The sequence below is a fragment of the Actinomadura sp. 3N407 genome (genome assembly GCF_052245875.1).
Taxonomy (GTDB): domain Bacteria; phylum Actinomycetota; class Actinomycetes; order Streptosporangiales; family Streptosporangiaceae; genus Spirillospora.
On sequence record NZ_JBQQBP010000002.1, the window covers coordinates 225,586 to 280,873 of the forward strand.

Genomic DNA, 55,288 nt, shown 5'->3' on the forward strand with positions numbered 1-55,288 from the left:
CTTCGTCGCGCCGCTCCGCACCCTGTTCGACGACGTGCTCGCGGCCCGGCTGCGGGTCGTCGACGGACGCTGCACCGGGCATTTCGAACAGCCCCCGCTCATCGGTGAGGCGCGAGCCGCGTGGCTGCGCTCGTGGGCCGGCGAGGAGGGCGTCGACCTGGCCGGGAGCTGGGCGTACGGGGACCACTACTCCGACCGGCCCGTCCTGGAGCAGGTCGGCCACCCGGTCGCCGTCAACCCCGACGCCCGCCTGTACCGGCACGCCAAGCGGCAGCGCTGGACGATCACGGACTGGGACGGCGACGCCGGGGCCGTGTCCACGCTGCTGGACGCGGCACTGGAGGAGGCCCGATGATCCTGGCGCTGGAGTACCACCGCTCACCCGCCCGCTACCTCGCCGCGGCGCGGCTGCCCGGACGGCTGCGCCCCGCGGCCGTCCCCTCCCTCGCGCCGCTGCGGCTGTCGCACCGTCAGCCGCCCGGCAAGCCCGGCCCCGGCTGGGTGCGGCTGCGGACCGTCCTGTCGGGGATCTGCGGGTCCGACCTGGCGATGGCGGCGGGGAAGGTGTCCCCGTATCTGGGGCCGCTGACGTCGATGCCGTTCGTGCCGGGCCACGAGGTCGTCGCCGAACTCCTCGACGACGCCGGCGACATGCCCGCCGGGACGCGCGTGGTCATCGACCCGGTGCTGCCGTGCCGGGCGCGCGGGACCGGCCCGTGCGAACCCTGCGCGAGCGGCCACGCGAACAGATGCGACCACGTCAACGCCGGGAGGATCTCGTCGGGGCTGCAGACCGGGTTCTGCGCCGACACGGGGGGCGGCTGGTCGGAACGCCTCGTCGCGCACCACAGCCAGCTCCACCGGGTGCCGGAGTCGCTGCCGTCCGAACGGGCCGTGCTCTCGGAGCCGCTCGCGTGCGCGGTGCGGTCCGTGCGCCGCATCGACGTTCCGCGCGGCACGTCGATCGTCGTGGTCGGCGCCGGGACCGTCGGGCTGCTGACCGTCCTCGCGCTCCGCGGGCTGACCGCCGCCGGGCCGATCACCGTCATCGCCCGGCACGCCGGGCAGCGGCGGCGGGCACGCGCGCTCGGCGCGACGGAGACCATCGACCCGTCGGCGGCGCTGCGCGGGCTGCGGCGCATCACCGGCGGCTCCCTCGTCCGTCCCGAACTCGGCCCCGGGTACCTGCTCGGCGGCGCCGACATCGTCGTCGAATGCACCGGCGGCGAGGGCCTCGACACCGCGCTGCGGCTCGTCCGGGCGGGCGGGACGGTGCTGCTCTCCGGCATGCCGTCCAAGCCCGCCGACCTGACGCCCGCATGGTTCCGGGAACTCAACATCGTCGGCTCCTACGCCAGCCGCGGCGCGGACGACTTCCAGGCCGCGATCGACCTGGCCTCCCACGACGCCCTCGACGGCTTCGTCGACAGCGTCTACCCCCTCACCCGCTGGCGGGACGCGCTGTCGCACGCGCTGTCGGCCGGCCGCTCGGGCAGCGTCAAGATCGCGTTCGCCCCGCAGAACGGCGGCCCGCAGGACAGCACCGGCCCGCGCGCCGCGGCCGCCGCGCTGAACGGCGACAGCACCGACCATCTCGATCGCGAAGGAGCCGTTGAATGAGCAGACCGGGACTCGTGCTGGAGGTGGACGAGCGGACGCCCCCGATCCTGGTGCACGAGGGAGAGGGGTTCCGGCTGGAGCGGTTCCCGCTCGGCACCCGCGTGATCTACCCGCCGGACTCCCTGCCGGGCGTCCGCGACGTGACCGGCCGGATCCGCGACGCGCTGCTGCACCCGCTCGGCAGCGAGCCGCTGCCCGAGCTGCTGCACTCCGGCATGCGGCTGACGATCGTGTTCGACGACCTGTCGCTGCCGCTGCCGCCGATGCGGGCGCCCGACGTCCGGCAGCGGGTGATCGAGCAGGTGCTGGAGATGGCCGCGTCCGCCGGCGTGGACGACGTCGAGCTGATCGCCGGGAACGCCCTGCACCGGCGGATGACGCCCGCCGAGATCAAGCACATCGTCGGCGAGCGCGTGTTCGACTCCTTCTGGCCGGACAAGCTTCGCAACCACGACGCCGAAGACGCCGACGACCTCAAGTCGCTCGGGCAGACCCGGCACGGCGAGGACGTCGAGATCAACCGGCGGGCCGCCGAGAGCGACCTCCTCGTGTACGTGAACATCAACCTGGTGGCCATGAACGGCGGCGCGAAGTCCGTCGCGGTCGGGCTCGCCTCGTACAAGAGCCTACGCCACCACCACAACGTCCACACGCTGCGGCACTCCCGCTCGTTCAACGACCCGCCGAACTCGGCGATGCACCACTCCTACGACCGGATGCACGAGCTGCTGTCGGAGTCGGTGCGGGTCTTCCACATCGAGTGCACCCTCAACAACGACCAGTTCCCGTCGCCGTTCGAGTTCCTGAACAAGCGCGAGTGGGAGTGGACGCTGAAGGACCAGGCGAAGTTCCTCGCCGCCAAACGCGCCAACGACGTGGCCCCCGCCGGCGCGCGGCACCGGGTGTGGCAGGGGATGCGGGCGCCGTACGGGGTCACCGGCGTGACCGCGGGCGCCACCGACGTCGTCCACGAGCGGACGCTCGCCGCCGTGCACCGCCAGCAGCTCACCGAGGTGCACGGCCAGTCGGACGTCCTGATGCTGGGCCTGCCGTACCTGTGCCCCTACAACGTCAACTCGGTGATGAACCCGATCCTCGTGTACAGCCTGGGGCTCGGCTACTACTTCAACATGTACCGGGGGAAGCCCCTCGTCCGCGAGGGCGGCGCCCTCATCATGTACCACCCGATGAAGTCGGAGTTCCATCCGCTGCACCACCCCAGCTACATCGACTTCTACGAGGAGGTGCTGACGCAGACGACGGACCCGGCGACGATCGAGACGAAGTACGAGGAGCAGTACGCCACCGACCCCTGGTACGTCCACCTGTACCGGAACTCGTACGCCTACCACGGCGTCCACCCGTTCTACATGTGGTACTGGGGTGCGCACGCGCGCGCCCACCTGGGCGACGTCATCTGCGTGGGCGCCGACCGGCGGGTCGCGGCCCGGCTCGGGTTCCGCGCGGCCAGCACCCTCGCCGACGCCCTGGAGATGGCGGGCGAGACGGTCGGCCGCAGCCCCAGCCTCACCTACCTGCACACCCCGCCGATGACGCTGGCGGATGTCCGATGAGCGGGGCCGTCCGATGAGCGGGGGCAGGATGAAACTGGTGCAGGAGATCCGGCTGCTGCGGCGCGGACGCGACTGGCGCGGCCGCGCCCCCGCGCCCCGGTCCGCGCAGCCGTGGTCGGAGGGGCCGCGCACGCGGCCGTTCCCCACCGAATGGGCGCGCACGCCCCTCGCCGCCGCGGCCCGGACGGTCGCGTTCGACGGCGTGCTCAGAACCGTCACCTGGAGCCAGACCCGACCCGAGGTCCACGGCCTGGACCTGCTCGAAGGCATGCAGGGCCCGGCCGTGTTCGTCGCCAACCACGCCAGCCACCTCGACACACCGCTGATCCTCGGCTCGCTGCCCGTCCGGCTGCGCCGCCAGGTCGCGGTCGCGGCGGCGGCCGACTACTTCTTCGACGCCCGCTGGCGCGCCGTCGCCACCGCGCTCACCTTCAACGCGTTCCCGATCGAGCGGCGCGGCGTCGAACGGTCCCTCGAACTGGCGTCCGAACTCATCGAGGACGGGTGGAGCCTGCTCATCTACCCGGAGGGGACCCGGTCGCCGGACGGCTGGGCGCGCCGGTTCCGGATGGGCGCCGCGCTGCTGTGCCGCGAGCACGGCATCCCGGCCGTCCCGCTGGTGCTGCGCGGCACGTACCAGGCGATGCCGCGCGGCGGGTTCTGGCCGAAGCGCGGCCGTCCGGTCGTGTCCGTGCGGTACGGCCGGCCGCTCGCGCCCGAGCCGGACGAGTCGACGGGCGCGTTCAACGGCCGCCTTGAGGACGAGGTCGGGCGCCTCTGGGTCGAGCACGACGAAGGCTGGTGGGCCTCCATGCACTCCCCGGACCGCCGCCGCGCCCCGCGCGGCCCGGAGGCGTCGGAGTGGCGCCGCAAGTGGGAGTCCACGCGGCCGAGGCCGCCCTCCATGCGCCACCACCGGATCTGGCGCCGCTGAGCACGCGTCCACTGAGCACGGGTCCACTGAGCACGGGCACCGCCGGCCAACGTCGTCCGGCGGTGCCCGTACCCGTGTGTCAGGCGACCTCGCCCAGGACGACCTGGGTCACGTTCGGGAAGTCACCGAAGATCTTCGTGCCCGCGCCGAAGCCGTTCCCCGTGACGGTCATCGCCGGCATCGCGCCGAATGCGTCGGCGAGGGTGACCAGCAGCGCCGTCCCGGTCGGGGTGCTCATCTCAGCGTCGACGTCGTGCCCGTGGACGGGTGCGCGGGCGCGGGCCAGCAGTTCGACGACCGCGGGGCCCGGGTTGGGAATCAGGCCGTGGCGGCACCGGATGAAGCCGCGTCCGACGGGGACCGGCGCGGCCCGCACCTCGTCCACCCCGAGCGTCTCGAGCGCGGCGCACGTCCCGACGATGTCGACGATCGCGTCGTGCCCGCCGACCTCGTGGAAGTGCACGTCCTCCGGGGGGAGCCCGTGCACCCGCCCCTCGGCCTCGGCGAGGGTCCGGAACACCTCCAGCGCACGGTCCCGCACGCGGCCCGGCAGCGGCGCGGACCCGACCACGTCGGCGATGACCGTGTGCGTCCGCGAAACGGCGTCGTCCTCGACGGACACGACCGCGCGGGTCGCCGCGATCCCGCGCCGCGACACCTGCTCGGTGTCCAGGGACCAGCCGGGAACGTCCAGGCCCTTGAGCATGGCGCGCACCTCGTCGAGGTCGGCGCCCGCGTCGAGCAGCGAACCGAGTGCCATGTCGCCGGCGACCCCGGCGAAGCAGTTGAAGTAGGCGACCGTCTTCAAGTGAGCAACCTCCGCGCTAGTACCGCGGCCCCTAGGCCGTCGTCGATTCCGGTGACGGCCAGGCCCGGTGCGCCCGAGGTCAGCAGCGCCGCCAAGGCCGCCAGACCGCCTTCCGAACTGCCGTAGCCGACACTGGTCGGCACCGCCACCACCGGGCGGGACGACAACCGCGCCGTGACCGAGGGCAGCGCGCCGTCCATGCCCGCCACGACGATGAGGAGCCGCGCCCGGTCGAGTTCCTCCCGCACCGCGAGCAGGCGGTGCAGCCCCGCCACGCCGACGTCGGCGGTCAGCGTGGCGGCCAGGCCGAACGTGGCCGCCGCCGCCATCGCCTCCTCCGCCACCGGCAGGTCGGCCGTCCCCGCCGAGACGACCGCGACCGGCAGCGGCGTCCGGGAACAGGGGCGGGGACGCGGACGGGTCAGCACCACGAGCCCGGACCGCCGGTGGTGGACGGCGTCCGGAGCGGCCTCGCGCGCCGCCTCGTACTGATCCGGCGAGGCGCGCCGCAGAAAGGCGGCCTCGGGATCGCGGGCGAGCAACTCCTTGACGCGCTCGCGCACCCGGTCCGGGTCGAGGTCTCCGGCGTCGGCGGCGGCGACGATCGGGCGGCTCACGCGTCCCCCCGCGTGTTGATGAGGTGTGCGGCGTATCCGGCGCCGTACCCGTTGTCGATGTTGACCACGACCACGCCCGGCGAGCAGGCGTTCAGTGCCGACAGCAGCGCGGCGCGCGCCGGCAGGTCGCCGCTCGCCGACGTCGGAAGCGCGATGACCATGCGGTCCACCAGACCGGACACCAGCGTCGGCAGGGCCCCGCCCGTCCCGTCGGCGACGATGAACACTTCGGGTCCGTCCTGCTCGCGGAGCCAGCCGGGCAGGGCGGCGGGGTCGTGCACCGGCGCGTCGTAGCGCCGCACGACCCGGCTGCCCATCGCCTCCGCGACCAGCGCCGCCTCCTCGGCGGCGGGCTCGTCCTCGGGCCGCCCGCACACGACCTCGACCCGTCCGGTGCCGCGCCGCGCGGCCGGCGACAGGACGGCCAGCCGGGCGCGCTCGTGCACCACCGTCCCGGCGAACGCCGTGCGCAGCGCCAGCAGGGTCTCGGCGGACGCGCGGGTCGCGAGCACGTTGGTCGCGCCCGCGCGGGTCAGGCTTTCGGCGATCGCGACGACCTCCGCCGTCGTCTTGCCCTCGCAGAACACCGCCTCCGGATGGCCGCGGCGGCGGCCCCGCCCGATGTCGACTCGGGCGAAGCCCAATTCATCGACGTCGGCGGTCATGTGCCGCTTCCCACCCGGACGACGGGGAGGCCGAGCACGGCGTTGTGGCTGCCCTGCCGGTACGGCTCCAGATCCAGGGTCACGTAGCGGAAACCGGCGTCCTTGAGCAGGGCGACGATCTCGGACGCCCGGTCGGCGGCGCGCGCGATGTCCGTGGCCTCCACCTCGATCCGCGCCAGATCACCTCCCTGGTCGCGCACCCGGAACCGTCCGCCGAATCCGGCGCGCCGCAGCCCGTCCTCGGCGTCCTCGATCCGCCGCAGCGCCTCCCGCGTGACCGGCACACCGTAGGCGAGACGTGACGACAGGCACGCCGAGGCGGGTTTGTCCGACGTGGGCAGCCCCAACCCATGAGCGGCCTGCCGCACGTCCGCCTTGCTGAGCCCCGCGTCCACCATGGGGAACCGCGCCCCCATCCGGCGGGCGGCGCTTTGACCGGGCCGGTGGTCACCGAGGTCGTCGGTGTTCACGCCGAGCAGGACGGGCCAGTCCCCCGCCTCCGCCGCCACCGCGTTCAGCACCGAGACCAGGGCCTCCTTGCAGAACCGGCAGCGGTCGGCGCGGTTGGCCGCGTACCGCTCGTCGTCCAGCTCGCCGGTCGTCACCACCCGGTGCCGCATCCCCAGCCGTGCCGCCTGGGCGCGGGCGTCCGCCAGCTCCGACCGGGCCAGCGACGGCGAGTCGGCGGTCACCGCGACGGCCCGCTCCCCCAGTTCCCGGTGTGCGAGGTAGGCCAGCAGCGAACTGTCCACACCGCCCGAGTAGGCGACCACGGCACCCGGCAGCGAGGCCAGCGCCCTGCGCAGGGCCGTGACCTTCGGTGTGTCCGGGGGCCGCGAAACGGGCCTGTCGGCCATGGATTCTCCTTCGGCGTAGTCCTCCGCCTGGTGACGCTAAACGCGGAGGAGGCACACCGAATCCGTCATCCGACGGGCGACTTGCCCCGCACACGGCCGGGAGCCGCTCGGGGGTTGGGCCCCCCAGCAGGGGAAATCCTTGCGGACGAGAGGGGGTGACCCCATCACCATGTCCGACGGCGCCGCCGGTGACGCCCGGCCGAAGGCCCGCGGACTGCGCAGCCTGGCCGAGCGCACGCCGCCGTACCGGGAACGGTGGGCCGACCTGCTCCGCGCGGTCGCGATCCTCCTGGTGGTGACCGGTCATTGGCTGGCCACGGTGGTGATCTACGACCGCGGGGGCCTGGACGGCGTTCACGTCCTGGAGGTCCTGCCGTGGGCGCACCGGCTGTCGTGGTTCTTCCAGGTCATGCCGGTGTTCTTCCTGGTCGGGGGGTTCGCGAACGCCGCCTCGCTGAGATCGTCCCGGGAGCGCGGTGTGGGCCGGCGGGACTGGCTGCTGAGCCGGACCGACCGGCTGCTGCGTCCTACCACGGCGTTTCTCGTCGTGATGGCGGCGTCGGCCATGGTGGCCCGCGCCCTCGGCGCCGACCCCGAGTCGATCGGACGCGCGGTCTGGCTGGCGCGGATCCCGCTGTGGTTCCTCACCGTCTACGTCGGCGTCGTCGTCCTCGCGCCCGCGATGCACGCCCTGCACCGGCGATGGGGGCTGGCGGTCCCCGTCCTCCTGGCCGTCCTGGTCGGAGCCGGAGACGTCGCCCGGCTGGGGTTCGACCTGCCCCACGGCGGCACGGCCAATTTCGTGCTGATGTGGCTGGCCGTCCACCAGATCGGGTTCGCCTGGCAGGACGGGCGGCTCCCGACACGATGGACGGTGGCGCTGCCGCTGTTCACCGGGGGACTGGGGTGCCTGGTGCTGCTCACGCTGGCCGGGCCGTACCCGGTCAGCATGGTCGCCGTCCCCGGCGCCGAGGTGCAGAACACCTCTCCGCCGACCGTGGCGCTGCTGTCCCTCGCGGCCGCCCAGACCGGGCTGGTGCTGCTGCTGCGCGACCGCGCCGACCGGTGGCTGCGGCGAACCCGCGTCTGGACGGCCGTGGTCGGAGTCAACGCGGTGATCCTGACCGCGTTCCTGTGGCACATGACGGCGGTGGTGATCGCCGCCGGCGCCCTCTACCCGACGGGGATCTTCCCGCAGCCGCCGATCGGGAGCGCCGAGTGGGTCCTGTTGCGGCTTCCCTGGCTGGCCTTCCTGGCGGTGACCCTCGCCTTCCTGATGACGCTGTTCGGCTGGGTCGAGTGGCGCGGCAGGCTGCGGCCCGCCCACCGCACGGACTCCCGCGGTGGGACGGGCGCGCACGCGGGAACGTACACCGCGTTGACCATCGCGGGGCTGGCGGGCGCGCAGGGCGGGCTCGTCGGCGTCACACTGGCCGGCCCGGAGTTCCACGCCCCGGCAGGTCTCCCGGCGCCGGCACTGCTGGCCTACCTCGGCGGTGTCCTCGTCCTGCACCTGATACAGCGCCAGGTTCAGGACGGCGGCGCCGGTTCGGCGGCCCCCTCGCCCACGTGACGGCGGCCGCACGGCAAGGCGCCCGGTGCCGGCCACGACGAAGGCCCGCCCCCGGGTGGGGACGGGCCGGTCCAGCGATCTGGGGGGCCGAGTATCAGTAGCGGCGGCCTCCGCCGCGGAACTTGGTGAGCAGGCGGCGGGCCTTGGCTTGCGTGCGCGGGTCGCGGGCGAGCCGCTCGGCCCTGGCCCGCGCCTTCTGCCCCTGCGGGCTCCGGAGCAATCTCTTGATCCGGTCGACGATGGAAGCCATCTTCTTCCTCCTCGGCCTAGCGTTGTCCCTTCAACGCCTGCCCGCTCAGGAAAGTTCGGAACACCATATGGGGCTTTCCCCTCCGCCCCGCGAACGTGCCCGCGTGTCACGCTTTCCGGCCGCTGCGGACGGCCAGGAAGGTCAGGATGGTGAGGAGTGCTCCGAACCACAGCACGGCGGTGGTGGACACGCCGTCGACCACGAGGCCGCCGAACAGCGCCCCGGCGGCGATGGCGAGGTTGAACATGACGGTGTTGAGGGCGGTGGCGGCTTCGGCGTGGTCGGGTGCGGCCTTGAAGATCCACATCTGGACGCCGACGGGGACGCCGCCGAAGGCGAGGCCCCACAGGATCAGGAACGCGATGCCGGTGGCCTGGGTCGCGCCGGCGAGCGGGAAGAGCGCCAGCACGAGGGTGAGCAGGACGCTGACGGCGACGATGGTGGCGCGGACGTTGCGTCCGGCGGCGGCTCCGGCGACGAAGGTGCCGGCGATCCCGGCGACGCCGAACACGAGCAGCAGCGGTCCGATGAGGTTCTCGTCGATGCCGGAGATCTCCTGGAGGACGGGGCTGATGAAGGTGTAGGCCGCCATGTGGCCGCTGACCAGCAGGAAGGTGGCCATGGTGGCGGCGCGGACGACGGGGTCGCCGAACAGGCCGAGCAGGGCGCCGAGCCGGATGGGGTGGGTGGCGGGGATGGCGGGCAGCAGCACGAACAGCGCGGCCAGGGCCAGGAGGCCGAGACCGGCCAGGGTGAGGAACGCGATGCGCCAGTCGGTGAGGCCGCCGATCAGGGTGCCGGCCGGGACTCCGAGGACGTTCGCGGCGGTGGCGCCGCCGAAGGCGATCGAGGTGGCGCGGGCGACATGACCGTCCGGGACGAGCCGGACGGCGATGCCGGCCGCGAGCGCCCAGAACCCGCCGATGCTGATCCCGACCAGGAACCGGGAGGCCAGCAGGATCGGGAAGTCGGGGGCGAGGAACGACAGCGCGTTGGCCACCACCATCAGCGTGATGAGGCCGAGCAGGACGGTGCGGCGGTCCAGGCGTCCGATCGCCACCGGAACCAGCAGTGCGCTGGCGGCGGCGACCAGGCCGGGCACGGTGACCATCAGGGCCGCGGTGCCCTCGGAGACTCCGAGGTCACCGCCGACGGAGGTGAGCAGGCCGACGGGCAGTTGCTCGGCCGTCACGACGAGGAACGTCCCGACCGCGACCGCGACGACGGCCAGCCAGCGCTTGAGGGAAACGTGCTCGGGGACGGATTCGGCGGATGCGGGTGCATCGATGCGGTTCATGGTTCTCGGCTCCGGTCGGTCTCAGGCGGCCAGGTCGGCAGATGACGCCCGGTCCCGGTGGGACCGCACGGCGGGGGTGGGCTGCGAGGGAGCCTGCGCGGGGGTCTTCGCGGGGGTCTTCGCGGGGGTCTTCGCGGGGGCCTTCGCGGGGGCCTGGCCGAGCAGGGTGCCGCCGAAGGCGATGGCCATGCCCAGGAGCTGGAGCGGGGTGAGGGCCTGGCTGAGGGCTGCCCAGCCGATGACGGCCGCGGACAGCGGGCTCAGCAGGGCGAGGAACGAGACCGAGGTGGCGGGGAGGCGGGAGATGCCGCGGAACCAGACCCAGTACGCGACGGCGGTGCCGATGACGCCGAGGTAGAGGTAGCCGGTGATGGCACGTCCGTCGAGCGCGGGCGGTGCACCCTCCACGAGGAGCGCCACGGGGGCGAGGAGCAGGCCGCCGGCGGTGAGCTGCCAGCCGGTGAAGGTCAGCGCCCCGACCCCGTCGGGCCGGCCCCAGCGCTTGGTGAGGACGGTCCCGGCGGCCATGGACGTGGCCCCGGCCAGCCCGGCGATGATCCCGACGGTGTCGAGGGCCGCGTCGGAGCGCAGGACCACCAGGCCGACCCCCAGGACCCCGGTGATTCCGGCCAGGATCTTCCGCCCGGTGGGCCGTTCGGAGAGGAGGGTGGCGGCGAAGCCGAGCGCGAACAGCGGCCCGACCGCGCCGAGGAGGGCCGCGACGCCGCCGGGGAGCCGGTAGGCGGCGAGGAAGAGCAGCGGGAAGAACGCGCCGATGTTCAGGGCGCCGAGCACCGCGCTCCGCCAGATCCACGCGCCGCGGGGCAGGACCCGGGTGATGGCCAGCAGCGCCAGGCCGGCGGGCAGCGCCCGCAGCAGGGCGGTCAGCAGGGGGCGGTCGGGCGGGAGGAACTCGGTGGTGACGAAGTAGGTCGATCCCCAGACGACGGGGGTGAGAGCGGTGAGCGCGACCGTTCCGGAGGCGCGGGGTGCGATGCTGGACATCTGGTTGCCTTCCCATTGATTATCTCAATAGTGAGATAATGTCCCCCATGAGCTTCAACGTCAAGTAGTTCAACGTTAAGATTTATCTCGTGGAGAGGAGCGGCGATGAGCGACGCGGTGGACCAGGTGCTCGACCAGTGGAGGCGGGAGCGCCCCGACGTGCAGGTATGGCCGATGGGAATCGTCGGGCGGATCTCCCGGGTGTCACTGCTGCTCGACCGCGAGCTGAAGGAGTTCTTCAGCGCGCACGGGCTGGAGCGGTGGGAGTTCGACGTGCTGGCCACGCTGCGCCGGTCCGGCCCGCCCTACGAGCTGACGGCGGGCGCCCTGAACAAGGCCGCCATGGTGACCTCCGGTGCGATCACCAACCGGATCGACCGGCTGGCGGCCCGGGGCCTCGTCGAACGGATACGGGACGAGGGCGACCGCCGGTCGGTGCGGGTCCGGCTGACAGAGCGGGGGTGGACGATGATCGAGGAGCTCGTCCCGCTGCACGTGGCGAATGAGGCGCGCATCCTGGAGCCGCTCCGCACGGACGAGCGGGATCGGCTGACGGGTGCGCTGCGCGAGCTACTGGAATCGCTCGGCGACACGTCCCTGGCCTAGGACGTGCCGCCGGAGCGGGTCAGGGGCCGGCCGCGTGATCAGAAGGCCTCGTCGAGGCTGACGCTGCCCTCGACGCCGATCTGATAGGCCGAAACGCGGCGTTCGAAGAAGTTGGACAGCTCCTGGACGTCCTGAAGCTCCATGAACCCGAACGGGTTCGGGGTGCCGTAGCGGACGGGAAGGCCCAGGCGCGCCAGGCGCTGGTCGGCGACGTTCTCGAGGTAGGCGCGCATGTCGTCCGCGCTCATGCCCGGGAGGCCGTCGCCGCACAGGTCGTGGGCGAACGCCAGTTCCGCCTGGACGGCCTCTTCCAGCATGCGGGTGACCTGGCCGGTCAGCTCGGCGTCGAACAGTTCGGGTTCCTCCGCGCGGACCGTGTCGACCACGGAGAACGCGAACTCCATGTGCATGCTTTCGTCCCGAAAGACCCAGTTTGTCCCCGACGCGAGACCGTTCAGGAGGCCCCTCGACCGCAACCAGTACACGTACGCGAAGGCGCCGTAGAAGAACAGGCCCTCGATGCACGCGGCGAAGCAGATGAGGTTCAGCAGGAACGTCCGGCGGTCGGCGGCGGTGCGGAGTTCGTCCAGGGAGCCGAGCGAGTCGATCCAGCGGAAACAGAACTCCGCCTTGGAGCGGATCGACGGGATGTGCTCGATCGCCGCGAACGCCTTGGCGCGCTCGTCCTGATCGGGCAGGTAGGTGTCCAGGAGGGTCAGATAGAACTGGACGTGGACGGCCTCCTCGAACAGCTGCCGCGACAGGTAGAGCCTGGCCTCCGGGGCGTTCACGTGCTTGTAGAGGTTGAGCACCAGGTTGTTCGCCACGATCGAGTCGCCGGTGGCGAAGAACGCCACCAGGCGGTTGACGAGGTGCACCTCGGCGGGCGTGAGACGGGCGAGGTCCACGAGGTCGGACGCGAGGTCGACCTCCTCGACCGTCCACGTGTTGCGGATCGCGGCGCGGTAGCGCTCGTAGAAGTCGGGGTAGCGCATGGGCCGCAGGGTCAGGTCCATGCCGGGATCGAGCAGCATCACTGGCATGCCTCACAGGTCTCGGGGTTCTCCAGGGAGCAGGCGGCGGCCGTCTCCTGGGCGACGGTCTTCTGGGCGACCGTGCTCTGGGCGACCGTCGTCTGCGCGATCCGGGTGGCCGGGCGGGAGCGCAGGTAGTAGGTGGTCTTGAGGCCGCGCCGCCACGCGTAGGCGTACATCGAGGAGAGCTTGCCGATCGTCGGCGTCTCCATGAACAGGTTCAGCGAGTGGGACTGGTCGATGTACGGGGTGCGGGCGGCGGCGAGGTCGATCAGCGCCTTCTGCGGCAGTTCCCAGGCCGTCCGGTAGAGGGTCCGCATCTCGTCGGGGAGGTCGGCGATGCCCTGGACGGAGCCGTTCGCCTTCTTGATCGCCTCGCGGACCGGCGGCGTCCAGAGCCCGAGCGACTTCAGGTCGTCCACCAGGTATCCGTTGATCTGCAGGAACTCCCCGGACAGCGTCTCGCGCTTGAACAGGTTGGACACCTGCGGCTCGATGCACTCGTAGCAGCCCGCGATCGACGCGATCGTGGCGGTCGGCGCGATCGCGATCAGCAGCGAGTTGCGGAGCCCGACCTCGGCGACGCGCGCCCGCAGCCGCTCCCATTCGGCGGGACGGGCCGGCGCCGCGTCCGGGAAGTGGTCCAGGTGGAGCTGACCGCGGGCCGTGCGCGTCCGGTCGTAGGCGGGCAGCGGTCCGTGCGCGGCGGCCAGGTCGGCGGACGCGTAGTAGGCGGCCAGCGCGATCTCTTCGGAGATGCGCGTGGACAGCTCGCGGGCCTCCGGCGAGTCGAACGGCAGGCGGAGCGTGAAGAACACGTCGGCCAAGCCCATCACGCCGAGGCCGACCGGCCGCCATTTGTTGTTCGCGGCCTCCGCCTCGGGCGTCGGGTAGAAGCCGCGGTCGATGGTGCGGTCCAGGAACCGCACGGCGGTGCGGACGGTGGCGCGGAGCCGCTCCCAGTCCATCCCGGACGGGCCGACGTGCGCGGCCAGGTTCACCGACCCGAGGTTGCACACGGCCGCCTCACCGTCGCTCGTCACCTCAAGGATCTCCGTGCACAGGTTGGAGAGGTGGACGGTCTGGCCCGGTTCGGCGGTCTGGTTGCAGGCGCGGTTGGCGGCGTCCTTGAACGTCATCCAGCCGTTGCCCGTCTCGGCGAGCGTCCGCATCATGCGCCCGTACAGCTTGCGGGCCGGGACCTGCCGGACGTACCGCCCTTCCTTCTCGGCCGCCCGGTACGCCTCGTCGAACGCGTCGCCCCACAGGTCGGCCAGCTCGGGGACCTCCTTCGGGTCGAACAGCGACCATGTCGCGTCGTCCTCGACGCGGCGCATGAACTCGTCCGGGATCCAGTTGGCCAGGTTGAGGTTGTGGGCGCGGCGCGCGTCCTCGCCGGTGTTGTCGCGCAGCTCCAGGAACTCCTCGACGTCGGCGTGCCACGGCTCCAGGTACACGCACGCCGCACCCTTGCGGCGCCCGCCCTGGTTGACGGCCGCGACGGACGAGTCGAGCGTGCGCAGCCACGGGACGATCCCGTTGGAGTGCCCGTTGGTGCCGCGGATCAGCGAGCCCCGCGACCGGACCTTCGTCCAGGAGATCCCGATGCCGCCCGCGTACTTGCTGAGCCGCGCGACCTGCCCGTACCGCTCGTAGATCGACTCCAGCTCGTCGCGCGGCGAGTCGAGCAGGAAGCAGGACGACAGCTGGGGGCGGCGGGCGGCGGAGTTGAACAGCGTCGGCGAGCCGGGCAGGTACGACAGCGTGCTGAGCAGGCCGTACAGCTCGGCGGCGTCGTCCACCGTGTCGGCGAGGCCGCACGCGACCCGCAGGAGGAAGTGCTGGGGGCGTTCGAGGACGAGCCGTGTCCGCGGATGCCTCAGCAGGTACCGGTCGTAGAGGGTGCGGAGCCCGAAGTACTCGAAGCGGTCGTCGGCCGACTCGTCGACGAGGGCGTTGAGCGCCGGGGCGTTGGCGGCGGCGAACGCGGCGGGGGCGTCGGCCAGGAGACCCTCCCGGTGCGCGGCGGCGACCGATTCGGCGAACGTCCGGACACCGGCGGCCGCCGCCTCGTCCCGGATCCGGGTGCCGAGCAGCCGCGCGGCGACCCTGGAGTAGCCGGGTTCGGCGGGCACCAGCGCGCCGGCCTCGCCGATCGCGAGGTCCCGCAGCGCCGCCGCGTCCATCCCGCCGGCGGCCCGGACGGCGGCCAGCACCCGTCCCGCCTCGGCGCCCGGTACCCCGTCGCAGGCCGCCTCGACCTCGGCGGCGATCTCGGCTTCGGCGGCGATCTCGGCGGGCGGCGCCGGCACCGGCGGCGCGGCCAGGTCCTGTGTCACGTGCTTCTCCCCTCGCAAGCCGCCTCGCGGAGGCATGCGAACGGGGCGCGAGCCGCCGCCCACCAGGGCGCGCCGCGCTCCGTCCCCGGCCCACCCGCGAGGCCTGGACGTGTTGGTCCGGGACGCTTCCCGGACGCCGTGCGGGCAGGTCTTCGGACTCGCGGGCGCCGCCTCTCTCTCCGAGGCGTCCTACTGGCCGTCGCTTCCCAGGCCGCGTGGCCCAGTGCTTCATGACGGCAGTCGTTCCCGCTCACCGCTGCGGGGCAGTCCCGGAATCGCACCGGGTTCCCTCTCGCGTCGCCCCCGCCGCGAAACGGCGGGGGCGAACCAGCACGGGATTGAACCCTACATGTAGTCGAGGATCTTTGTGCAACCCCAAGATATTGGGCGTGTCGTAGTGGATTACGGGGTCGGCTGCGAGCACGGCACCCCGGGTGGGACCATGGTCGTGCCATGTCCCCGCATGCCCAGCAACCGGTGTTCCGGACCGCACGCGCGGTGGTGTTCGCCACCGTGTGCGTCGCGCTTGCGATCACCGGGCACGTCCTGGCGTCGGGGACGACGATCCCGGCCTGGGCGGCGCTGACGGGCTTCTGCGCCGTGCTGGGCGTGACGCTCATGCTGGCGGGCCACGAACGCTCGCTGGCGACGATCCTCGGCGGCCTCCTCGGCGGTCAGTTCGCGCTGCACGCCCTGTTCACGGCCGCCGCCGAGCCGGTCTACGACCACTCGGCGGTCATGCACGCGGCGATGCCGGCCGGTCCGGACGTCATGCTGTCGGCCGCGCACGGCACGGGCGGCACGACGATGACGCTCGCGCACACCGTGGCCGCACTGGCCGCCGCGTGGTGGCTGAGACGCGGCGAGCGGGCCGCGTGGTCGCTGGCCCGGCGGATCGCCGCCGCGGCGGACCGTCCGATCCGGCTCCTGGTCGCCCTCCTGACCGTTGAACCGGCGGCGCCTCCGCGGCGTACCCCCGCGGTACCGGCGGCGGCCGCCGTCATGGCCATCGGCCGTGTGCTGCGGCACCAGGTCGTCCGGCGGGGTCCCCCGCCGCGTTCGAGGGCGCTCGCCCGCATCTGAGGCGAGCGCCGTACGTCACCGGACGCCGATCCCGGCGTTTCCGGATCTTCCTCGTACGACTCGAACGGAGTTCCGTCATGTCCGTCGTTCCGCATGCCCGCAGGGTCGGGGCCATCGCGTCCCTCGCCGCCATATCCGTCGCGGGCCTGGCCACGGCCGCGTCCGCGCACGTCACCGCCAACCCGAAGACCGCCGAGCAGGGCTCGTACGCCAAGGTGGCGTTCCGGGTGCCGAACGAGCGCGACAACGCGTCCACCACGAAGGTCGTCGTGCACCTGCCGACCGAGCACCCTCTGTCGTCGGTGTCGGTCCGTCCGGTCCCCGGCTGGAAGGTGAAGGTGGAGAAGTCGAAGCTTCCGGAGCCGATCAAGACGCACGGCGGCGAGCTGACCGAGGCCGTCACCAAGATCACCTGGTCGGGCGGGGAGATCGAGCCCGGCCGGTTCGAGGAGTTCGACGTCTCGATGGGGCGGCTGCCGACCGACACCGACCAGATGATCTTCAAGGCCGACCAGACGTACTCCAACGGCGAGGTCGTCAAGTGGGAGGAGGAGCCGCCGGCCGAGGGCGCGGAAGAGCCCGAGCACCCGGCCCCGGTCCTCAGGCTCACCCCGGAGGGCGGCACGGAAACGGCCGGGCTGACCGCCCAGACGAAGCCCGCCGAGAAGACGTCGGCGTCCTCCGACGACGGGACGGCCCGGCTGCTCGGCGGCATCGGCATCGCCGTCGGCGTGGTCGGCATCGGCGTCGGCGGACTCGGCCTGACCCGCGCCCGGAGCCGGGCATGACCCACCTCGAAAGGAATGCTGAGATGCACACCTTCAGGCGCCCTGTCATGAACGCCGCGAGGCGGGCCGCGGCGGGCGCCGCCGCCGTGGGGTTGGTTCTGGCGGTGTCCGCGGCCCCGGCGTCAGCGCACACCGCTTTGACGGCGGCCGACCCGGAGGAGGACTCGACGGTCAAGGCGCCGTCCCGGATCGTCCTGACGTACTCGGAACCGGTACGGCTGCCGCGGGTGATCGTGACGGACGCGTCCGAGAAGCAGGTCCAGTCCGGGGAGCCCCGCGCGGTCGACAACGAGGTCACGCAGCCGCTCGGCGGCACGCTGCCCAACGGCGAGTACACGGTGGCCTGGCGTGTCGTGTCCGCGGACGGCCATCCGGTCCAGGACAGCTACACGTTCACCGTGAAGGGCTCGCCCACCGGAGCGCTGGGCGACGCGTCCGGTGAATCTCCCGGTGCCGCCGCCCAGCCCCCGGCCGCGTCCCCCGAGTCCTCTCCGGCGAACGCCACGTCCGCCGAGGACTCGGGCGACTCGTCGGGCTGGCTGTGGATCGGCCTGATCGGGCTGGTCATCGCGGCGGCGGCCGGCGCGGTCACCTGGTTCCGCCGCTCGCCGTCCCAGGACTGATCATTCCGCTACCGGCCGGGTGATGACAGGCCGCTGTTCGAGCACATGGACGCCGACCACCCGAAGTGGGTCGCGCTCTGGCTGGAGGCTCCGATGCCGCACTGGGACTGGGGCGTGGCCCCGCCTTACATTCCGTCCAAGCCCTGACCGGACGCCCTCGCGTGCCGCCCTTCCGATGCGGAGGGCGGCACGTCGGCGTCTGGAGAAGCGGTTGACATAAAACGCTATTTGACTAACACTTCCTTGTGACTACCAATAGGGAGTGTCTGTCATGGCCATGTACCTGTCCCGGCTGGGCCGGTTCTGCTTCCGGCGGCGCCGGCTCGTCGCCCTGATGTGGGCCGGGCTGCTCGTGCTCACCGCGTCGGGGGCGGCCATGCTGTCCGAACCGGCCCCCGACACGTTCTCGGTGCCGGGCACCGAATCCCAGCGGGCGAACGACCTGCTCAAGGAGCGGTTCCCGCAGGCCGCGTCCGGTGGGGCCACGGCCCGGGTCGTCTTCGCCGCTCCCGCCGGAACGTCCCTCGACGAGCCCGCCCTGAAGCAGGCCGCGGCCCGGATCAAGAACCTGCCGCAGGTCGACGGCGTAGCCGACCCGCTCATCTCCGCGGATGGCCGGATCGCGCTGGCCGAGGCCGACTACCGCGTCCCCGAGCAGGAGTTGACCGACGCGGACCGGGACGCGTTGCGCGAGGCCGCCGCCATCCCCGGCGTGCGGGTGGAAATGAGCGGCGACGCCGTGGCGCCCCCCGAGGAGGGCGCGGGCGAACTGCTCGGCGTCGCCGCCGCCGCCATCGTCCTGCTCGTCACGCTGGGGTCGCTCATCGCCGCCGGGCTGCCGCTCCTCACCGCCGCCACCGGAATCGTCATCGCCCTGTCGCTGATCAGCGCGACGACCGCGTTCATCGAGCTGAGCTCCGACACCATGGCGCTCGCCCTCATGCTCGGCCTCGCCGTCGCGATCGACTACGCGCTACTGATCATCTCCCGCTACCGGGAGGAGGTGCTGGACGGACGCGAACCCGCCGACGCGGCCGGGCACGCGGCGGGCACCGCCGGGTCCGCCGTCGTGTTCGCGGGGCTGACGGTCATCATCGCGCTGGCCGGGCTCGCGGTCGTGAACATCCCCGTCCTGACCCGGCTCGGCCTGGCCGCCGCGTTCACCGTGGGCGTCGCGGTGCTCGTCGCCCTGACGCTGCTGCCCGCGCTCCTCGGATTCGCGGGCCGCCGCGCGCTGTCGCGCCGCCGTCCCGCCACCTCGGCCGGACACCGCTGGGGGCAGCTCGTCACGTCCCGTCCCGTTCCCGTGCTCGCTCTGGCCGTCGGCGGCCTGCTCGTCGCCGCGACACCCGCGCTCGACCTGCGGCTCGGCCTGCCCGACGACGGCACCGCCCTGCCCGAGACCACCCAGCGCCAGGCGTACGACCTGCTCGCCGAGGGGTTCGGCCCCGGAATCAACGGCCCGCTGAGCCTGGTCGTGCAGGCCCCCCGCGACACCAAGGCCGCCGCAAACCGCGTGGCCCAGGACGTCAGGTCCCTGGACGGCGTCGCGGCGGTCGAACCCCCCATGCTCGACCCGGCCGGTGACACCGCCCTCATCGGCGTCGTGCCCGCCAGCGGCCCGACCAGCGAAGCCACCGAGGACCTCATCACCACCATCCGGGACCGGTTCGCCGCCCGCGACGGGGTCGCGGTCGCGGTCACCGGGCAGACCGCGATCGACATCGACACCTCCGAGAAGCTCGCCGGCGCGCTCGCCCCATACCTGACAATGGTCGTCGGCCTGGCGTTCCTGCTGCTGACGCTGGTGTTCCGGTCGGTCCTGGTTCCGTTGACCGCGACGCTCGGCTACCTGCTCAGCGTCGCCGCCACGTTCGGCGCTGTCGTCGCCGTGTTCCAGTGGGGCTGGTTGAACGGCGTTCCCGGCCTCCACTCATCCGGCGTCATCGTCCACCTGCTGCCGATCATGCTGATCGGCATGGTGTTCGGGCTGGCCATGGACTACCAGGTCTTCCTCGTCACCCGGATGCGCGAGGAGCACGTCCGCGGCGCGTCCCCCACCGACGCCGCCGTCACCGGCCTGACCCACGGCGCCCGTGTCGTCACCGCCGCCGCGATCATCATGATCAGCGTGTTCGCGGGGTTCATGCTGTCCGATACGCCGATGGTGCAGTCGTTCGGCTTCGCGCTGGCCGCCGCCGTGTTCTTCGACGCGTTCCTCGTCCGCATGACGATCGTCCCCGCCGTGATGGCACTGCTCGGACGCGCCGGCTGGTGGCTGCCCGCCCGCCTCGACGGCGCCCTCCCCCACGTGGACGTGGAAGGCGAACGCCTCCACGCGACAGTAGGCTCCACGTCCAGGACGGAGTGACGAAAGGCTGGGTGATGGCGCCGAAACCGGGCCTGCGGGAGCTGAAGAAGGCCAGGACCCGCGCCGCGATCCAGAGGGAGGCGCTGCGGCTGTTCACCGAGCGCGGCTACGACGCGACGACCGTCGAGCAGGTCGCCCAGGCCGCGGAGGTCGCGCACACCACCGTCTTCCGCTACTTCCCGACCAAGGAAGACCTGGTCATCAGCGACGAGGCCGACCCGGTGTTCTACGAGGCGCTGCGCACCCAGCCACCGGAGCTGACCCTGATCCAGGCCCTCCGCGCCGCCATCCGCGACGTACTCGGCGCCTTCTCCGAGGACATCGCCACGGCCCGCGAGCGGACCGTCCTCATCCTGTCCGTCCCCGCGCTGCGCGGCGCCGCCTTCGGCAACTACCTCGACACCATGCGCGCCGTGACCGCCATCCTCGCCGAACGGACGGGCCGCGGCCCGGACGACGTCGCCGTCCGCACCCTCACCGGCGCCGCCTTCGGCGTCATGCTCGACATCATGCTCCGCTGGTCCGACGACCCGTCCCTGGACCTCCCCCAAGCTCTGGACGAAGCCCTCGCCACCCTCGAGCCCCCGGCTGAGGGCCGTCAGGCGGTCGGCGGTGGCCGGGGGACGACCTGAGCGGCGGCGACGATCCGCTCCAAGGCCGCGGCGTGGCGCCGGAACGCTTCGCGCCCCTGCGGGGTGAGCTGGACGTGGGTGCGCCGCACGGCCCCGTCCCGCCCCTTCCGTACGGTGACGTACCCGGCGTTCGCGAGCGCCGTGATCTGCTTGGACAGGGCAGAGTCGCTGGTCCCGACGTTGTCGCGGATGAAGCCGAACTCCGCCCAGTCCGCCGGGGCCAGCAGGGCGACGATCGACAGCCGCGCCGGAACATGCAGGAACTCGTCGAAGCCCGCGTCCATCGCTACCGGACGACTTTCTCGTAAGCCCGGCGGAACGGGCGGGTCGACGCGATGCATCCGAGGGCCGTCGCGGCACCTGCGATCGTGTAGGGCGCCGGCAGGCCGATCATCCGGGCGGTGATGAGGAACGCCCCGAAGCCCACGATCACGTAGGCGGACATCGCGAGGATGAACATCACCTCGGCGCCGGTGGGCTTTCGACGGACGGACGCGCGGGCGTACCCGACGGCGAGCACCCCGAAGATCAGGCCGTCCGCCAGCAGCATGGCGATGAGGTCCCAGGGATCCGGCAGATCGAACGACGCGAACACGATGAACAGCCCGAGCGCGACGAGCAGCACCTCCGGGCGCGAGGTGCCCTGGCGGATGTACTCGTCCCGAGTTCTGTCCTGAAGACGACGGATCTCGTCGAGCGAAGCGCGAGCCTCATCAGGGTTCATGACACCTCCCGAGCTACTTTCCTCCAAGGAAAGTAACATGTACTTTCCTCAGAGGAAAGTTGAGCCCCCGGCCATCGTCCGGCCAGGGGCTCGCGGGGGGGACGTCAGGTCAGGTCGTGCGCACCGGCCTTGATGCCGACGGTGAACGCGTCCCAGACGGCCGGGGAGAACGCCAGCTTCGGCCCCTCCGGATCCTTGGTGTCACGCACTCCGACCATGAGAGCGAGGTCCGCAACCTCAACGCATTCGCCGCCGCTGTGACCGCTGTAGCTGCTCATGCGCCAGTGGACGTTCGCATGGTCACGCCCTGTCGTGCACGCCGGACTTGATGTCGGCAGCGAATGCGCCCCAGGCGGCCAGAGAGAGGGCCAGTCTCGGCCCGTCCGGATCCTTGGAGTCGCGCACACCGATCACCGGAGCAAGGTGCGCCACCTCGATGCAGTTGCCGCCACTGTGGTCGCTGTGGCTGCTCTTCCGCCAGTGGACGCTAGGCATGTCCTTCATAGCCTCTCCATCGTTGTCCTAATCACGGCCCGCGACTCTTCAAGGGGGAGCGCGTAACCTCGGAGCAGATCCCAGCGTACGACTTTATCTCTGACCCTGACAGGTTTCTCGATCAAGAAACCTTCGCCCGCCGACTCGGTGTAGGCGAGATCTGGCCTTTCATCGAAACTCAAGATGGTGAAGTCGCCACCGAGTCCGGCATGGTAGCCCGCGCTTTTCGGTATGACCTGAAGCATCGTGTTGACTCGTTCAGAAGCCTCGAGCAGGACACTAAGCTGCTCTCGCATGACGTCGGGCCCTCCCACCGTGCGCTGGAGCACGGTCTCGTCCAATACCATCCACGTGTGCGGTGATACCTCACGGGCGAGGGCCGTCTGACGTTCCATCCGCTTCGCCGTCAGTTCCGAAACGTTGGTCCCGCCGTTGGCGAGGAGGATGGAGCGCGTGTAGTCCTCGGTCTGGAATAGGCCGTTGATGAGCAGCGCGCAAGAGATTCGGTACGACGTCGCCTTCTTCTCGTACTCCAGGTACTCCGGGAAGCCGGGCGGGAGCACGAACTGGACCTCGATCTCGTTGATGAGTTTCCAGTGGCGGCGGAAGTAGTCTCCCGTCTTGAAGTAGGTGTCGAGGTCTTCGGCGCTCTGCTTGGAGACCTTGCGGCCGCTTTCCATGGTGCTGATCCACTGTGGGGTGCAGCCAAGCGCGTCCGCCAGTTCCTTGCCGGTGAGACCGGCTTCCTCGCGCTTGCGGCGGAGTTCGGTGCCGAAGAAGATGCGCGCTCGATTCTCGCTCATGGGAGCCTCCGGGGGGATTAACCAGTGGGCACTGGTTGAGGTGATCTTGGCTCGGCTTGACCGACAGTGTGGAACGGTCACTAGCTGTCTTTTACCCGGCCTGTGAGTCTGATTGCAAGCCTTTTCGGCGCCGCGACGGACAACGAGGTCTTCGACATGGCAAAGAAGCCGGTATCAACCAATTCCGAGAGAGTGAGGAGAATGCCCCTCATGTCCGATTGGTATGGCGAACCGTTGGACGACGGGTTCGTCGCGCACCGGCTCACCGAACTGAGCGACTACCAGATGTCGAACGGCTGCCTGGCCGAAGTCCAGGTCGGGGACGAGGGCGAATTGTGGTTGCTGTGCGACGCGCAGACCCGGCTGTCCGAGCGGGTCGCGCTCGCCGACGCCGCGAGGAGGCGGCCGTGAGCGTCCCCGAGCACGAATCCCCGGCGGTGGAGTCGTACGTCCGGCTCAAGGTTCTCGGGATGCACCTCAAGGCGCACGGTTTCACCGTCCATCACGTGGCCGGAGGGCTGGTCGTCCGCAACGTGACCTCCACCGCGCGAGGCCTCTGCGGGGGCGGAGGCGTGGCCGGCGACACCATCATGTGCCGGCCGCACGACGGGGACGGGGGCCGCTACTGGTACTACACGTCTTGGCGGCAGCCCATCGCGGAGTGCGAGCGCATCACCGACGCCCTGGTGATGATCAAGGGCTACCTGGGAGCCCCCGCTTGAACGCCGCCGACGACGGGACGTGGCGGCTGGACGCGGCGTCCTACCTCGCCGCGTTGAGGCGTGAGTTTCCGGGGTTCGGCATCATCGCCGACCCGGGACGTCCGATCTGGATCGCGGTCCGGGGCAACGACGTGTTCATCAGAGCGTCGGACGGCCCAGTTCTCCGACGGCGCCTTCTGGAGTTGTCCCGGCGCTGACGCCAGGCCATCCCCACTGGCGCCGCCTTCGGCGAGATCAGCGCGACCGCCTCGGTCGGTTCAGGGGGCGAACGCGCGGAGGGTGATCTCGACCAGCGCGTCCGCGTACTGAGGTGTGAGAGGTCCCGACCGGTGAAGCCAGCGCTGGTAGAGCGGCGCGTACAGCACCTCCAGCACTAGGTCGAGGTCGGCGTCCGCGGCCAGCTGGCCCGCCTGCTGGGCGCTGCGCAGCCGTTCCTTCTTGGCGTCGTCCACGGGGCCGGCCAGCTTCTCGCGGTACAGGGCCGCGAGTGCGGGATCGCCGATGATCTCCAGGTTGAGCGCTCTGACGGGCGCCTCGAACGCCGGGTCGGCGAATTCGGCGACGGTCGCCCGCATGACGGTCTTGAGGTCGGCCTCGAGGTCACCGGTGTCGGGCAGCCGCACCCCCTCGCCGGTTTCGCTGAGCTCCAGGAACGAGTCGAAGATCACCGCGCCTTTGGACGGCCACCAGCGGTAGATCGTCTGCTTGCCGACTCCCGCACGGGCCGCGATGGCCTCGATCGACACCTTCGCGTATCCGAGTTCGGAGACCAGATCGCGTGCGGCGCCGAGGACCGCCCGCCGTGACCGCTCGCTGCGCCGGGCGGGGTTCGGCTTACCAGGGTGGGACACGTCCGGAATCGTAGCACCTGGCGAGACGAGACGTTCCGTCTTGACTTCGATGGGGACGTCCCGCATACTCCAACGAAACGAGACGAACCGTCTCGTCTCACATAAGAATGGAGAACGCATTGACGACTGCGAGAGTTTGGTTCATCACCGGCGCGTCGAGGGGCCTGGGCAGGGCGTTCGCCGAGGCGGCGCTCGCCGCGGGAGACCGCGTCGTGGCCGCCGCGCGTGATCTCGGCCCGCTCGCTGGCCTGGCCGCCGCCCACCCGGCCCGGCTCGTACGGCTGACGCTCGACGTCACCGATCGGGCGGCCGCCCGGACGACGGTGGACCAGGCCGCGGCGGCGTTCGGGCGGCTCGACGTCGTGGTCAACAACGCGGGGGCGATGCTGCTCGGCATGGTCGAGGAGGCGGACGAGGAGCAGATCCGCGCACAGTTCGACGTCAACTTCTTCGGCGCGGTCTGGGTGGCGCAGGCCGTGGTGCCGCACCTGCGCGCACAGGGTTCCGGCCACATCTTGCAGGTCACCTCGATGGGGACCGGTGGCGGGGTCGCGTCCGCCGGGTTCTACGCGGCGAGCAAGAGCGCGCTCGACTCGCTGAGCCAGGCGCTGGCGATGGAGGTGGCGCCGTTCGGGATCAAGGTGACGATCGTGCAGCCCGGCGGATACGGCACGGACCTGTTCACGCGCGGCACCACGATGACCGAACCGCGCCCGGAGTACGAGCCGCTACGCGCCCGGCTGGCCGAGATGTGGGGCGAGGACGCCGGTCCCGACCCGAGCACCGCGGCTCCGGTGATCACGGAGTTGGCCGACCTGGCGGAGCCGCCGCTGCGCCTCATCGTCGGCAGCGCCTCCTACGACATGGTTCAGCAGATGGACGAGGCCCGCACGGCGGAGTACCGGAACTGGGAACACCTCAGCCGCAAGGCGCCGGGCTGACCCGCACGGGCGGACTCACCCCGGCGCGGGGTCGGCCGCCGGTTCAGGTCCGGCCGTGAGGGCGGCGTCCACGCCGGCGGCTACCTGTGTCGGTCGAATCCGGCGGCGGTGAACGCCTCGAAGTCGGGAAGCTTGGACTCCGGGTCGTCCTCGTCTTCGCCGTTGGGGAAGCCGAACTTCTGGTGGTCGCCGATGAGCAGTGCGTAGACCATCTCGGCGAGGTCGCAGGTCAGTGGCGGGCCCTGGTCGTTGCTCCGGGGCCAGAAGATCAGCGGCCAGGACTCCGGGTCGTGGCCCTCGGTCAGCCAGCCCAGGCAGTCGCCGTGCGCGGTGTCGGCGACCGGCAGGAAGCCGCCCGGCTCCGGCCACACCGGAAGGGGGAACTCCTCCGGCCAGTCGGCGCGCAGCGTGCGGTACCCGTCACGGGCCACCGCGGACTTCTCCGGCATTCCGAACCTTCCCGATCGTCCCGGCGGGAAGAACTTCAGCCAGCCCGCCCACACCCCGGCGCCGTAGTGGTTGATCAGATCCACGTACTCGTTCGGCAGCCGGGTGCCCATGTCCGCGAAGACCGCGTCCCAGTCGCGTTCACCGATGTAGGGGGACTCGGGTGGTGGGACCAGGCTCAGAAGGATGCGCAATGCGGAATCGGCCATGTCCCGAGATTATGGCGATCACCTATGACACTGTCCTCGATTCCCCAACCAGAGGCGGTCGACGACTTACAACTCAGTACTGGGCGTCAGGTGGTGGGTTCATGGAACCTCCGCGCTGTTCGCAGGCACAGGAGGGCTGTCAGGGCGGTGAGGGTGGCCAGGGCGAAGGCTGTGCGCATACCGGTGAGGGTGTAGTCGGACAAGGCCCAGGTGGTGGTGGCCAGGGCCGGGCCCAGCGAGAAGCCGAGCTGGCGGGCCAGGCTCTGGGCGGCTCCCGCCGTGCCCTGGAGGTCGGGCGGGGCGTTCGACATGAGCATCGCGAAGCTGGGGCCCGCGAAGAGGCCGGTGCCCGCGCCGATGACGGCCAGGCGCCAGCTCAGGTTGGACGGGTCCCAGCCGGCGGCGACCGGGACGAGGAGAAGAACGCCGAGCGTTGTGACCGCCGCGCCCAGGGCGGCGGTGCGGGACGTCCCCCAGCGGTCGCCGAGGAAGCCGCCAACCGGGCCTGCGGCGACCATCGCCACCGGGAACGCCAGGATCGCCGTGGCCGTGGCGATCGGTGAGAGGTGCAAGGTTCGCTGTAGGTAGAAGGGCGCCAGGAACTCGACCAGGGAGATCACCAGGGCGTTCAGCATGATCGCCTTCACCGGTGCCGAGGCCATGGGGATGCGCAGAAGTGCGCGGAGGGGTTCGCTGGTTCTCGTCCGCCACCAGATGAGCAGCGGTGGGACGCCCGCGAGGGCGACGGTCAGGTAGGGGAGGCCGTGGCTCGCTGAGACGGACAGGGCGAGGAGCAGGGCCACGGCGGCGGTGCCCAGGAGGGCTGTTTCGGCGAAGAACGTCCGGTCGGGCAGGCGCAGGGAGTCGGGGGTGAGGGTGGTCAGGGCGATGGCGGTCACCACGACGCCGACCGGAATGTTGATGTAGAAGATCCACGGCCAGCCCCATGCCTGGGTGATCAGGCCGCCGAGGGGCGGGCCGCTGACCGCGCCCAGCGGGCCCAGGGTCATGACCAGGGCGCTTGCCCGTCCGGCCTGATCGGGGCCGACGGCCCGGATGGTGATGGACGGGATCACCGCGAACAGCACCGCGGCGAACACGCCCTGGGCGACGCGGGCCACGACCAGGTGGGCGAACGCCGGGGCGAGGCCGGCGGCGAGGCTGCTCAGAGTGAAGCCCGCCACGGCCAGGAGGAGCGCCGAGCGCGGGCCCGTCCGGTCGAGCCAGCGGCCGGCGGGCAGGGTGAGGGCGATCAGGGGCAGCAGGTATCCGAGGACGACCCATTCGGTGGCGGACGTCCGGACGCCGAAGTCCCGCTCAAGGGCGGGGAGCGCGACGGCGACGATGCTGGTGTCGAGGGTGGCCATGAAGACGACGAGGCCGCTGCCGGCGACCGGCCACCAGTGATTGCGCATCAAGAAATCCATCCATAGAACTTCACGTTATGTGTAGTTCTTGAAATTACACAGTGCGTGAAGTTCTAGCAAGGGCCGGGCTGGGAGCATGGGGGCATGGCCAGGTCGATCGAGGAGCCGCGGAACGCGCGCAGCCGGCGTTCCCGGGCGGCGTTGCTGCGAGCGGCGCGCGAGCTCGTCGAGGAGCACGGGATGGGGGCGACGACCATGGCGGCCGTCGCCGAACGCGCGGGAGTGTCGCGGCGGGCCGTCTACCTGCACTTCGCGTCGCGGGCCGACCTGATCAGCGAGCTGTTCGACTACGTGAACGAGGTCGAGGACCTTGAGGGGCGGTTCGCGCCCGTCGGCGACGCGCCGGACGCGGTGGCCGCACTGGAGGTGTTCGCGCGGCGGCACGCCGAGGTCATGCCGCGGATCATCGCGGTGTCGCGGGCCGTGGAGCGGGAGGCGGGCAGCGACCCGGACGCGGCGCGGCACTGGGAGACCGCGATGTACTGGCGGTACGAGACCAACCGTGCCCTGATCACGCGGCTCGACGAGGAGGGCGCGCTCGCCCCGGGCTGGACGGTCGGCACCGCCACCGACATGCTGCTCGCGCTCATCTCGAACGGGGTGAGCACGACGCTGCTGGACGAGCGCGGCTGGACCCCCGAGCAGATCGGCGAGCACATGGCCCGGCTGCTGCGGTCGACGTTCGTCGCGGGCGGGTAGGACCGTCCTCCAGCCCCCACCCACCGCCAACCAAGCGACGAGCTCCGCTCGACGACCGTCCTCCAGCCCCCACCCACCACCAACCAAGCGACGAGCTCCGCTCGACGGTAAAAGTTCGGCGGTACCCCCGTTCGGGGGTGGCGTGGGTCACCCGGCATGACGACGATCCTTCGTACCGGGTGTCCGTGCGGCTTCGAGGAGAGACCATGCCCGCAGTCGAGTTCCGTGCGGCGCGCGACTTCCTGCTCGCGCATCGCGATGACTACGCGACCGCGTACGAGAAGTTCCGCTGGCCGGTGCTGACCGGCTTCAACTGGGCGCTGGACTGGTTCGACAAGATCGCCGAGAGCAACGACTCGCCCGCGCTGTGGATCGTGGAGGAGGACGGCTCGGAGGCCAGGTACTCGTTCTCGCAGATGTCGCGGCGGTCGAACCAGGCGGCGAACATGCTGCGGCGCGCGGGGGTGCGGCGCGGCGACCGGATCATCCTGATGCTCGGCAACCAGGTCGAGCTGTGGGAGACGGTACTGGCCGCGATGAAGATCGGCGCGATCCTGATCCCGTGCACGCCGCTGCTGGGCACGGCGGACCTCCGGGACCGGCTGACGCGCGGCAAGGCACGTCACGTGGTGGTCGGCTCTGCCGACACGGGCAAGTTCGACGGCGTCGAGGGCGACTACACGAAGATCGCGGTGGGCGACCCCGTGGACGGGTGGGTGCGTTACACCGACGCCTACGAGGAGGCGGAGTCGTTCACGCCCTACGGCCTCACCATGTCGCAGGACACGCTGCTGCTGTACTTCACGTCCGGGACGACGGCGAAGCCGAAGCTGGTCGAGCACACGCACGCGACGTACCCGGCGGGGCACCTGTCGACGATGTACTGGATCGGGCTGCGGCCCGGCGACGTCCACCTGAACATCTCGTCGCCGGGGTGGGCGAAGCACGCGTGGAGCAACGTCTTCGCGCCGTGGGACGCCGAGGCGTGCGTGTTCATCTTCAACTACACGCGGTTCGACGCGGACCGGCTGCTCGACACGATCGAGCGGTGCGGCATCACGAGCTTCTGCGCGCCGCCGACGGTGTGGCGGATGCTGATCCAGTCCGATCTGGGACGGCTGGCGGCGCCGCCGCGAGAGGTCGTCGCGGCGGGCGAGCCGCTCAACCCCGAGGTGATCGAACGGGTCCGGGACGCGTGGGACCGCACGATCCGGGACGGGTTCGGGCAGACCGAGACGACCGTGCAGATCGCCAACACGCCGGGCCAGCCCGTCAAGCCGGGTTCGATGGGACGCGCCGCGCCCGGCTACCGGGTGGCGCTGATCGATCCGCTGACCGGGCAGCCCGGGGACGAGGGAGAGATCTGCCTTGAGCTGGAGGATCCTCCGCTCGGGCTGATGAAGGGCTACCACGGCGACGACGCGCGCACCGAGGAGGCGATGGCCGGCGGCTACTACCACACCGGCGACATCGGCTCCCGGGACGAGGACGGCTACATCACCTACGTGGGGCGGGCCGACGACGTGTTCAAGGCGTCCGACTACAAGATCTCGCCGTTCGAGCTGGAGAGCGTGCTGATCGAGCACGAGGCGGTGGCGGAGGCCGCCGTGGTGCCCTCGCCCGACCCGGTCAGGGCCGCCGTCCCGAAGGCGTACATCACGCTCGCGAACGGCTGGGAGCCGACCGCGGAGACCGCGAAGTCGATCTTCGAGCACAGCCGGGCGCAGCTGTCGCCGTACAAGCGGATCCGGCTGCTGGAGTTCGCCGAGCTGCCGAAGACGATCTCCGGCAAGATCCGCCGGGTCGAGCTGCGGACCAGCGAGATCGACAAGCACCCCGGCGCGATTCCCGGTGGGGGGACGACCCCCCACACCCCCCGGAACGGCGTGGTGGACCGGCCGGCCGGTGAGTACCGGGAGGAGGACCTGCGATGACGCTCTCCTACGCCTCCGGGGTCTCGGCCACCCCGCTCCTCGGCGACACCATCGGCGCGAACCTCGACAAGACGGTCGCCGCGTTCTCCGAACGGGAGGCGCTCGTCGACAGGGCGTCCGGCCGCCGCTGGACGTACGAGCAGTTCTCCGACGATGTCGAGGCCGCCGCGCTCGGCCTGCGCGACCTCGGCGTCGTCAAGGGCGACCGGGTCGGGATCTGGGCGCCGAACTGCGCCGAGTGGATGCTCGTGCAGTACGCCACGGCCAAGCTCGGCGCGATCCTCGTCAACATCAACCCCGCGTACCGGGTCCACGAACTGGAGTTCGTCCTCAACCAGGCGGGCATCCGGACGCTGGTGTCGGCGTCGTCGTTCAAGACGTCCGACTACGCGGCGATGATCGAGGAGGTCGGGCCGAAGTGCCCCGCGCTGCGCGACGTCGTGCTCATCGGCACTCCGGACTGGGACGCACTCCTGGAGTCGGGCCGGATCGGTGATCCGTCCGTCCTCACCGAGATCGGCCGGACGCTCAGCACCGACGACCCGATCAACATCCAGTACACGTCCGGGACGACGGGTTTCCCCAAGGGCGCGACGCTGTCGCACCACAACATCCTGAACAACGGCTACTTCGTCGGCGAACTGTGCGGCTACGACGAAGAGGACCGCATATGCGTTCCCGTGCCGTTCTACCACTGCTTCGGGATGGTGATGGGCAACCTCGCGTCGACCAGCCACGGCGCGTGCGTCGTCATCCCCGCACCGGCGTTCGACCCGAAGGCGACGCTGGAGGCGGCCGCGGCCGAACGCTGCACGTCGCTGTACGGGGTGCCGACGATGTTCATCGCCGCCCTCGCCGAGCCGTCGCTGGACCGGCTGGACCTGTCCGCCCTCCGCACCGGGATCATGGCCGGGTCGCCGTGCCCGGTCGAGGTGATGAAGCAGGTCATCGAGCGGCTCGGGATGAGCGAGGTCGCGATCTGCTACGGCATGACGGAGACGTCGCCGGTGTCGACGCAGACCCGCGCGGGCGACTCCCTCGACCGGCGCGTGTCGACGGTCGGGACCGTCCTCCCCCATCTGGAGATCAAGGTCGTCGACCCGGCCACCGGCGTCACCGTCCCGCGCGGCGAGCCCGGCGAGTTCTGCACGCGCGGCTACTCGGTGATGCTCGGCTACTGGGAGGAGCCGGACAGGACGGCCGAGGCCGTCGACGCGGCCCGCTGGATGCACACCGGCGACCTCGCGGTCATGGACGACGACGGCTACGTCAGCATCACCGGCCGGATCAAGGACATGGTCATCCGCGGCGGCGAGAACATCTACCCGCGCGAGATCGAGGAGTTCCTCTACAGCCATCCCGACATCGTGGACGCGCAGGTCATCGGCGTCCCGGACGAGAAGTACGGCGAGGAGCTGATGGCGTGGGTGCGGCTGCGCGAGGGCGTGCCGGACCTGACCGCCGGGGAGCTGCGCTCGTTCTGCGAGGGCAGGCTCGCCCACTACAAGATCCCGCGCTATGTGCATGTCGTCGACGAGTTCCCGATGACGGTCACCGGGAAGGTCCGCAAGGTGCAGATGCGCACCGAGGCCGTCGACATCCTCGGCCTGGACGACACCGACCAGACCTGAGCGAAGCGAACCGCGAGGTCCTCCCCCACACGGAACACGACCGAGTTTTGGGGTGGGCGGCTCTTTCGTCACGGGTCCCGGGCGGGGCATGCTCTGAGGATGGGTGCGCCTACGCCGGGGGGCCTGAAGGGCCGTCCCCCCAGAATGTCGCGTGATGACGCGGGTGCCGTCCGGTCGGCCGTGCTGACGTTGCAGCGCACGACCGGCCTCCCCATGGTCTTCGGTGGTGCCGTGTCCGGCGGCGGGCAGGACCGCCTGCGCATCACCGAACTCGTCGGCAACACCACCGACTCGCTGAACGGCCTGGTCGTCCACCACGGCAACGGGCTCGGCGGCAAGGCGATGGCCATGGGACGCCCCCTGTGGGTGAGCAACTATCCGTGCTCGGCGTCGATCAGCCACGACTACGACAAGCCCGTCGGCCGCGAGGGTCTGCTGTCGATCGTCGCGGTCCCGATCGTCGTCCGGCGGCGGGTCCGCGGCGTCCTCTACGGGGCGCTGAGGGAACCGCTGTCGCTCGCCGACCGCGTGGTGGGCTCCGCCGTCCAGGCGGCCCGCGACCTCGAACAGGACCTCGCCGTCCAGGACAGGGCGGACGAGGCCCTCGCCCGCACGCTGCCGAGCACGTCGACGGCCCGGTGGGAGGAGGTCAGGGCCGTGCACGCCGAACTGCGCGCCCTGGCGGAGGAGGTTCGCGACCTGCCGACCCGCGACCGGCTCCGCGCGGCGTCGCTGCGCCTGGCCGCCGCCGGGCTGGACGAGCCGGGCGGGTCCCCGCGGCCCGTGCTGTCGCCGCGTGAGCTGGACGTCCTGTCGTACGTCGCGATCGGCTGCACCAACGCGGAGGCCGCCGACCGTCTCGGCCTGCTGCCCGAGACGGTGAAGAGCTATCTGCGTTCGGCGATGCGCAAGCTCGACAGCCACACCCGCCTGGAGGCCGTCACCACCGCCCGCCGCGCCGGCCTGCTCCCCTGACACCAGCCCCAGCCACGCAACGACCCAAACCGTCGCGATCGCGACCGAAGGCAGGTTTCGAGCGAAGCAAGAAACCTGATCGCGCAGCGAGCCGCAGGGCGAGCCGGAGCGATGCAGCGATCGCACCGCAGTTCGCGCCGAAGGCGGGCCCCCAAGGCCGGGGGCCGACTACACGACGCCAAGGGAACTGCAATAAACACCGCCCGGCGACGGGGTCAGCGTCGCGGATGGTGGACGTCGTCCAGGACAGATCGGCCCCCGTGGCGCACTGCCTGGACGGAACGGTCACCACTCGCCGGCTGCGCCGGGCCGTGATCGCACGGCCGTCCCGCCTCGTTCCCGGGCAGGGACGTCCGGCCCCGTTGTGCACTGGAAACCGTAACACCTCGGCGAACAGAGTTGTTCATGGTTAATCGATTTCGTCATGCGCCACGAACCCGTTGGTAGCTTGTGGGGGTGGACTCCGACGGCTTCACCTCGCTGCCGCGCGGGCGCCATCACCTCACCCGCGAACAGGTCGCGGCCTCCCAGCGGGACCGTCTGCTCCAGAGCATGACGCAGGCGGTCGGGGAGAAGGGGTACGCCCGCACATCCGTCGCCGACGTGCTCAAGCGGGCGCACGTGTCCCGCGAGACGTTCTACGAGCATTTCACCGACAAGCAGGCGTGCTTCCTCGCGGCCTACGAGGCCTCGGCGGAGCGCATCATGGGCGTCGTCAACGAAGCGCTCGCGGCCCGCGACCAGCCGCTGATGCTGAGGCTGGAACGCGCCTTGCGCGCCTACCTGCGGGAACTGGCCGCCGACGGGGGCGCGGCCCGCACGTTCCTGCTGGAGATCTACGCGGCGGGGCCGGCCGCGGCGGCGCTGCGCTACACGGTGCAGCGCGGCTTCATCGAGATCATCGACGGGCTGCTGGAGGAGGACGAGCGGTTCCGTGCGCTGCCCGACCCGCAGTTCGCGTGCCGGATGCTCGTCGGCGGGGTGGCGTCGCTGGTGACCGGGAAGGTCGCGATGGGCCAGCACGCCGCGCTTCCCAAGCTCTGCGCACCGATCCTGGCGCACTTCAGGTCGCTGCTCGACCAGTAGGCCGCCGCCCGGCCGCGCGTCAGAACCACGTCCGGACGTAGTCGACGACGGTGGGGTGTTCGGCGCCGGCGTCGTCGACGACCGGGAGCATCGTCCACTTGTCGAGCGCGGTGCAGGGGTGCGAGAGGCCCAGCCTGACGACGTCGCCGATCTCGGCGGAGCCGTCCACGAGGTAGGCGTGCTGGTCGTTGAGGGCGGTGATCCGCGCGCCGTCCACCGGCTCGGCGCCCTTGCCCCGGACGAGCTGCGGCTCGGGCAGCCCCGCGTCGAACGACAGGTCGCGCCTGCCCGCGTCCAGGATCGCGAGGGCGGGATCGGGACGGGACATGACGCGCGCCCAGGCGTGCATGGCCGAACGCAGCCGCGACCCGGCGCCGCCCGCGCCCCGCGCGAACGGCGAGATGCCCCGGTAGAAGCCGTCGTCGTGGACGATGTACGCGCCCGACCGCAGCACGACCCGCCCTTCGAGGCCCCCGAGGACCTCCGCGACCTGGTCGAAGAACGCGCTGCCGCCCGCCGACACGACCGGCTCGCCGGTCTCGTACTCCAGGCCCCGGTACAGGTTCGCGAGCCTGCGCAGGTAGGCGTCGACCGTGCCGCGTCCCTCCTCGGACGCGTCGTGGGCGAGGGCGCCCTCGTAGCCGGCGATCCCGACGAACCGGAGAGTGCGGGCCTTGCGGACGGCGTCCGCGACGGTCCGGGCGTCGCCGTCGTCCCGCACGCCCATGCGCCCGCCCGGGCCGCCGAGTTCGACGCACACGTCGACCTGCCGCTGGGCGCGGGCCAGGCGCAGCGCCTCGTCCATCAGCTCGACCGCGCGCACCGAGTCGACCCAGCACTGGAACTCGAACTCGGGGTTCCACTCCAGCTCGGCCGCCAGCCACGCGAGACCGGCAGGGTCGAGGAGTGTGTTGGCGAGCAGGACGCGGCGGACGCCGAACGCGCGGGCGACGCGGAGCTGCGGAAGGTTCGCGAGCGTGATGCCCCACGCGCCGGCGTCCAGCTGCGTCCGCCACAGCGCGGGGGCCATCGTCGTCTTGCCGTGCGGGGCGAGGTCCATTCCGGCGGCGTCCGCCCACTCCGCCATCGCCCGGACGTTGTGGTCGAGGGCGCCGGCGTCCAGGGTCAGCAGCGGCGTCCCGAAGTCGTCCAGCGGCAGCCGCTCCCGGCGGGCCTCGCCGACCGTCAGCCCGTGCGCGGACACCGGGATCGCCTTGAACCGCCAGTCGAGCCGCTCGTCGCCGAGCGCGTCCACGGCCTTGCCGTCGATTCCCACTTAGGACCTCCCGTTAGAAGCAGCGCCGTGCAGGCGTCCGGTCGCCACCAGTTCCAGTGTGATGAGCACCGCGATCGACTCGATGGCCAGGAGCCCGATGAGGACGAGAAGCTGGATCGCGCCCGCCTCGATCGGGTCGGCGCCGCCGAGGAGCACGCCGACGAACGCGCCCGGCAGCGTCACCAGCCCGACCGTGCGGGTCTGGTCGAGGGCGGGGTACAGCGCGAGCGCGGCGGCCGGACGGCACACCTCCAGCGCCGCGTCCCGGGGCATGAGGCCGAGCGCGAGCCCGCCCTCGTACTCGCCGCGCCGCGTCGTCAGCTCGTCCAGCGCGCGGCGCCCGGTGAGGCCGGTCGCCGTCATCGCGCCGCCGATGAAGATCCCCGCGATCGGCAGGACCGCGACCGGGCGCGACGGCACCAGCGTCGAGCCCAGCAGCAGCGCGAGGACGGGCGCGACCCCGGCGGCGATCGGCACGACCGTCCACCCACCCGACCGGGCGGCCGAGCCGGTGATGCGTTTGCCCGCGGTCGCCGCGGCGACGGCGACCATGCCCGCGATGAACACGGCCGTCCATCCGGCGCTGCGCAGCACCGCCGCGATCAGGAGCGAGACGACCGTGAGCTGCACGGCCGCCCGCACCGAGACGACGAGCACGTCCCGGCCGAGACCGAGATCACCGAACCGGACCAGCAGCGCGGCCGACGCCGCGAGCGCGAGGAGTACCAGCGCCAGCACCGGCCCGATCTCGGGCGCCGCACTCACACGTCCGCCGATTGAGCCAATTGTGATCGCATAGCACTCTCCTACCCGCTCAAAACCCCGATAGCGTGGGGCTTGTGGAGGTTGATGTGGCAGGTGGGACATCCCGCCGCAAAGCTCTCTGGTTGCTGGGTGCGTTCACCGGTCTCACGGCCCTCGGAGCGGACGCCGCCCGTCCACAGGACGGTCCCGGTGCGGCGGCGTCGGCGGAGACCACCCCCCGTGCACGGCCGGTCATCACCCCGACACCGACGCCGACCCCGACTCCCCGCCCCGCCGCGTGGACGCCGGCGAAGCTGACCGCGCTGGAGACGCCCGTCCGGGAGCTGTCGCAGCTGTCCCCGGCGCCGCCGCCGAACTCCATCGCGCTGACCCTCGACGACGGCCCGCACCCGAAGTGGACGCCGCGGATCCTCGACCTGCTGGCCGAGGAGGAGGTCCACGCGACGTTCTTCATCGTCGGGGAGCAGGTGAAGGAGCACCCGCGGATCACCCGCCGCATCGCCGACGCCGGGCACCAGATCTGCAACCACACCGAGACGCATCCGATGTCCATCGCGCGGATGCCGGAGAAGAAGGTCCGCAGGGAGATCGTCGACGCGCACGACCGGATCGCCGACGCCACCGGCGTCGTCCCGCGGTTCTTCCGGTCGCCGGGCGGCGCCTGGTCCAAGACCGTCCTCGAACTGACGGCCGAGAACGACATGCTGCCGATCGACTGGGCCGTCGACCCGCGCGACTGGGCGCGGCCGGGCGTCCGGCGCATCCGCAAGGCGCTGCTCAAGGGCAAGGACGGCAACATCCTGCTGTGCCACGACGGCGGCGGCGACCGCTTCCAGACCCTCAAGGCCCTGGAAGACGCCATCCCCAAGCTGAAGAAACGCGGCCTCACCTTCATCGCCCTCTGACGGCCCGAGCGCCCGTGACTCCGGGAGCCGCCCGTGACCCCGGCCGTCCTTCAGCGGGACCTTCCCGGCCATCTGGACGGCGGCCGCTACTCCCGGGGACGTAGCGGAGGAGCCCTCCGACGGATGACGACGCGTGCCGGACCCGCACCGGACGATCGCCGGTATCGCTCGATCCTTCGGAAGCCAAGGAGTGCAGTCATGCGCACGAACCCCCTCAGCCGGGCCGCGCTGGTCACGGTGACAGGACTGGTCACCGGGGCCGTCGGCCTGCTGATCCAGAAGGTGGCCGGGGTGGAGATGCCGCCCGTGCCGCCCGGCCTCGTCATCCTGGTGGTGGCCGCCGTCCTGATCACCGCGACCCGCTGGCGCTGGACGCTCATACTCGCCGTCCTGGCCGCGCTGGCCGAGATCCCCGGGACTGCGGGCAGCGCGCTCGACGCCGACTCGGCCGGTGAGATCGCCGGGGCGGCGGTCCGGGGCGGCGGCGCCGTCGCCGCCGTCGTCGCGGGCGTCGTGGCCGCGGTCGCGGCCTACCGTTCCCCGAAGCGGGCCGGGGAACCGGCGGCGCGGTGACCCCGCTGGTCGCTTCGCCCGTCCCGGCGCGCCGCCGAGGACGGGCGAAGCCCCGCCCGCGCCCGGTCGCGGCGCTCTGATCCCTCACCTCTGCGGGACGAGGAGCCGGGCGGACGGCGGGGACCGTACCGGTTCGGGGGCGGCGGGCCCGCCGCGGGAGACCTCCGCCGGGACAGGGCCCTAGACGGCGTTCCGACGGTGCACTCAGGTACACCCCACATTCGGGTTGCGGGCACACTGTGCTCAAGGGCGCCTGCCAGAAGACTGGAGTCCAGACGGCATGTGACCTGCGGAGGACCCGGTGAACGGTGAATTGGTGAAAGAGACACGGCTGCAACGGCACGTGAGGTCCCCCTGGCGGGGGCTGGCGTTCATGCTGCTGGGCATCCCGGCCACGCTCGTGGGCCTGTGGTTCCTCACGGTCATCTCGATGATCACGAGCTTCGTCGGGGTGCTGCTGTTCCCGTCCGCGACGATGCTCATGCGCACCCAGCTCGACGCGTACCGCACCCGGATCAACAGCTGGACCGACGTCCGGGTCGAGCGGCCCTACCTGCCCGAGCACGACCCGGAACCCGGCCTCCCCGGCATGATCAAGCGGTTCCTGCGGCTGCTCACCGACCCGGCGACCTGGCGCGACTACCTGTGGGTGGTCACCGACCCGGTGGTCGTGATCTTCACCGCCGCGCTGCCCGGCCTGCTGATCCTGTACGGGCTGTGGGGGTTCGCCCTCGCGACGTTCGCCGGCGGGATGATCGGCCACTACGGCGGCAGCGACTGGTACGCGTGGATCCGCATCGAGCCCGGCTACGACCGCGACGCCGAGCGGGTCGTGTCCACCGTCGTCGTCGCCACCATCTGCATCGCCGTCGGGTTCGCGATCGCGCCGAAGATGATGGCCGTGTACGGGCGCTGGGGCAGGCTGATCCTCGGCCCGACCCAGAAGTCGGAGCTGGCGCTGCGCGTCCGGCACCTCACCGAGACCCGGTCGGAGGCCGTGGACGCGTCCGCCGCCGAACTGCGCCGCATCGAGCGCGACCTGCACGACGGCGCGCAGGCCCGGCTCGTCGCGATGGGCATGAGCCTCGGCGCGATCGAGCACCTGCTCGACAAGGACCCCGAGAAGGCCCGGATCCTGCTCGCCGAGACCCGCGCGTCGTCGGCGAAGGCGCTGCACGAGCTGCGCGACCTCGTCCGCGGCATCCACCCGCCGGTGCTCGCCGACCGCGGCGTCGGCGACGCGGTCAAGGCCCTCGCGCTCGACCACCCGCTGAAGACCGAAGTGGTCGCCGACCTGCCCTCGCGTCCCGAGGCGCCGGTCGAGTCCGCCGCCTACTTCGCGGTCTCGGAGATCCTCACCAACGCCGCCAAGCACTCCGGCGCGTCCCGCGTGTGGGTCGACATGCGCTACGAGCAAGGCATGCTCCGGATCACCATCACCGATGACGGCCGCGGCGGCGCCACGCTGGACGGCGGCACGGGTCTGCGCGGGATCGAGCGCCGGATCGGTACATTCGACGGCGTCCTCGCCCTCAGCTCACCGGTGGGCGGCCCGACGATCGTGACCATGGAGCTGCCGTGCGCGTTGTCATCGCCGAAGACCTCGCCCTCCTGAGGGAGGGGCTCGTCAGTCTCCTGGAGACGCACGACTTCGAGGTCGCGGCCGCCGTCGACAACGGCCCCTCGCTGCTGAAGGCACTGCTCGACCACCGCCCGGACGTGGCGGTGGTCGACGTGCGTCTGCCGCCGTCGTTCACCGACGAGGGCCTGCAGGCGGCGCTGGAGGCCCGCCGGCAGGTCCCGGGCATGCCCGTCCTGGTGCTGTCGCAGTACGTCGAGCAGCTCTACGCGCGGGAGCTGCTCGCCGACGGCAGCGGCGCCATCGGCTACCTGCTGAAGGACCGGGTGTTCGACGCGGCGCAGTTCGTGGACGCGGTCCGCCGGGTCGCGGCGGGCGGCACCGCGATGGACCCCGAGGTCATCTCCCGGCTCGTCGCCAGCAACACCCGCGACACGCCGCTGGGCCGCCTCACCCCGCGCGAGACGGAGGTCCTGGAGCTGATGGCGCAGGGACGCTCCAACGCCGCGATCGCGGAGCGGCTCGTCGTCACCGAACGGGCCGTGACCAAGCACACCGCGAACATCTTCGCCAAGCTCGACCTGCCCGTCACCGGCGACGACAACCGGCGCGTCCTGGCCGTTCTCGCCTACCTCAACCGCTGAGCGGCTCCCCGCGGCTTGCTTCTGCGCCATATCGGTCTATCCGGGTCCGCGCCGGGTGAAATATGTTGCTCGGCGAGATGGCCCCGGGAGGGCGCGATGACGGTGATTCTGGTCCTGCTCTGCTTGGCGATCGCCGCGCGCGAGCTGTATTCGGCGTTCGAACGCGGACGCTCGCCGGGCGCCCCCGAGATCGCCGACATCCGCACCCAGCTCCGCGCGCTGAAGGGCACACGGGACGAGCTGGAGGGCTTCCGCGCGTCCCAGCGGGAGCGGCTGGACCGGCTGACGCGGGAGCAGGACCGCGACCGCGAGGCGCTGGGCGAGGCCGACGCCCGGATCCGGTCCCTGATCGCGCAGATCAACGACAGGATGGTGCCGGACGTCAACGACCGGCTGAACCGGCAGCGTGAGGCCGCCGACCTGCAGCGCGCGGCCGTGGAGCGGCTGGCCGCCGAGGTCGCCGGGCTCCGCGCGCACCTGGTCGGACGGCTCGACCAGGCCGTCGCCGCGTCCCTCGGCGCCGGCCCCGCCGACATGGTCGCCGGGTCCGTCACCGTCCGGCCGTCCGCGGTGCTGCCCGCGCTGACCGGACCGTACGAGCGGTTCGCCGAACGGCACGGGCTGCGCGTCGAACTGGCCGACGGGGACCGCTACTACCTGTCTGGGCGCAGCCCCCGCGGCCTGGAACGCGAATTCATCGACCTGGTGCAGGGCCTGCGCGCGAACTGCGCGGCCTCCGTCGAGAAGGCCCGGCCGCTGCTGGACGCCCTCCGCGACACCGACCGGGGCGGGATCCGGCTCGGGCCGCTCCTCATCGTCCGGACACCGGAGTCGCTGGTGTGCGGGGTGCTCCCCCTCGCCGAACTGCTCCGCCCCGAAAGCGCCGGGCTGCTGGACGACCCGGCCACCGCGGCCCGCCGCCTGCACCAGCTCCCCGAAGGCCGCTTCTGCGACGTGACCGCGCTCGGCGCCCTGGGCTCGTCCGGGTGACACGACCGGCCGCTCACCAGCCCGCCCGGCTTCAGGGTGATGTCCGCCCCGGCCCGCGCACTCCCTCAGTGGGCCGGGGTCGTCCAGGGGAAGTCGGGTGCGCGGCGTTCGAGGAACGCGGCGATGCCCTCCTCGGTCTCGCCGCTGCCGGCGACCTCGCCCAGCCACCGCCGCGTCTTCTCCGCGACCGGGCCGGCGGCGGCGATGGCGTCCACGATGTCCTTGGTCGCCTGCTGGGTGAGCAGCGAGCGGGACGCGAGGGTCCCGGTGAACTCGGCGACCCGCTTGCGCAGGCCGTCCGCCGGGACGACCTCGTCCAGCAGCCCGATCCGCAGCGCGTGCCCGGCGCCGATCAGGTCCGCGGAGTACAGCAGGTACTTCGCGGCGGACGGGCCGACGAGGCGGACGAGACGGGTCGTCGCGGCGGCCGGGTAGACGATGCCGAGCTTCGCCGGGGTGATCCCGAACCGGGAGCCGTCCGCCGCGAACCGCAGGTCGCAGGCCGCCGCGAGCTGGCAGCCGCCGCCGACGCAGTACCCCTCGATCGCCGCGAGCGTCGGCTTGGGGAACGCGGCGAGGGCCCGCTCGGCGACCGTCGACAGGTGTGAGTCGTCGTCGCGGTGGATGTCGGCCAGTTCGGAGATGTCGGCGCCCGCGCAGAAGTCGCCGCCCGCACCGGTCAGCACCACGACCCGCACGCCGGGGTCGCCCGCGAGGTCGTCCAGGAGGACGGGGAGCGCCCGCCACATGTCCGCCGACATGGCGTTGCACTTGGCCGGCCGGTCGATCGTGATCGTCCCGACGCCTTCGGCGACCTCTGCGTGGAGCCCGGCGGCCATCGTCCCCCCTATGCTTCGACGCGGCTCATCGTACGAAGCCCGGTTCACCATGGTGCTTCCCGGGGTGGTCTCCACCCCCCCACGTGGTGCCCTCGGGCCGGGAACCTGAGAGCCTGGCGGGTAGTCATAACGGGCCTAGGCAACATCCGTCAGGACCGGAACGCGTCGGGGGACGCGCGTCTGCCGCCATAGGGGGACCACCCGCATGAAAGTCGTCACTGACCTCCGGGAATGCGAAACCGTCCCGGAGTGCTGTACTGTCGAGACAGCGTCTTCGAGTTGCCGCGATTCGCGGCGAGGACGCTTCTTCCCCGCCCGGGCCATCTGAGCGCTCGGTGATCTCCCGGTTCGGTACGCGCGCAGACCGGCGTTTCGAGCCGCCGCACAAGGGAGTCGACGTCAGCCCGGTGAACGGAGCTGCATCTCTCACATTTCTCTCGCGTACGCGCCGCGGGTTCCGCCGCCGTACACGGGATTCGACCCCGGGCCACGCGGAGCGTTCCGCGCTGGCCTGAGAAGGGACCCACATGTCCACTTCCACCCTCACCACCGATCGGCCCGCCGCCGACCGCCGCGCCGATCACAAGTCGCAGGCGCACGGTGTGCCCGCGTCCGGCGCCCGGAAGAGCGGGCGCCAGGGGCGGCGTCCCGCCGATGACGCGCCGGTCGTCCCGTTCCACGGCATCCTCGCCGTCCAGGACAAGCACGCGTTCGTCCGCACCTCCGGCTACCACTCCGGGCCGGACGACGTGCACGTCTCGCTCGCCCAGGTCAAGGCCGACAACCTGCGTCCCGGCGACGCCGTCACCGGCACCGCGAGGCCGCCGAAGACGGGCCGCGACAAGTTCCCCTCCCTCGCCGCCGTCGAGACCGTGAACGGGGTGACGCCCGCCGAGGCGGCGAACCGTCCCGAGTTCGGCAAGCTGACGCCGCTGTTCCCCGACGACCGGCTGCGCCTGGACACCGGGCCGCTCGCCACGCGCGTCATCGACCTGGTCGCGCCGATCGGCAAGGGGCAGCGCGGGCTCATCGTGTCGCCGCCGAAGGTCGGCAAGACGATGGTCATGCAGGCCCTCGCCAACGCGATCGCGCAGAACAACCCCGAGGTCCACCTCATGGTCGTGCTCGTCGACGAGCGCCCTGAGGAGGTGACCGACATGGAGCGGTCGGTGCGCGGCGAGGTGATCCACTCGACGTTCGACCGTCCGGCGCAGGAGCACACGGCGCTCGCCGAACTGGCCGTCGAACGGGCCAAGCGCCTCGTCGAGCAGGGCTACGACGTGGTCATGCTGCTCGACTCGATCACCCGGCTCGGCCGCGCCTACAACCTGGCGGCCCCGTCCAGCAGCCGCATCCTGGCGGGCGGTGTCGCGACGACCGCGATCTACCCGCCGAAGAAGTTCTTCGGCGCCGCCCGCAACATCGAGAACGGCGGCTCGCTCACCATCCTCGCCACCGCGCTGGTGGAGACCGGGTCCCGCATGGACGACGTGTTCTTCGAGGAGTACAAGGGCACCGGCAACATGGAGCTCAAGCTCGACCGGAGCCTCGCCGACCGCCGCATCTTCCCCGCCGTCGACATCGAGGCGTCCGGCACGCGCCGCGACGAGCTGCTCATGTCGCCCGAGGAACTCGCGCTCTCCTGGCGACTGCGCCGCGCCCTCCAGGGACTGGACAGGCAGCAGGCCCTTGAGCAGCTTCTGGAGAAGATGAAGGGGACCTCGTCCAACGCCGAGTTCCTTCTGCGCCTCCAGCAGACGACCTGACCGGGCCGCCAAGCCGACTCGTCTCAGCCCTGCTCCGGACGGAACGAATCCAGGATCCTGTCGTAGAGACGCTGGCCCGGCGTCCACCGCCGGTCGGGCGCGTAGAAGCAGAACTCGTACCCCGCCGCCCGGCCGCACAGCACATGCCTGACGCCGTTCTCGTACGTGCGGGTCGCCTTGCCCGTCCAGGTGAACTCCCATTCCGCCGCGCCGGCGATGAACTCGGGGACGGGCTGGAGCCGCAGCCGCCGGTATCCGGGGTAGCGGTGCTCCGCCACCGCCTCACGTTCCGCGGCGCGCAGCCCCGCCAGCGGGTCGCCCGGCGCCGGGGAGATGCGCAGCCCCCGCCCCGTGTGGACGTCCTTCCAGCGCATGACGGCCCCGTGCCGTTCGGCCCGCCACCCCGCCGGGACGCGCACCGAGTAGCGGCCCGCCTCCCTGTACCTCGTCGTCTTGCCCGTCACCCCCGCCGCCGGACGCAGCGCGACGGAGTCGCTCGTGCCGATCGACGTCCACCGCGCCGCCCAGGTCCCGGTGCCGGCCGCGAGCACGGCGAGCATCGCCACGCCGGCGACGGCGCCCGGCCGCACCCGGCGTCCCGCCACCAGCGCCGGGACGCGCGGCCTCCACCGGAAACGCCGCTCCGGCACGGCCCGCTGCGCCGAGTGGCGGGGTGTCCACGCGTCGCGATGCCGCCACCAGCCGCGGACTCGCCGTGACCCGCACGGCGGCGGACCGCCCTGCGGGTCCCTGCCGCCCTGCGGGTCTCCGGACGGTCTCGCGCCGCGCAGCGTCCACGGGACGCGCGGCCCGCGGAACACACGCGCACGAGAGCGTGCCGCGTCCCGCGACACCCACGCGCCGCCCGCCGCCGCCCACGTCGCGCGGCGGCGCGGCATGAGCCGCCGCGGGGACAAGCCCCGCACCCCGTACGGGACGCGACGCAGCGTCGCCGGTGTGGCGCCCGGTTCGGGGACGGTCCCGACGACGTCCCGCAGCAGCCCGGCCGTCGCCTCCGCCGTCAGGCGGTCTTCCGGCCGCTGACGCAGCAGTCCTTCGATGACGGGGGTCAGCGGCCCGGCCCGGACCGGAGGCGCGTAGTCGCCCAGCAGGACCGCCACCATGGACGCCAGCGCGTGGCAACGCAGGAACGGCGAGAAACCCTCGACAGCCATGTACAGCGTCGCGCCCAGCGACCACAGGTCGGACGCCTCCACGCCCGGCAGGCCGTTGACGCGCTCTGGCGGGAGGTAAGCCGGAGAGCCCTCGATCCCCGCCGGCATCGTGTCGACGGTCTCGTGGTCGTTGAGCATGTGGACGGCCAGGCCGAAGTCGGTGAGCAGGACCCTTCCGTCGTCGCTGACCAGGACGTTGCTGGGTTTGACGTCGCGGTGCAGGATGCCCGCGGTGTGCGACGCGCGCAGCACCGACAGGACCGCCGCGCCGACCTCCGCCGTCCGCCGCACGCCGAGGGGGCCGTCCTCGGCGACGAGCCGGTTCAGGGAGCACGACTCAACGAACTCCATGACGATCCAGGGACGGCCGTCCTCGATGATGAGGTCGTGGACGGCGACCACGCCGGGATGTTTCAGCGCGGCGGTGGCCCGTGCCTCCGAGAGGAGGCGCCTGCACATCACCCTGCGTTCGCCCTCGGTGATGCGGCCGGGGAGACGGACCTCCTTGACCGCGACGTCCCGGTCCAGCATCTCGTCGTACGCCCGCCAGACGGTGCCCATGCCGCCCCTGCCGACCACAGAGAGCAGACGATACCGTCGCGCGAGCGGTATCAGCCGATCCCCATTCATGCCGAAGTTAATCGCCCGGACGCGCCCAAGGCATTCTCCCTCGGCATCAATCATTTTTTGACCGGTGCCCGCCGGGGAAAAAGCGTCCGGACGTGGTATAAGCGTTTAGCCGAGGACGCTCCGAGCCCATTTGTAGTCGGATTTGCCGACGGCCGTGCGCCGCACCTGGTCCACCACCTCGATCTGGCGCGGCAGCTTGTAGCCGGCGAGGCGGCCGCGGCAGTACCCGGTCAGTTCCTCCAGCGTGACCGTCGCGCCGGGCCGGGGCGCGACCACGGCGGCGACGCGCTCCCCGAACCGCTCGTCCGGCAGCCCGACCACGACCGCGTCGTACACGTCCGGGTGGTCCTTCAGCGCGACCTCGACCTCCTCCGGGTACACCTTCTCCCCACCCGTGTTGATCACGAGTGAGCCGCGGCCGAGCAGCACGATCGTCCCGTCCTCCTCCAGGCTCGCGAAGTCGCCGGGGACCGACCAGCGGGTGCCGTCCGCGCCGGTGAAGAACGTCGACGCCGTCTTGTCCGGGTCGTTGTAGTAGCCGAGCGGGATGTGGCCGCTGCGGGCGAGCCTGCCGATCTCGCCGGGCGCGACGGGGTTCAGGTCGTCGTCCAGGACGGTGATGCCCGGCTTCATCATGAACCGGGCCGTCCCCTCCTTGCCGCCGACGGACGGGCCGCACGCGCCCGTCTCCGAGGCGCCGTAGTTGTCGAGGAACATGATGTTCGGCAACTGCTCCTGCAGTGCCTGCTTCGCGCCTTCGGTCAGCGGGGCGCCGCCGGACGCGATCGCCATCAGCGAGGACGTGTCGTAATCGCCGGCGGCCAGCGCGTTCGCGACAGGCCGCGCCATTACGTCGCCGACCAGCATCAGCACATTCGCCTGTTCTTCGGCGAGCAGCCGGAGCGCCTTGTCCGCGTCGAATGCGTGGTCGGTGTAAAGGACGACTTTGGCGCCGCTGAACAAACCCATGAACGCGACCCACTGACCGGCGCCGTGCATGACGGGCGCGCAGTCGAGGACGGCCATCGCCGGCTGTTCGGCGTTGGCGGCGAGTTCCTCCGGGCGAGAGATCGGGTCACCGAGGACGTTTCCACCGCCGAGCGCGCCGAAGAAGATGTCCTCGCAGCGCCATTCGACGCCCTTCGGGTAGCCCGTCGTACCGCCCGTGTACATGATGTACCGGTCGTCGTCCGAGCGTTCCGGGAAGCCGTCGCCCGGGTCGGCGCCCGCGAGCGCCTTCTCGTACTCGACCGCGCCCGGGATCTCGTCCGCCGCCCCGTCCTCCAGAACGACGACGTGCCGCAGCTTCGGCAGATCCGCGCGGATCTCCTCCGCCTTCGCCAAGAGCGAACGCTCACCGATGAGCGCGACCGAGTCGGAGTCGGACAGGACGTGCCGGAGCTCGGCGGCGACGTACCGGAAGTTCACCGGCACCGGCACGGCCCGGATCTTGAACGCGCCGAGCATCGCCTCGATCCACTCGGCGCGGTTGCAGGCGAGGATCGCGACATGCTCGCCCGGCCGCACGCCGGCCGCCGCGAGATGGTGGCCCACCCGGCTCGCACGCTGGCTGAGCTGCGCATACGTGCGTCGTTCGTCCCCTGCCACGAGCGCGGGACGCTCCGGTGCGGCCTCGGCCAGGATCTCCAGCAGGTCGGCCAGGTTGTAGGTTCGCACCATGTACGTCCTCGCGTGTCGGGGGTGGGGAGCTGCTCCCGATCCTCCATGTGGCGGGACGGCGAACTCAATCCTTGTTGTAATCCAGTCCAATGAGATGGGTCACATCCGCGTCCCCGTCCGGGGTGCCTGATCCGGCCACGCCCACGGTCCTTACACGGCTCTTATCCGGGTACCGGCATGCTTGGCCGTAACGATTCAGTATCAGACGGGGGTAGTGGTGAGCGCAGGCGCGATGGCGTGGACCCCGCCGACGTGGGAGGAGATCGTCAGCGAGCACTCCACCAGGGTGTTCCGGCTGGCGTACCGGCTGACCGGCAACCGGCACGATGCCGAAGACCTGACCCAGGACGTCTTCATCCGGGTCTTCCGCTCGCTGTCCTCCTACAGCCCCGGCACGTTCGAAGGCTGGCTTCACCGGATCACGACGAACCTTTTCCTCGACCGCGCCCGCCGCAAGCAGCGCATCCGGTTCGACTCGCTCGGAGACGACGCCGCCGAACGCCTGCAGGGCCGCGAACCGACCCCCCAGCAGGCCTACGACGACCGGCACCTGGACGCCGACATCCAGAAGGCGCTGGACGGCCTCGTTCCCGAGTACCGGGCCGCCGTCGTCCTCTGCGACATCGAGGGCCTGTCCTACGAGGAGATCGCCGCGACCCTGAACGTCAAGCTCGGCACCGTCCGGTCCCGCATCCACCGCGGCCGCGCCCAGCTCCGCGACGCCCTGGAGCACCGCCGCCCGGCCGAGGTGACGAGCGTCACTAGTGACCGGTGAGTAACTTCTGATTACCCTCGGCCCGTGGACATCGTCTTCGAGCGCCGCGGCGACGGGCCGCCCCTCGTCCTCCTGCACGGAATCGGCCACCGCCGGCAGGGCTGGTCCCCCGTCATGGACCTGCTCGCCGCCGAACGCGACGTCATCGCGGTCGACCTGCCCGGTTTCGGCGACTCCCCGCCCCTCCCGCCCGGCACCCCGTACACCCTGAACGCCGTCCTGACCGTCCTGTCCAGGACGTTCACCGACCTCGGCCTGAAAAAGCCGCACGTCGCGGGCAACTCCCTGGGCGGCCTGTTCGCCCTCGAAGCCGCCGACCGCGGCCTCGTCAGCTCCGCCACGGCCCTGTCCCCCGCGGGCTTCTTCAACGCCCTCGAACTCCGCTACGCGGCGTCCGTCCTGCGCGCGTCCCGCCTGGGCGCCCGCGTCCCCGACACGCTCCTCACCCGCCTGGCCCGCTCCCCGCGCCGCCGCACCGCGATGTTCGGCATGGTCTACGGCCGCCCCGACCTGATGGACATCGAGGCCCTCACCGGCGACGCCCGCGCGATGCGCGACGCCCACGGCTTCGAACCCACCCTCCGCGCGGGCCGCACCACCCGCTTCCTCGGCTCCTGCGCCGACGTCCCCGTCACCATCGGCTGGGGCACCAAGGACCGTCTCCTCCTGCGCAGCCAGGCCATCCGCGCCCAGCGCCGCCTCCCGCACGCCCGCTTCGTCTGGCTGGAGGGCTGCGGCCACGTCCCCATGTCCGACGACCCGCCCCAGGTCGCCAGGGTCCTCCTGAAGGGCAGCGCCCACCCCCTCCTCACCACCCACCCGGAATCCGCCGCCTCCTAGACCCGCGCCACTTCGGGCGCCGTGCGCTGCGCGTGGCGGGCCGTCCCGGTCGCCCGGCGGAGGTCCCGCGTGTGGGGTCGCCGCCGAGACAAGATATTCCTTGACACGAATATTCTTTGTGGTGAATACTCTCTCCCGTGGACGCACTCCTCACCGCACTGGCCGACCCCGCCCGCTGGAGGCTCGTGAGCTTGCTGGCCGAGCGGCCCCGCTCGGTCGGTGTCCTGGCTCAACTCGCCGGAGCCCGCCAGCCGCAGACGACCAAGCATCTGCAGGCCCTCGAACGAGCCGGCGTCGTCACCTCCCAGCGCATCGGCCAGCGCCGCATCTACGAACTCCAGCCCGGTCCCCTGCGGGAGCTGGCGGCCGCGCTCGGCCGGCTCGCCGACACCGCGGAGCAGGTCGGCGGCATGCGCGAGACCTACGACCACCATGGGCGCAGCCTCCAGGCGGAGCGGCTCGCCGCGAAGGGGCCGGGGTGGGCCGACGGCCGCTCGTTCAGGTTCCCCCGGTCGCTGACGGGGAGCCCCGATGTGGTCTGGCGCCACCTGACCGAGATTTCCCTGCTCTCCCGATGGTGGACGCCCGACGGCCTCCGCGTCTCCGAGCTCGTCTTCGAGGCGCGGCCGGGTGGGCGGATCGTCCACGAGTACCGCGATGCCGAGGACGCCGACGGCTCCGACATGGTCGCCGGGCGCGCGGAGGGAGTCGTCGACGACGTACGCCCCGGTGAGCGCCTCACCTACCGGCTCTCCCCTCTGCTTCCCGGCGGCGGCCTCGCTTTCACCGCCCACGTCGACTTCGGCCTCCGGCCCACCGGCACCGGCACCGACCTCGACGTCCACTGGCGGATCACCGACAGCACGGTCGACTCCGCGGACTTCATCGCGGGCATCGAGATCGGCTTCGGCCAGAGCCTCGACAAGCTCGCGGCCGCCCTCGCCGCCGACCCGCACGACACCGCCGGCACCGACCACGACCACGACACAAGGAGCACGAGATGACGGAGCAGATCACCGGCCGCAGGGTGACCGCGAACATCAGCCTCACCCTCGACGGGCGTTACAACGGCCCAGGCGGGGCCGGCGATATGGGCGCGATCGTCTCGTACGCGACCACCGAGGTCGCGCGGGCCCATCTCACCCGCATCTGGGAGGGTGCGACGACGGCGCTGCTGGGCCGGGTCAACGCCGAGGGGTTCCTGGGGTTCTGGCCATCGGTCGCCGCGGACGAGACCGCCGATCCGCGTGATCGCGGATATGCGAAGTGGCTGGTCGACACCGAGAAGGTGGTCTTCTCGACCACCTTGACCGAAGCACCGTGGGAACGCACCCGCGTGGTGGACGCCCCCGCCGCGGCCGTCGTCGCCGAACTCAAGGCCGCCGGTGCCGGCGACATCCTCGTCAACAGCAGCGCAAGCCTCATCAAGGCGCTCCTCGCGGCGGACCTGCTCGACCGGCTGTACCTCATGATCTGCCCCGAGATCGCCGGGGGCGGGCAGCGGCTGTTCGACGACGGCCTGCCGGCTTCGAAGTGGACGCTCACCCTCCAGGAGACCGGCGAGCTGGGCGAGATGGCCATGGTCTACGACCGGGCCCGCTGAGCGCACCGGGCCGGCGAGCGGCTCCGGCTCCGGCTCCGGCCACCTCGCGCCACACGCCGACCGGGGTGGTGGTGCGCTCGCGCGCCCGGGACATCTCAACGGTTCGCCACCGGATCCCGACCTGATCCGGTGACATCGGGGGCGACGAGAAAGGACCCGCGCGTGGTGCGCGGGTCCTTCCGGTCGTGGACGGGGTCAGCCGGTCACGGGCAGGTCACCGGTGACGGGGGTGGGCACCGGGGCGGCGCTCGGCGGGCCGGACGGGGCGGGCGCCGGGGACGCGGACGGGTCGCCGCCCGGCTTGCCCGGGTCGGACGGCTCGCCGGGCTTGGCGCCGTCCTTGCCGCAGGTGACGGACGCGATGCTGACCGTCTGCGTCTTGCCGGCGAGCACCAGGCTCACCTCGATGGCGGTGATGGTGAGGCTGCCGTCCTTGTCGCGGACGTGCTTGTTGAGCGTGACGGTGGCGTTGCCGAGGCTCGGCAGGTCGACCTTCACGGTGCTGTTGGGCGTCGCGGCGGCCTTGAGCTTCTTGCCGTTCAGCGACGCCTTGACCAGGTTGGACACGCCGTTGCCGTTCTCGCACTTGGCGGTGACGGCGCTGGCGCTGAGACCGAGCTTGGCCACCTTGAGGTCGGCGACGGAGGCGCGGCCGTGCCCGGACCAGGCGGCGGCGTTGAGCACTCCGGCCTGGACGAGGGGGTTCGCCGGCAGCTCGGCGACGCTCTTGCGCTCCGGCTTCTGGGCGGTGGACGTCACCGCCGGGGTCGGCGGGATGGCGACGGGGCCGCTCGCGGAGATGGCGAAGGCGGAGCCGGCGCCGTCGCTGGTCGCGGACGCGGCGGGGACGGCCGCGGCGAAGGGCAGGGCGAGCGCGCCGACGGTGGCCACGCACTTCGTGAGTGCCTGCAAACGCACGATGGTTCTCCTTGGATTCGTACTTGTTGGGGGTTCAGCGGGGAACCGGCCTCACGGCCGGAGAATCGGGGGTACGTCAGTCCGCGATGTGGACGGGCGTACCGAGCGGGACCTTGGCGAGGCGCTTGAGCGCGTCCGCGGGTACGCGCACGCAGCCGTGGGTGACGGCCTTGCCGAAGACGGACTTGGACGGCCAGCCGTGGAACGCCACCGTCCCGGGGCCGCCGCCGTAGGTTTCGAGCGTGGCGGAGTGCGCGCCGACCGGCAGGATCAGCGGGCTGTAGGTCGGCTTGGCCGGGGCGAGGGAGGCGAGCAGGAACGTCCGTCCGGTCGGGGTGGGCGTCTTCTGCGTGCCGATCGCCACCTGCCAGGTGCCCTTCGGGCGTCCGGAGTCGAGGAGGGTCAGCTTGCGCTCGCTGAGGTCCACCTTGATGACGTTGGTGCTGCGCGCGGTCTTCAGCCCGGAGTCGGGGATCCAGCCGGTGACGCCGTTGGGCCGGCTCGGGAGCAGTACGCGCAGCCAGCCGGTACGGCGCTCCACCACGGGCACCCAGGTGGGGCCCTTGAGCTGGGTGGCGGGCAGTTCGGCGACGGGGGGCGCGCCGGGCTTGGCCGACACGGGCGCGGTCTCGTTCGGGTGCACCACCGTCCCGTCCACGTCGGCGGTCGGTTCCGGGTCGGCGGGCAGGTCGTCCAGGGTGGTGTAGGTGGTCGCCTGGGGCAGGTCACCCGCGCCGCCCGCCGGCGCCGCCTTGGCGTCCGGTTCCTGTCCTCCCCCGCAGCCGCTCACGAGGATGGCGATGACCGCCAGTGCGGCCGTGCCGGCCGCGGGCCCGCGGGCCCGGCGTACCGTGCCGTGCGGTGTTTCGTCGCTCACGAAGACTCCTGATGTTCATGATTGCCGGGTGGACGGGTCTCCTCGTCCCCTCCCATCCCTCCGGTCTCGCCTCTGTGCCCGCTGAATACGCACGAGGCCGTGATGGGGTTGCACGGCGTGTGGACCAAGTTGCGGACCGTGTTCCGCGGCAGGCAGTGGACCTTTGCCGGGCCTTGGCGGACGCTTTCGGAACAATCCGGGTTTGACAAGTGTTTGAACCCTCAACTAACCTCTGACGAGTCGTTGAAGTTTCAAGCACATCTAGCGCAGGAGCCATCATGAGCATCGCCGCCGTCGCCCCCGAGCTGACCGCCGGAACCTGGAACATCGACCCCGGGCACTCCGAGGTCACCTTTGTCATCCGCCACCTGATGACCAAGGTGCGGGGGGCGTTCACCGACTTCACCGGCGCCGTGCAGATCGCCGAGGAGCTCGGTGAATCGACGGCCACGGTCGAGGTCAGGATGGACTCGCTCGACACCCGCAACCCCGACCGGGACGCGCACGTGCGGACCGCCGACGTCCTGGACGTCGAGAAGTACCCGACCATGACCTTCACCACCACGGGCGTGCGCGCCGAGGGCGACGAGTACTACCTGGACGGCGACCTGACCATCAAGGACGTCACCCGTCCGCTGAGCCTCCGGGTCGAGTTCAACGGCGTCGGCGAGGACCCCTGGGGCGGGACGCGGGCCGGGTTCTCCGCCGAGACCACGATCAACCGCAAGGACTGGGGCATCGAGTTCAACGTCCCGCTGAAGGGTGAGAAGGCCCTGCTCAGCGACAAGGTCGACATTCAGCTTGAGGTCCAGGCCGTCCGCGCCTGACTCGACGCACGAGGACTCGACACACCGTTCTCAATGCACGGGGCCGTCCACATGCTGTGGGCGGCCCTTTCGCGTGCGCGGATCAAGCCCGGTTCGGATGCCGGTCGGGGGGCGCCGCGGCGAGGGGGAGGCGGAGCGTGAACCGGGCGCCGGCGGGGTGCTCCTCGACGCGGAGGGTGCCGCCGTGCGCCTGGGCGATCTCCCGCGCGATCGCGAGGCCGAGGCCGGTGCCGCCGGCGCCGCGGCTGCGGGCGGTGTCGAGGCGGGTGAAGCGTTCGAAGACCCGCTCGCGGTCGGCGGGCGCGATGCCCGGGCCGTCGTCGGTGACGGTGAGCAGCGCCTGACCGTCCCGCAGCGCCACCTCGACCATGATGGACGAGTCGGCGTAGCGTTCGGCGTTGTCCAGCAGGTTGCCCAGCAGCCGGACCAGCTGCATGCGGACGCCGCGCACCACCACGTCCCCCGTGAACTCCGTGACGATCTTCAGGGTGAAGGTGCGGCGGCCGACCTCGGCGTCCGCCAGCGCGGACAGGTCGATCGGCTCCTGCGCGGTGGTCCCGCCGGTGCCGATGCGGGCGAGCAGGAGAAGGTCGGTGACGATCGACTCCAGCCGGTCGGTGTCGCGCAGCGCCGACTCGACGACGGCCCGCAGGTCGTTGTCGTCGGGATGCATCGACGCGTCCTCCAGGTTGGCCCGCAGCCCCGTGATCGGGGTGCGCAGCTCGTGGGACGCGTCGGACGCGAACTGCCGCTGACGTCCGACCGCGCGTTCCAGCCGGTCGAGCGTCGCGTTGGCGGTCCGGGCGAGCTGCGCGATCTCGTCGTGCCCGGAGGGCTGCGGGACGCGGCGGCTCAGGTCGGTGGCGCTGATCTCGGCGAGCTGGGCGCGGATCGCCTCGACGGGGCCGAGGGTACGGCCGACGACCCGCCAGGTGATCCACGCGGCGGCCCCGGCCAGCAGCAGGACACTCCCGGCGAGCAGCGCCTCCAGCAGCCCGTTCACCAGGTAGGACGGCAGGGGCGACGCCGCGTACACGACGACGGAGTCGGACGCGGTCGTGGCGCGGATGGCCTCCAGGACGAGGCATTCGCGACCCGGCCAGCCGCCGTGGCACTCGGTGTAGTCGCGGACCCGCAGGTTGCTCGACGGCCAGAGTCTGCTCACCGGCGGCCTGCCCGCGGCGGCGGGTGTCGCGTTCGTCACATGCCCGCCGGGTGCGACGACCTGGATGAGGACGCGGCCGCGGGTCTGGTCCGGAATGGGGCCCCTGACCGTGCCGTCGCGGACGCCGCCGCTGACCCGCCGGCCCTCGACCTGCGTCTGCCGGAGGACATCGGCCTTGACGGCGCTGCGCACGGCGAAATCCACGCCGATCGCGGTGATGCCGAAGACGATGGCGGCGATCACGGCCGCGACGAGCGTGTCCCTGGCCCGGATGGACCGGGGGCGCAGGCGCATGGCCCTCCCGCTGGAGTTGCCGGTTTCCGGACGAGGCAACGCTACCCGCCGGTCACAATCGGGGAGCCGGAAATCTGGTGCCGGGTTTTCACCTCCCCTCACCGGGACATCCCGTTTTATGACGGTTCTTCCGGAGCACAGGGACGGACACATGGGCAGGGACGTGGCTTCGGTCACCATCAGCGGCGAGGACCGGCGGCGGTACCGCGACAAGGTACGCCGGTGCCTCGACGTGCTGGCCCGCATGCTGGGCGAATCCCAGTTCGACTTCGAGCACCCCCACATCGGCCTGGAGATCGAGCTGAACCTGATCGACACGATCGGCGACCCGCTGATGCGCAACGCGGACGTGCTCAAGGCGATAGCCGACCCGGCCTGGGCCACCGAGCTCGGCCAGTTCAACCTGGAGATCAACATTCCGCCCCGCGAACTCGGCGGAGAGAGCACCGGCGAACTGGAGGCGGAGGTCCGCGACCACCTGCAGCACGCCGACGAGCGGGCCCGCGAGGTCGGCGGCCGGCTCGCCATGATCGGCATCCTGCCCACCCTGCGGCGCACCGACATCGGTGAGGAGACCCTCTCCGCCAACAGCCGCTACAAGATGCTGAACGACCAGATCTTCGCGGCACGCGGCGAAGAGATGCGCATCGCCATCGACGGGCACGAACCGCTGCACATGCACGCCGACACCATCCTCCCCGAGGCCGCGTGCACCAGCGTCCAGTTCCACCTCCAGGTGAGCCCCGACCAGTTCGGCGCCTACTGGAACGCCGCCCAGGCCATCGCCGGCCCGCAGGTCGCCATGGGCGCCAACTCCCCCTTCCTGTTCGGGCACCGGCTCTTCCACGAGACCCGGATCAGCCTGTTCGAACAGGCCACCGACACCCGTCCGGACGAACTCAAAGCCCAGGGCGTCAGGCCCCGCGTCTGGTTCGGCGAACGCTGGATCACGTCCGTCTTCGACCTGTTCGAGGAGAACACGCGCTACTTCCCCGCCCTGCTGCCCCTCTGCGAAGACGAGGAGCCCCGCGCCGTCCTCGACGACGGCGGAATCCCCGAACTGGGCGAACTCACCCTCCACAACGGCACGATCTACCGCTGGAACCGTCCCATCTACGCGGTCGTCAAGGGCCGCCCCCACCTCCGCGTAGAGAACCGCGTCCTCCCCGCCGGCCCGTCCGTCGCCGACGTCATCGCCAACGGCGCCTTCTACTACGGCATCGTCCGCATGCTCGCCGAGGACGAACGCCCCGTGTGGACGCGCATGTCCTTCGCCACGGCCGAGGAGAACCTCCACCGCGCCGCCCGCGACGGGCTCGACTCCACCCTCTACTGGCCCGGTCTGGGCGAAGTCCCCGCGGCCGAACTCATCCTCCGCAAACTCCTGCCCCTGGCCCACGAGGGTCTCCAACGCTGGGGCGTCGACCCCGCCCGCCGCGACCGTCTCCTCGGCATCGTCGAACGCCGCTGCGTCACCGGCCAGACCGGCGCGGCCTGGCAGATCAACACCGTCCAGGCGATCGAAGAGTCCTTCGGCACCCCAAGGC

Annotated in this window: 56 protein-coding genes, 1 pseudogene and 1 riboswitch (2 of these 58 running past the window's edge); of the genes and pseudogenes, 32 read left to right on the plus strand and 25 right to left on the minus strand. The window is 71.6% G+C overall.

From position 1 onward, the window contains the following. The 4 genes in view from ACTWPP_RS05135 to ACTWPP_RS05150 are tightly spaced (at most 28 nt apart) and all read left to right on the plus strand, a layout consistent with a single transcriptional unit that may run on beyond the window. Positions 1-355, plus strand: partial view of an HAD-IB family hydrolase gene (locus tag ACTWPP_RS05135; protein WP_443102908.1) — the end only. Its footprint begins 1,991 nt before the window's first position; 355 of the gene's 2,346 nt are visible here — the last part of the coding sequence; its start codon lies off the left edge, out of view; it ends in the stop codon at positions 353-355. Then, a complete protein-coding gene (locus tag ACTWPP_RS05140; RefSeq protein ID WP_443102909.1) occupies positions 352-1,620 on the plus strand; it encodes a zinc-dependent alcohol dehydrogenase in 1,269 nt (422 codons plus the stop codon). The genes ACTWPP_RS05135 and ACTWPP_RS05140 overlap by 4 nt, the downstream gene beginning before the upstream one ends. Further along, a complete protein-coding gene (locus tag ACTWPP_RS05145) occupies positions 1,617-3,194 on the plus strand; it encodes a lactate racemase domain-containing protein (protein ID WP_443102910.1) in 1,578 nt (525 codons plus the stop codon). Before ACTWPP_RS05140 ends, ACTWPP_RS05145 begins: the two co-directional genes overlap by 4 nt. A 28-nt stretch (positions 3,195-3,222) precedes the next feature. Continuing rightward, positions 3,223-4,128 carry a lysophospholipid acyltransferase family protein gene (locus ACTWPP_RS05150; RefSeq protein ID WP_443102912.1) on the plus strand — a complete coding sequence of 302 codons (906 nt, stop codon included), beginning with the start codon at positions 3,223-3,225 and terminating at the stop codon, positions 4,126-4,128. Between the two features lie 79 nt (positions 4,129-4,207). On the opposite strand, the gene ACTWPP_RS05155 is transcribed toward ACTWPP_RS05150, so the two are convergent. From ACTWPP_RS05155 to larE, 4 genes are read right to left on the minus strand one after another with little or no spacing between them, the layout of a single operon-like run. Further along, complete coding sequence (locus ACTWPP_RS05155) at positions 4,208-4,936, minus strand: LarC family nickel insertion protein (RefSeq protein ID WP_443102913.1); 729 nt, start codon at positions 4,934-4,936, stop codon at positions 4,208-4,210. Continuing rightward, positions 4,933-5,553, minus strand: a complete 621-nt coding sequence (gene larB, locus ACTWPP_RS05160) for a nickel pincer cofactor biosynthesis protein LarB (RefSeq protein ID WP_443102914.1) — start codon at positions 5,551-5,553, stop codon at positions 4,933-4,935. The genes ACTWPP_RS05155 and larB overlap by 4 nt, the downstream gene beginning before the upstream one ends. Continuing rightward, entirely contained in the window at positions 5,550-6,218 is a 669-nt protein-coding gene (locus ACTWPP_RS05165; protein ID WP_443102915.1) for an AIR carboxylase family protein, read from the minus strand. The genes larB and ACTWPP_RS05165 overlap by 4 nt, the downstream gene beginning before the upstream one ends. Further along, positions 6,215-7,075, minus strand: a complete 861-nt coding sequence (larE, locus tag ACTWPP_RS05170; protein ID WP_443102916.1) for an ATP-dependent sacrificial sulfur transferase LarE — start codon at positions 7,073-7,075, stop codon at positions 6,215-6,217. The genes ACTWPP_RS05165 and larE overlap by 4 nt, the downstream gene beginning before the upstream one ends. 169 nt (positions 7,076-7,244) lie before the next feature. Here larE and ACTWPP_RS05175 point away from each other — a divergent pair, with 169 nt between their 5' ends. Next, on the plus strand, positions 7,245-8,648 hold the full coding sequence (locus ACTWPP_RS05175) for an acyltransferase family protein (protein WP_443102917.1): 1,404 nt from the start codon (positions 7,245-7,247) through the stop codon (positions 8,646-8,648). Positions 8,649-8,742: 94 nt separating this feature from the next. Here the strand turns inward: ACTWPP_RS05175 and ACTWPP_RS05180 are convergent, their stop codons facing one another. From ACTWPP_RS05180 to ACTWPP_RS05190, 3 genes are all read right to left on the minus strand, one after another. Beyond that, entirely contained in the window at positions 8,743-8,898 is a 156-nt protein-coding gene (locus ACTWPP_RS05180; RefSeq protein ID WP_443102918.1) for a hypothetical protein, read from the minus strand. 106 nt (positions 8,899-9,004) lie between these two features. Then, positions 9,005-10,195 (minus strand): MFS transporter, encoded by a 1,191-nt coding sequence (locus tag ACTWPP_RS05185; protein WP_443102919.1) that lies wholly within the window; start codon positions 10,193-10,195, stop codon positions 9,005-9,007. A gap of 21 nt (positions 10,196-10,216) precedes the next feature. Further along, the gene (locus tag ACTWPP_RS05190) at positions 10,217-11,200 is read right to left on the minus strand and encodes an EamA family transporter (protein WP_443102921.1); all 984 of its coding nucleotides are present in this window, start codon (positions 11,198-11,200) and stop codon (positions 10,217-10,219) included. A 105-nt stretch (positions 11,201-11,305) separates the two neighbouring features. Here ACTWPP_RS05190 and ACTWPP_RS05195 point away from each other — a divergent pair, with 105 nt between their 5' ends. Beyond that, positions 11,306-11,806, plus strand: coding sequence for a MarR family winged helix-turn-helix transcriptional regulator (locus tag ACTWPP_RS05195; RefSeq protein ID WP_443102922.1), 501 nt, complete (start codon positions 11,306-11,308; stop codon positions 11,804-11,806). Between the two features lie 38 nt (positions 11,807-11,844). Here the strand turns inward: ACTWPP_RS05195 and ACTWPP_RS05200 are convergent, their stop codons facing one another. Together ACTWPP_RS05200 and ACTWPP_RS05205 are read right to left on the minus strand one after the other, a co-directional pair. After that, positions 11,845-12,849: a ribonucleotide-diphosphate reductase subunit beta gene (locus ACTWPP_RS05200; protein ID WP_443102923.1), complete on the minus strand. Its 1,005-nt coding sequence runs from the start codon at positions 12,847-12,849 to the stop codon at positions 11,845-11,847. Then, on the minus strand, positions 12,840-15,179 hold the full coding sequence (locus ACTWPP_RS05205; protein ID WP_443102924.1) for a ribonucleoside-diphosphate reductase subunit alpha: 2,340 nt from the start codon (positions 15,177-15,179) through the stop codon (positions 12,840-12,842). Before ACTWPP_RS05205 ends, ACTWPP_RS05200 begins: the two co-directional genes overlap by 10 nt. 126 nt (positions 15,180-15,305) lie before the next feature. Next, positions 15,306-15,526: riboswitch (cobalamin riboswitch) on the minus strand. Positions 15,527-15,632: 106 nt separating this feature from the next. On the opposite strand from ACTWPP_RS05205, the gene ACTWPP_RS05210 reads away from it, so the two are divergent. The 5 genes from ACTWPP_RS05210 (at position 15,633) to ACTWPP_RS05230 (ending at position 20,676) form a co-directional block, all read left to right on the plus strand. Beyond that, complete coding sequence (locus tag ACTWPP_RS05210; RefSeq protein ID WP_443102925.1) at positions 15,633-16,262, plus strand: hypothetical protein; 630 nt, start codon at positions 15,633-15,635, stop codon at positions 16,260-16,262. Positions 16,263-16,339: 77 nt separating this feature from the next. Then, positions 16,340-17,050 (plus strand): YcnI family copper-binding membrane protein, encoded by a 711-nt coding sequence (locus ACTWPP_RS05215; RefSeq protein WP_443102926.1) that lies wholly within the window; start codon positions 16,340-16,342, stop codon positions 17,048-17,050. Positions 17,051-17,097: 47 nt separating this feature from the next. Then, the gene (locus ACTWPP_RS05220) at positions 17,098-17,673 is read left to right on the plus strand and encodes a copper resistance CopC family protein (RefSeq protein ID WP_443102927.1); all 576 of its coding nucleotides are present in this window, start codon (positions 17,098-17,100) and stop codon (positions 17,671-17,673) included. 271 nt (positions 17,674-17,944) lie between these two features. Then, on the plus strand, positions 17,945-20,044 hold the full coding sequence (locus tag ACTWPP_RS05225) for an MMPL family transporter (protein WP_443102928.1): 2,100 nt from the start codon (positions 17,945-17,947) through the stop codon (positions 20,042-20,044). Positions 20,045-20,058: 14 nt separating this feature from the next. Continuing rightward, positions 20,059-20,676, plus strand: coding sequence for an acyl-CoA-like ligand-binding transcription factor (locus ACTWPP_RS05230; protein WP_443102929.1), 618 nt, complete (start codon positions 20,059-20,061; stop codon positions 20,674-20,676). Here the strand turns inward: ACTWPP_RS05230 and ACTWPP_RS05235 are convergent. The 5 genes from ACTWPP_RS05235 to ACTWPP_RS05255 form a co-directional block, all read right to left on the minus strand. Beyond that, positions 20,643-20,960, minus strand: coding sequence for a winged helix-turn-helix domain-containing protein (locus ACTWPP_RS05235; RefSeq protein ID WP_443102930.1), 318 nt, complete (start codon positions 20,958-20,960; stop codon positions 20,643-20,645). The two genes, ACTWPP_RS05230 and ACTWPP_RS05235, sit on opposite strands and share 34 nt — an antisense overlap. Positions 20,961-20,962: 2 nt before the next feature. Continuing rightward, the gene (locus tag ACTWPP_RS05240) at positions 20,963-21,400 is read right to left on the minus strand and encodes a hypothetical protein (RefSeq protein ID WP_443102931.1); all 438 of its coding nucleotides are present in this window, start codon (positions 21,398-21,400) and stop codon (positions 20,963-20,965) included. A gap of 104 nt (positions 21,401-21,504) precedes the next feature. After that, entirely contained in the window at positions 21,505-21,678 is a 174-nt protein-coding gene (locus ACTWPP_RS05245) for a DUF397 domain-containing protein (protein WP_443102932.1), read from the minus strand. Between the two features lie 22 nt (positions 21,679-21,700). Continuing rightward, positions 21,701-21,904 carry a DUF397 domain-containing protein gene (locus ACTWPP_RS05250; RefSeq protein ID WP_443102933.1) on the minus strand — a complete coding sequence of 68 codons (204 nt, stop codon included), beginning with the start codon at positions 21,902-21,904 and terminating at the stop codon, positions 21,701-21,703. After that, positions 21,901-22,698: a helix-turn-helix domain-containing protein gene (locus tag ACTWPP_RS05255; protein ID WP_443102934.1), complete on the minus strand. Its 798-nt coding sequence runs from the start codon at positions 22,696-22,698 to the stop codon at positions 21,901-21,903. Before ACTWPP_RS05255 ends, ACTWPP_RS05250 begins: the two co-directional genes overlap by 4 nt. Before the next feature lie 210 nt (positions 22,699-22,908). Here ACTWPP_RS05255 and ACTWPP_RS05260 point away from each other — a divergent pair, with 210 nt between their 5' ends. Genes ACTWPP_RS05260 through ACTWPP_RS05270 form a run of 3 tightly spaced genes read left to right on the plus strand, consistent with a single transcriptional unit; the run spans position 22,909 to position 23,617 of the window. Next, a complete protein-coding gene (locus ACTWPP_RS05260) occupies positions 22,909-23,109 on the plus strand; it encodes a hypothetical protein (RefSeq protein ID WP_443102935.1) in 201 nt (66 codons plus the stop codon). Next, complete coding sequence (locus ACTWPP_RS05265) at positions 23,106-23,420, plus strand: hypothetical protein (protein WP_443102936.1); 315 nt, start codon at positions 23,106-23,108, stop codon at positions 23,418-23,420. Before ACTWPP_RS05260 ends, ACTWPP_RS05265 begins: the two co-directional genes overlap by 4 nt. Continuing rightward, positions 23,417-23,617, plus strand: a complete 201-nt coding sequence (locus ACTWPP_RS05270; protein ID WP_443102937.1) for a hypothetical protein — start codon at positions 23,417-23,419, stop codon at positions 23,615-23,617. The genes ACTWPP_RS05265 and ACTWPP_RS05270 overlap by 4 nt, the downstream gene beginning before the upstream one ends. A 60-nt stretch (positions 23,618-23,677) precedes the next feature. Here the strand turns inward: ACTWPP_RS05270 and ACTWPP_RS05275 are convergent, their stop codons facing one another. Continuing rightward, positions 23,678-24,280 (minus strand): TetR/AcrR family transcriptional regulator, encoded by a 603-nt coding sequence (locus ACTWPP_RS05275; protein WP_443103409.1) that lies wholly within the window; start codon positions 24,278-24,280, stop codon positions 23,678-23,680. Between the two features lie 110 nt (positions 24,281-24,390). On the opposite strand from ACTWPP_RS05275, the gene ACTWPP_RS05280 reads away from it, so the two are divergent. Beyond that, on the plus strand, positions 24,391-25,212 hold the full coding sequence (locus tag ACTWPP_RS05280; protein ID WP_443102938.1) for an SDR family NAD(P)-dependent oxidoreductase: 822 nt from the start codon (positions 24,391-24,393) through the stop codon (positions 25,210-25,212). Between the two features lie 80 nt (positions 25,213-25,292). Here ACTWPP_RS05280 and ACTWPP_RS05285 read toward each other — a convergent pair whose 3' ends face one another. Both ACTWPP_RS05285 and ACTWPP_RS05290 read right to left on the minus strand, forming a co-directional pair. Then, on the minus strand, positions 25,293-25,868 hold the full coding sequence (locus ACTWPP_RS05285; RefSeq protein ID WP_443102939.1) for an SMI1/KNR4 family protein: 576 nt from the start codon (positions 25,866-25,868) through the stop codon (positions 25,293-25,295). An 86-nt stretch (positions 25,869-25,954) separates the two neighbouring features. Then, a complete protein-coding gene (locus ACTWPP_RS05290; protein ID WP_443102940.1) occupies positions 25,955-27,283 on the minus strand; it encodes an MFS transporter in 1,329 nt (442 codons plus the stop codon). Between the two features lie 96 nt (positions 27,284-27,379). Between ACTWPP_RS05290 and ACTWPP_RS05295 the strand changes: the two genes are divergently transcribed. The 5 genes from ACTWPP_RS05295 (at position 27,380) to ACTWPP_RS05315 (ending at position 33,620) form a co-directional block, all read left to right on the plus strand. Further along, the gene (locus tag ACTWPP_RS05295) at positions 27,380-27,994 is read left to right on the plus strand and encodes a TetR/AcrR family transcriptional regulator (RefSeq protein WP_443102941.1); all 615 of its coding nucleotides are present in this window, start codon (positions 27,380-27,382) and stop codon (positions 27,992-27,994) included. Between the two features lie 206 nt (positions 27,995-28,200). After that, positions 28,201-29,928 carry an AMP-binding protein gene (locus tag ACTWPP_RS05300; RefSeq protein ID WP_443102942.1) on the plus strand — a complete coding sequence of 576 codons (1,728 nt, stop codon included), beginning with the start codon at positions 28,201-28,203 and terminating at the stop codon, positions 29,926-29,928. After that, a complete protein-coding gene (locus ACTWPP_RS05305) occupies positions 29,925-31,559 on the plus strand; it encodes an AMP-binding protein (RefSeq protein ID WP_443102943.1) in 1,635 nt (544 codons plus the stop codon). Before ACTWPP_RS05300 ends, ACTWPP_RS05305 begins: the two co-directional genes overlap by 4 nt. 144 nt (positions 31,560-31,703) lie before the next feature. Next, positions 31,704-32,534 carry a response regulator transcription factor gene (locus ACTWPP_RS05310; protein WP_443102944.1) on the plus strand — a complete coding sequence of 277 codons (831 nt, stop codon included), beginning with the start codon at positions 31,704-31,706 and terminating at the stop codon, positions 32,532-32,534. Between the two features lie 456 nt (positions 32,535-32,990). After that, positions 32,991-33,620: a TetR/AcrR family transcriptional regulator gene (locus ACTWPP_RS05315; protein ID WP_443102945.1), complete on the plus strand. Its 630-nt coding sequence runs from the start codon at positions 32,991-32,993 to the stop codon at positions 33,618-33,620. Positions 33,621-33,639: 19 nt separating this feature from the next. Here ACTWPP_RS05315 and ACTWPP_RS05320 read toward each other — a convergent pair whose 3' ends face one another. Continuing rightward, the gene (locus ACTWPP_RS05320; protein ID WP_443102946.1) at positions 33,640-34,896 is read right to left on the minus strand and encodes an amino acid deaminase; all 1,257 of its coding nucleotides are present in this window, start codon (positions 34,894-34,896) and stop codon (positions 33,640-33,642) included. Then, positions 34,897-35,661, minus strand: a complete 765-nt coding sequence (locus tag ACTWPP_RS05325; RefSeq protein WP_443102947.1) for an ABC transporter permease — start codon at positions 35,659-35,661, stop codon at positions 34,897-34,899. A 122-nt stretch (positions 35,662-35,783) separates the two neighbouring features. Here ACTWPP_RS05325 and ACTWPP_RS05330 point away from each other — a divergent pair, with 122 nt between their 5' ends. From ACTWPP_RS05330 to ACTWPP_RS05350, 5 genes are all read left to right on the plus strand, one after another. After that, a complete protein-coding gene (locus tag ACTWPP_RS05330) occupies positions 35,784-36,566 on the plus strand; it encodes a polysaccharide deacetylase family protein (protein WP_443102948.1) in 783 nt (260 codons plus the stop codon). 198 nt (positions 36,567-36,764) lie between these two features. After that, positions 36,765-37,139: a hypothetical protein gene (locus tag ACTWPP_RS05335; RefSeq protein WP_443102949.1), complete on the plus strand. Its 375-nt coding sequence runs from the start codon at positions 36,765-36,767 to the stop codon at positions 37,137-37,139. Positions 37,140-37,455: 316 nt separating this feature from the next. Further along, positions 37,456-38,754 carry a histidine kinase gene (locus ACTWPP_RS05340; protein WP_443102950.1) on the plus strand — a complete coding sequence of 433 codons (1,299 nt, stop codon included), beginning with the start codon at positions 37,456-37,458 and terminating at the stop codon, positions 38,752-38,754. Further along, the gene (locus ACTWPP_RS05345) at positions 38,718-39,362 is read left to right on the plus strand and encodes a response regulator (RefSeq protein ID WP_443102951.1); all 645 of its coding nucleotides are present in this window, start codon (positions 38,718-38,720) and stop codon (positions 39,360-39,362) included. Before ACTWPP_RS05340 ends, ACTWPP_RS05345 begins: the two co-directional genes overlap by 37 nt. A gap of 96 nt (positions 39,363-39,458) precedes the next feature. Beyond that, the gene (locus tag ACTWPP_RS05350) at positions 39,459-40,352 is read left to right on the plus strand and encodes a hypothetical protein (RefSeq protein ID WP_443102952.1); all 894 of its coding nucleotides are present in this window, start codon (positions 39,459-39,461) and stop codon (positions 40,350-40,352) included. Positions 40,353-40,417: 65 nt separating this feature from the next. Here ACTWPP_RS05350 and ACTWPP_RS05355 read toward each other — a convergent pair whose 3' ends face one another. Further along, the gene (locus tag ACTWPP_RS05355; protein WP_443102953.1) at positions 40,418-41,191 is read right to left on the minus strand and encodes an enoyl-CoA hydratase/isomerase family protein; all 774 of its coding nucleotides are present in this window, start codon (positions 41,189-41,191) and stop codon (positions 40,418-40,420) included. Positions 41,192-41,814: 623 nt separating this feature from the next. Here ACTWPP_RS05355 and rho point away from each other — a divergent pair. After that, positions 41,815-42,957 (plus strand): annotated as a pseudogene (gene rho / locus ACTWPP_RS05360) (transcription termination factor Rho); the annotation flags it as partial. A gap of 23 nt (positions 42,958-42,980) precedes the next feature. Here rho and ACTWPP_RS05365 read toward each other — a convergent pair. Continuing rightward, complete coding sequence (locus ACTWPP_RS05365; RefSeq protein ID WP_443102954.1) at positions 42,981-44,816, minus strand: serine/threonine-protein kinase; 1,836 nt, start codon at positions 44,814-44,816, stop codon at positions 42,981-42,983. Positions 44,817-44,867: 51 nt separating this feature from the next. Beyond that, the gene (locus ACTWPP_RS05370; RefSeq protein ID WP_443102955.1) at positions 44,868-46,442 is read right to left on the minus strand and encodes an acyl-CoA synthetase; all 1,575 of its coding nucleotides are present in this window, start codon (positions 46,440-46,442) and stop codon (positions 44,868-44,870) included. Between the two features lie 232 nt (positions 46,443-46,674). Between ACTWPP_RS05370 and sigE the strand changes: the two genes are divergently transcribed. The 4 genes from sigE (at position 46,675) to ACTWPP_RS05390 (ending at position 49,660) form a co-directional block, all read left to right on the plus strand. After that, complete coding sequence (sigE, locus tag ACTWPP_RS05375) at positions 46,675-47,217, plus strand: RNA polymerase sigma factor SigE (protein WP_443103410.1); 543 nt, start codon at positions 46,675-46,677, stop codon at positions 47,215-47,217. A 24-nt stretch (positions 47,218-47,241) separates the two neighbouring features. After that, positions 47,242-48,057 carry an alpha/beta fold hydrolase gene (locus ACTWPP_RS05380; RefSeq protein ID WP_443102956.1) on the plus strand — a complete coding sequence of 272 codons (816 nt, stop codon included), beginning with the start codon at positions 47,242-47,244 and terminating at the stop codon, positions 48,055-48,057. A gap of 137 nt (positions 48,058-48,194) precedes the next feature. Then, positions 48,195-49,061 (plus strand): metalloregulator ArsR/SmtB family transcription factor, encoded by an 867-nt coding sequence (locus tag ACTWPP_RS05385; protein WP_443102957.1) that lies wholly within the window; start codon positions 48,195-48,197, stop codon positions 49,059-49,061. Next, positions 49,058-49,660 carry a dihydrofolate reductase family protein gene (locus ACTWPP_RS05390; protein WP_443102958.1) on the plus strand — a complete coding sequence of 201 codons (603 nt, stop codon included), beginning with the start codon at positions 49,058-49,060 and terminating at the stop codon, positions 49,658-49,660. The genes ACTWPP_RS05385 and ACTWPP_RS05390 overlap by 4 nt, the downstream gene beginning before the upstream one ends. Before the next feature lie 195 nt (positions 49,661-49,855). Here ACTWPP_RS05390 and ACTWPP_RS05395 read toward each other — a convergent pair whose 3' ends face one another. Both ACTWPP_RS05395 and ACTWPP_RS05400 read right to left on the minus strand, forming a co-directional pair. Continuing rightward, positions 49,856-50,578: a choice-of-anchor P family protein gene (locus ACTWPP_RS05395; protein ID WP_443102959.1), complete on the minus strand. Its 723-nt coding sequence runs from the start codon at positions 50,576-50,578 to the stop codon at positions 49,856-49,858. Positions 50,579-50,654: 76 nt separating this feature from the next. Then, complete coding sequence (locus ACTWPP_RS05400) at positions 50,655-51,455, minus strand: L,D-transpeptidase family protein (protein ID WP_443102960.1); 801 nt, start codon at positions 51,453-51,455, stop codon at positions 50,655-50,657. Positions 51,456-51,733: 278 nt separating this feature from the next. On the opposite strand from ACTWPP_RS05400, the gene ACTWPP_RS05405 reads away from it, so the two are divergent. Then, positions 51,734-52,282 (plus strand): YceI family protein, encoded by a 549-nt coding sequence (locus ACTWPP_RS05405; protein ID WP_443102961.1) that lies wholly within the window; start codon positions 51,734-51,736, stop codon positions 52,280-52,282. Positions 52,283-52,364: 82 nt separating this feature from the next. Here ACTWPP_RS05405 and ACTWPP_RS05410 read toward each other — a convergent pair whose 3' ends face one another. Then, positions 52,365-53,741 carry a sensor histidine kinase gene (locus ACTWPP_RS05410; protein ID WP_443102962.1) on the minus strand — a complete coding sequence of 459 codons (1,377 nt, stop codon included), beginning with the start codon at positions 53,739-53,741 and terminating at the stop codon, positions 52,365-52,367. 151 nt (positions 53,742-53,892) lie between these two features. Between ACTWPP_RS05410 and ACTWPP_RS05415 the strand changes: the two genes are divergently transcribed. After that, positions 53,893-55,288 carry the 5' portion of a glutamate--cysteine ligase gene (locus tag ACTWPP_RS05415; protein ID WP_443102963.1) on the plus strand. Its footprint extends 86 nt past the window's final position, so 1,396 of the gene's 1,482 nt are visible here — the first part of the coding sequence; the start codon lies at positions 53,893-53,895; the stop codon falls past the right edge of the window.

Bases quoted from the DNA above. Each gene is read 5' to 3' on its own strand.
- ACTWPP_RS05210 (WP_443102925.1), top strand. From the start codon at position 15,633: ATGTCCCCGCATGCCCAGCAACCGGTGTTCCGGACCGCACGCGCGGTG.
- ACTWPP_RS05190 (WP_443102921.1), bottom strand. From the start codon at position 11,200: ATGTCCAGCATCGCACCCCGCGCCTCCGGAACGGTCGCGCTCACCGCT.
- ACTWPP_RS05145 (WP_443102910.1), top strand. From the start codon at position 1,617: ATGAGCAGACCGGGACTCGTGCTGGAGGTGGACGAGCGGACGCCCCCG.
- ACTWPP_RS05235 (WP_443102930.1), bottom strand. From the start codon at position 20,960: ATGGACGCGGGCTTCGACGAGTTCCTGCATGTTCCGGCGCGGCTGTCG.
- ACTWPP_RS05180 (WP_443102918.1), bottom strand. From the start codon at position 8,898: ATGGCTTCCATCGTCGACCGGATCAAGAGATTGCTCCGGAGCCCGCAG.
- ACTWPP_RS05185 (WP_443102919.1), bottom strand. From the start codon at position 10,195: ATGAACCGCATCGATGCACCCGCATCCGCCGAATCCGTCCCCGAGCAC.
- ACTWPP_RS05295 (WP_443102941.1), top strand. From the start codon at position 27,380: ATGGCCAGGTCGATCGAGGAGCCGCGGAACGCGCGCAGCCGGCGTTCC.
- ACTWPP_RS05200 (WP_443102923.1), bottom strand. From the start codon at position 12,849: ATGCCAGTGATGCTGCTCGATCCCGGCATGGACCTGACCCTGCGGCCC.
- ACTWPP_RS05225 (WP_443102928.1), top strand. From the start codon at position 17,945: ATGGCCATGTACCTGTCCCGGCTGGGCCGGTTCTGCTTCCGGCGGCGC.
- ACTWPP_RS05405 (WP_443102961.1), top strand. From the start codon at position 51,734: ATGAGCATCGCCGCCGTCGCCCCCGAGCTGACCGCCGGAACCTGGAAC.
- ACTWPP_RS05220 (WP_443102927.1), top strand. From the start codon at position 17,098: ATGAACGCCGCGAGGCGGGCCGCGGCGGGCGCCGCCGCCGTGGGGTTG.
- larE (WP_443102916.1), bottom strand. From the start codon at position 7,075: ATGGCCGACAGGCCCGTTTCGCGGCCCCCGGACACACCGAAGGTCACG.
- ACTWPP_RS05310 (WP_443102944.1), top strand. From the start codon at position 31,704: ATGTCGCGTGATGACGCGGGTGCCGTCCGGTCGGCCGTGCTGACGTTG.
- ACTWPP_RS05230 (WP_443102929.1), top strand. From the start codon at position 20,059: ATGGCGCCGAAACCGGGCCTGCGGGAGCTGAAGAAGGCCAGGACCCGC.
- ACTWPP_RS05150 (WP_443102912.1), top strand. From the start codon at position 3,223: ATGAAACTGGTGCAGGAGATCCGGCTGCTGCGGCGCGGACGCGACTGG.
- ACTWPP_RS05260 (WP_443102935.1), top strand. From the start codon at position 22,909: ATGTCCGATTGGTATGGCGAACCGTTGGACGACGGGTTCGTCGCGCAC.
- ACTWPP_RS05335 (WP_443102949.1), top strand. From the start codon at position 36,765: ATGCGCACGAACCCCCTCAGCCGGGCCGCGCTGGTCACGGTGACAGGA.
- ACTWPP_RS05365 (WP_443102954.1), bottom strand. From the start codon at position 44,816: ATGATTGATGCCGAGGGAGAATGCCTTGGGCGCGTCCGGGCGATTAAC.
- ACTWPP_RS05175 (WP_443102917.1), top strand. From the start codon at position 7,245: ATGTCCGACGGCGCCGCCGGTGACGCCCGGCCGAAGGCCCGCGGACTG.
- ACTWPP_RS05215 (WP_443102926.1), top strand. From the start codon at position 16,340: ATGTCCGTCGTTCCGCATGCCCGCAGGGTCGGGGCCATCGCGTCCCTC.
- ACTWPP_RS05240 (WP_443102931.1), bottom strand. From the start codon at position 21,400: ATGAACCCTGATGAGGCTCGCGCTTCGCTCGACGAGATCCGTCGTCTT.
- ACTWPP_RS05195 (WP_443102922.1), top strand. From the start codon at position 11,306: ATGAGCGACGCGGTGGACCAGGTGCTCGACCAGTGGAGGCGGGAGCGC.
- ACTWPP_RS05300 (WP_443102942.1), top strand. From the start codon at position 28,201: ATGCCCGCAGTCGAGTTCCGTGCGGCGCGCGACTTCCTGCTCGCGCAT.
- ACTWPP_RS05245 (WP_443102932.1), bottom strand. From the start codon at position 21,678: ATGAGCAGCTACAGCGGTCACAGCGGCGGCGAATGCGTTGAGGTTGCG.
- ACTWPP_RS05255 (WP_443102934.1), bottom strand. From the start codon at position 22,698: ATGAGCGAGAATCGAGCGCGCATCTTCTTCGGCACCGAACTCCGCCGC.
- ACTWPP_RS05305 (WP_443102943.1), top strand. From the start codon at position 29,925: ATGACGCTCTCCTACGCCTCCGGGGTCTCGGCCACCCCGCTCCTCGGC.
- ACTWPP_RS05140 (WP_443102909.1), top strand. From the start codon at position 352: ATGATCCTGGCGCTGGAGTACCACCGCTCACCCGCCCGCTACCTCGCC.
- ACTWPP_RS05410 (WP_443102962.1), bottom strand. From the start codon at position 53,741: ATGCGCCTGCGCCCCCGGTCCATCCGGGCCAGGGACACGCTCGTCGCG.
- ACTWPP_RS05250 (WP_443102933.1), bottom strand. From the start codon at position 21,904: ATGAAGGACATGCCTAGCGTCCACTGGCGGAAGAGCAGCCACAGCGAC.
- ACTWPP_RS05350 (WP_443102952.1), top strand. From the start codon at position 39,459: ATGACGGTGATTCTGGTCCTGCTCTGCTTGGCGATCGCCGCGCGCGAG.
- ACTWPP_RS05290 (WP_443102940.1), bottom strand. From the start codon at position 27,283: ATGCGCAATCACTGGTGGCCGGTCGCCGGCAGCGGCCTCGTCGTCTTC.
- sigE (WP_443103410.1), top strand. From the start codon at position 46,675: ATGGCGTGGACCCCGCCGACGTGGGAGGAGATCGTCAGCGAGCACTCC.
- ACTWPP_RS05390 (WP_443102958.1), top strand. From the start codon at position 49,058: ATGACGGAGCAGATCACCGGCCGCAGGGTGACCGCGAACATCAGCCTC.
- ACTWPP_RS05355 (WP_443102953.1), bottom strand. From the start codon at position 41,191: ATGGCCGCCGGGCTCCACGCAGAGGTCGCCGAAGGCGTCGGGACGATC.
- ACTWPP_RS05370 (WP_443102955.1), bottom strand. From the start codon at position 46,442: ATGGTGCGAACCTACAACCTGGCCGACCTGCTGGAGATCCTGGCCGAG.
- ACTWPP_RS05165 (WP_443102915.1), bottom strand. From the start codon at position 6,218: ATGACCGCCGACGTCGATGAATTGGGCTTCGCCCGAGTCGACATCGGG.
- ACTWPP_RS05285 (WP_443102939.1), bottom strand. From the start codon at position 25,868: ATGGCCGATTCCGCATTGCGCATCCTTCTGAGCCTGGTCCCACCACCC.